Genomic DNA, 57,671 nt, shown 5'->3' with positions numbered 1-57,671 from the left:
GCGAGGACGGTGCGCGCGAACTGGTGGATGACGCGCTGGCGACGCTCATCGGGTTCGGGCTCGTTCGACGGACCGATACCGGATTGGTGATTCCATTGCCCGCTGCCCACCGCTATCGGGTGGGCGATATCAGAGCCTCTTGGGAGTCGTCGTGACGGTCACCGAATTACCCAGGCACACAGATGATCTCGGTGATCGCCCGGTGCGCTGGTCGCCGTCGCGGGCGGGCATCCTCAACGTCTGGCGCTACTACGACGAGGTATTCGACTTCCACGACGGCCGACTACTGCTGCGCGGCCCCAACGGCAGCGGTAAGTCGAAGGCCCTGGAACTACTGCTGCCGTTCCTGTTCGACGCGAGCCTGCGCCCCAACCGCCTGTCGACGTTCGGCACGTCGGAACGCACCATGCACTGGAACATGATGGGGGAGGGGGCTTCCGGCATCACCCGAGTCGGTTACGTATGGCTCGAATTCCGGCTGCCCGGTGTCGAGGAGAGTTGGTTCACCTGTGGTGCGCGGTTGCAGGCCAGCGCCCACACCACGTCGGTGCACCCCGACTACTTCAGCACGGACCTGCGCGTCGGTGTCGATCTCGCACTGACCAACGACGCGGGCCAGCCGCTCACTCGTGCGGGTCTGGAGCAGGCGCTCGGTGCGCGCGGCCGGGTACACGCCGGCCCGAGTGATTATCGGGAGCAAGTCCGTACGGCACTGTTCCCGACCTTGAACGAACAGCGATACGACGCGCTCATCACCGCTCTGCTGCAACTGCGTACGCCGAAGTTGTCCCAGCGGCTGGATCCGTCCTTGCTGTCCGTCCTGCTCTCGCGCGCCCTGCCGCCGCTGGGAAATGACGAAATCCAGGATCTGGCAGAGGGTTTCGAACGACTCGATGCCCAGCGTGAGCGACTGCGACGGTTGCAGGACGAGGTGGCGTCCACTCGTATCCTGGCTCGCCAGCAGCGGACCTACGCGCAGCGGGTACTGCGTGCCCGTGCCGCCGCCCTCATCTCCGCGACCACCGAGCTGGAGAAACTTTCCAGCGAGGCGCGCAAGTCCGCCGAGGAATACGAGTCGGTGGCTCAGCGTAAAGGCGCGTCCGAGGCGCGGGTCATCGCATTGGAGGCCGAGCACGACGAAACCGACGCTCGCAAAGACGGGTTGATGGAATCGGAGGCATACCAGCAGGGACTCGAACTCGTCGGCCTTCGTACCGCCACCGCCAAGGAACAGCGTCGGACAGCGGAGCTGCGTGCGCAGGCCGCCCGGTATCGTGCTGTCGCCGAACAGGATACGACGGATTTCGGCCGAGCCGCGGAGATCGAACAGCGGTGTGCCCGGACCGTCGCCGACCATGCCGCCGAGACGCACCAGGCTGCCCTGCGAGTCGGGATGGTCGGCGTGTACGAGGAGATCGCGGCCGCCCTCGAAGGTGACCGAACCCGCGCCCTGCTGCGAGGAGCGGTGCGCGGCAAGCGGGATCAGATCGCCGCCGTCGTGCGCGCACTCGCGGCTCATGAGCGTTCCGTGGCACTGCGCCGCGACGCGGAGACCGCGCTCGACACGGCTCGCCTGGGTTACGACCATGCCGTGGACCAGCAGGTCGAGGCTGCCGAAGCTCGCGAAGAAGTGTTGCGGGAGCTGCGAATTCGGCTACATGACTGGGCGCGATCCTGTCGAGAGCTTCCTCTCGACGCACCGGACGAGCTGGCCGACCGCGCCGAATCCGAGACGGCGGTGGCCGAATTGATCAATGCCGCCGTGCGAACCGTGCTGGACCGGATCACCCGTTCGGAGACTCATGTCGAATCGGCTGAGGAAGTCGCGCGGAGCGAGCGGGAACAGCTTGTCGCCGAACGTGATCGCCTTTCCGAAGAACACGACATTCCCCCGGACGCACCACTTTGGCGGACCACCGACCGGGCCCTCATGACGGGCGCACCGTTGTGGCGTTTGGTCGACTTCGTCGAAGGTATCCCCGAATCCGTAGGGGCCGCAATCGAAGCCGCCCTGGAGGCGTCAGGATTGCTGGATGCCTGGCTCGGGCCGCGAGGTGAGATCGTCGGTCACGACATGTTCGCAGACCCTGCCGCCCTGGCGCCGGTCGCCGGTCGTTCGCTCGCAGACGTCCTGCGCGTCGAGCCGAACGGCGAGGTCGACACGGCGCATGTACTCAACCTGCTCACCGCAGTCGGCTTCGGCGACGATCTCCCCACGGCGTCGGTGGCGGCGATCGGCGCGGACGGCAGTTGGCGGATGGGTGCTCTGACCGGCAGCTGGAACAAGGCCCACGCCGCTTTCATCGGTGCCTCGTCCAGGCTGCGGGCTAGGGAGCGCCGCATTCGAGAGCTGGTCGACGCCATCGCTCGGTGCGATGAGACGCTGACTCGGCTGACTCGCGACAGGGAAGCGCTGACCGTCCGACGTGACGTAATCCGCGCCGAAGTGGACTCCCGTCCGAGCTACGCGGAATTCGCCGCGGCCCAGTTGCGAGTCACCCGCGCCGACGCCGACCTGGCCGCCGCGGACTCGGTCGTCCGTGCCCGGCTCGACGAGGTCGAGGTGAAGCAGGCAAGAGTGAGATCCGCCCTGCTGGAACTGTCTCGGCTCGCCGCGGAGACGGGCTTGCCCTCCGAGCAGGAGGCATTGGCGCGGGTCGGTGCGGCCTTGGATGGTTTCGCCGATCATGCCGAAACCTGGCTTGATGCGTACCGGGACTGGAAGTCCGCTCGGGACACGGCCGCTCAGCTCGATGAAAAGGCCGGTCGCTCAACAGTATCGGCGCAGGAAAGGGAATCGGAGGCAGCCGCGTCCGAGAGCGAATACCGGCAGCTGGCGGCGAAGCTCGCAACGGTCGAAGCCGTTGTCGGACTTGACTATCGGGAAGTGCTCGACCAAATACGCAGTGTCCGAACCCGACTCGGGGATATCGCCGACGAGTTGCGCTCATGCCGTCGCGAGGTCGGCGATCTCACCGGCGAACTCGGCAGACTGGACTCCAAGCGCCACACCGACGCCCAGGCCCACGATGCCGCGGCCGCCGACCGCGACGCCCTCGCGCAGCGTTTCCGCCATGTGGCGATCGGAGTCTTCCCGGTCGACGGTGAACTCCCCGACCCCGACAGATTCCGCGCCCTACTGTCCGGTTCCGAAGGCGTTCGCGCCGCCCTGGACGCCGCCCGCCTGGTGGCAGCCGCCTGGCCCACCATCCCCCATTCCACGGCCAATCTCGGTGAAGCGCTGCGCCGCCTGAACGACTCCATCCACGAGTCTCGTTCGGCCCTGAGCTCCCGAGCCGATCTCGATCTCGAAACCGATGACGACATCCAGATCTTCACCGCGGTCATCGACGGCGTCCGCGTCGGCGCCGCCGAACTCCTGCGCATACTGCGCAGCGACGCCGAGGAAGCCGAACACGAGATCACCGACCGTGAACGCGACCTCTTCGACAAAACCCTCACCGGTGACACCCGCCGCCACCTTGCCGCCCGCATCCGCCAAGCCAATGAGCTTGTAGATGGCATGAACGCACGCCTGGAACGCGTCCGCACCGCCTCCCGCGTCTCGGTCCGCCTGGTCTGGCAGATCGCCGACAACCTCCCACCTGGCACCAAGGCCGCCCGCGACCTCCTGCTCAAAGATCCGATCCGTCTCACCGACGCCGATCACGAAGCGCTACACCGCTTCCTGCGCGACCGCATCGAGGAAGCCAAGGCCGACGACACCGCCACCAGCTGGGAACAACAACTCGCCCAGGTCTTCGACTACACCGCCTGGCACCAATTCGTCGTCAAAGTCGATCGCGGCAAGGGCGAGGGCTACCAGAAACTGACCAAGAAACTCCACGGCGCCCTCTCCGGCGGTGAAAAGGCCATAGCCCTGCACCTTCCGCTCTTCGCCGCCGTAGCCGCCCACTACCAAACCGCTCCCCAAGCCCCCCGCCTGATACTGCTGGACGAGGTATTCGTCGGCGTCGACACCACCAACCGCGGCCAAATCTTCGCTCTGCTATCGGATCTCGATCTGGACCTGATGCTCACCTCGGATCATGAGTGGTGCACCTATGCCGAATTGAGCGGGATCGGAATACATCAGATCATCACCGGTGATGGGGACGACGCGGTGACGACGGCCCGGTTCACCTGGGACGGACAGGAACTGCTGGAGACCTGACCGCAGAGGCGTCGACTTCCGTACCGGTTTCGGTGTACTTGGCCGACGAGCCACGATGAACGTGGCCATCGCCGACGTCACTGGAACAGTGCCCGAATATCTTCCGCTTCGAGTCGTCCGGCGAATCCGCCGTTCTCATCGTCGAGAACACCGTCGAACAGCGCCGATTTCCGGGACTTGAGCTCCATGACCTTGTGCTCGATGGTGCCCTCGGCGATCAGCCGGTAGACGACGACATTGCGGGTCTGCCCAATGCGGTGGGTGCGGTCGACGGCCTGCTCCTCGGTGGCGGGATTCCACCAGGGGTCGAGGAGGAAGCAGTAGTCCGCCTCGGTGAGGTTGAGTCCGAAGCCGCCGGCTTTCAGGCTGATGAGGAATACCGGCGCGGTACCGTCCCGGAATCGCTCGATGACGGCTTGCCGTTTGCGTGTGCGTCCGTCGAGATAGCAGTATTCGATTCCTTCACTGTCGAGCCGGGCCCGGACGTGTGCGAGGAAGCCGGTGAACTGACTGAAGACCAGCGCCCGGTGCCCGCCGTCGGCGACTTCGCGCAGGTGCTCGGTGAGCACGTCGATCTTCGCCGAGGCGACGGCATGATGACTGTCGTCGACCAGCGCGGCGTGCAGGCTCAGCTGCCGCAATAGGGTCAGGGATCGCAGGATGGTGAATCGATTGCGATTGATATCGTCGACTAGCCCGAGCACCTTCTGCCGTTCTCGTTGCAGGTGCGTGTCGTAGAGTTTGCGGTGTTTCGGAGTCAGCGCGACCTCCAGCACCTGTTCCTGCTTCTCGGGAAGATCGGTGGCGACCTGTTCCTTGGTGCGCCGCAAGAGAAGTGGTTTGATCCGCCGCCGCAGCTGAGCCAAAAGTTCTGTGTTGCCGCTCTTTTCGATCGGAGCGGCGTAGTACTCGCGGAAGCGGTTCGGATGCGGGAACAATCCCGGTGCGGTGATGGAGAGCAGGGCCCACAGCTCCATCAGATTGTTCTCCATCGGGGTGCCGGTGACGGCGAGCTTGAACGGCGCGGTAATGCGGCGCGCGCACTGGTAGACCTTCGACTGGTGGTTCTTCACGAATTGGGCCTCGTCCAGGATCAGACCGGACCAGGAGTGGGCGGAGTAGGCGTCGAAGTCGAGGCGCAGCAACGTGTACGAGGTGACGATGATGTCGGTATCGGCGGTGATCTGCTGAATCGTGCGTCCACTGCGGCGGAGGGTGTCCGAGACCGCGACGGTGCGAAGTCCCGGTGCGAAACGCTCCGATTCGGCAGCCCAGTTCGCGACGACGCTGGCCGGGGCGATGATAAGCCACGGATCGTCGCTCGAGGTCTGCTGGCGGGCCGCGCTGATCAGGGCGAGTACCTGCACGGTCTTGCCGAGACCCATATCGTCGGCGAGGATGCCGCCGAGCCGGTGCCGCCACAGGAAGGACAGCCAGGTGTAGCCGTCCTGCTGGTAGGGCCGCAGGTGGGCGGTGAAATCCGTGGGAAGCGCTGGGGCATCGGCAGATTCGATGTCCAGCAGCCCTTGGACCTGACGCCGCCACCCGTCGGCCTGTGCTCCGGCGACACCGAGTGCGGCGAACTCCTGCCACAGTCCGGCCTGGAATCGGCTGATGCGCAGGCCGCCCGATTCGACGTCCTGCATGGTCCGGGCCTCGTCGATCAGCCGGCGCAATGATCGCAGTTGGGGGTTGTCGAGTGAGAAGTACGCTCCGCTCGGCAGGATCAGATGTGTGTCATCGGTGTTGAGCGCGGTGAACACGTCCAGGAACGGAACCTGTTGCCCGGCGGCGGATATGGTGATTCCGAGGTCGAACCAATCAGTGCCGGAACCGTTTTCCTGCGTCGATACCTCGATGACGAGCGCGCCATCGGCATCTCGATAGTCCGGTGCCGGGCCATTGGCATCGATCCGGACACCAGGTTGTTCCCGCAACAGCGGCAGCAGTTCGGTCACGAACCGCAAGCCCGCGACGCCGGTCAACCGCGCCGGCCGACTGCCGAGGGTGCGCGGGTCGAGTGTTCCGAGTCCGAGTTTCTCGAATGGTGCGGCCAGCTCGGTCAGCATCCGCGATTCCGTCGCGCTATCACGGAAGTGTGTATCGGTCCGAGGTCCGAGGTCGGCGCGGTGTTCGGTTCCGGCGATACGGTAACTCCACTGCCACCGCGCATCGACGCGCGGCTCTGCTCCGTATGTCACCTCGAGGATCAGCTCCGGACCGGAAATCTCTGGGGCGGTGAATGATTCATCGGCAGAGGTCATGTTGGCGGCGAGCCGCAACCGAGGATAGTACTGCGCGAGAAACGCCGACCGGTCGGGTTCCGGAACGGTCAGTCGCACGCTGTTCGTCAGCATGCGCTGTGCCTTGTCCGGTACCGGTCGATCCAGTCTGGCCAGTCGCAGACGACTCTTGTCCGGGCGGTCGAAGTCGGTGATATCGGCCGCTTCGGCAAATATGAGACCGTGACCGGTCGCGCCGACGAATGCGATCGGCACGATCGCTCCGGGGCAGCCGTCGACCCGAACCGCCGGTGTGACAAGGAGATCCCCGGAACCCGCCTGCTGCTCCACATCGACGCAAAAGCGAGCGGAGCCGACAATCGGCCCGTCATCGAAGGCTCGCTTGCCGTGCACCAGCGCGACGCCCGCGGCCTTGGCCGTCTCCAAGAGCGTCCACAGGCGAGGGCTGTCGAAACTCGAGAGATTGATTGTCTTATCGGTGCCGTAGTAGGAGTACGCATTTCCGGCCTGAGACAGCGCGTGTATCTCCCGCAGAATCTGCACATGATCGGGATTCAGCCGGCCACCGTAGTGGTAGCGGAGACTGCCCCAACTCAAATTCCCTGCCACCCAACCGGTTTTGCCGGGCTGCACCGGCCGGATCGTCGCGATCATGCCCGGACTCGAAGGTTTGGCCTGCCGCACGGTGAACTGAATACCCAAATCGATTGTCTCGGCATCTGTTCGACCGGGGAGCAGGCTCTCGACCGCCTCCTCCCAGGCAGGCCGGTTCGAGGCGACCATCGACGCGGGAACAGCTGCGGACAATACGATCGCGGCCGCGTGTTTGCAGTCGTACCCGACGGGGCAGGTGCAGTCGCAGTTGATGATCTCGAGCACGCCGAGATGCCGCGCGAACCGGACGACGGTCTGATATCGGGCACCACCGCTACCACTCACCTCGCCGACGAGCGCGAGATCCTCGGCCGCCCAGACGATGGATCCTGCCTTACCGTGTTCGGCGTAATTCAGGCCCCGGTGGAAGGTGCCCTCGTCGAAATAGTTCGCGAGGGAGTGATCGGCGATCGTCAGTTGCGCGCGGTTCACCGAAGGCACCATACGCGTCGAGCACAGTGGGCGGAACGGCAGCCGTCGAGCCCGCTGTACGCGAACTGTCATTCGGCAGCTTCACGTCCTCGGCCTGCATTGATCAAGCCCTGGACGGGCGGGCTGTTGTCGCAAGAAGTCGTTGTTGACCGGTACCGAACTTTTGTATCGCGATACAACTTGCCGCAGTGGGCGTTGAGGTTTACGTGGTGTGGCGTAGGACACCTGGGGTGCATCGAGCCTTGGGAAGAGTGTTCCGGGCGCTCTAGATAAAGCCGTGCCCCGGGCGGCATGCGGTGCAGAGGCGGACCCGGGGCGTACTTGTGCAGTGTACCTCACGGGTGAGCTGGATAGAAGTTCGTGCTCACACGGAGGAATATCATGCCCGTCAACCTTCCCGCTTGGTTTGTACAGCACTTCGCCGCAGCGCGGCTGGCACCCTATCTGGTTGCGGCGCACCGAGACGGTGTATCGGCTGCGGACCTCTACGTCTGGAACCTGAAGATCGCGGAGGCTTTCTACGCTCCGCTGCACTGCTTGGAGATCAGCCTCCGAAACTCGCTGCACGAACAGTTGAAGCTGAAGTTCGGGCAGGAGCGTTGGTGGCTGGTCGCACCACTCGATGATCACGACGAATCGAAGATCCGTAAGGCTGAGAGCGACATTCAGCGCAGGTCTGCCGGCACGCCTTGCGTCGATGCCATCGTGGCCGAATTGTCCTTCGGTTTCTGGGTTTCGCTGCTCAGTCGTCGATACGACCGACGGCTGTGGGTTCCGGCTCTGCACAAGGGGTTTCCGCACTACCGCGGTCCTCGTGAACAACTGCGCGACAATCTGCAGGCCATGGTGCTGCTGCGGAATCGAATCATGCATCACGAGCCCATCCACCATCGGCATCTGGCGGCCGACCATGTCAAGATCTACGTGCTGCTCGGGTATCTGGGCCCGGAGCTGCCCGTGTGGCTTCGTACGATCGACCGAGTTCCGGAGACCCTCGCGCTACGTCCGAAGGCGGGAAGCCATGCCTGACAAGAACACTGAGCCACCGGCAGTCGAATCGATCCGACTACGCCGTGCGATCGGTCGATGCGTGCACGAAGGCATGACTGCCGGCCAGGCATCGACGCTCGCCTTGGGTTTGGTATTCGCGCGGAAAACTGACGAAGACTGGCCCGGGATTCCTGCCACCGATCCAGCGGAGGCCAATCACCGGGTTCGAAGCGTTGCCGCGGCTCTTCCCGAGGAGGTGCGGCTCGCTCTTCCAGAGATACATCGGCAGAATCTCTCTGCGGTGCAAGAACTTTGGAGTGCCCTGGAGCGGGCTATCGCGGTTCAGGGTGCTCGGGATGCGTCATTTCAGGTCTTGGACGCATGCGGCGATTCCAAGTCCGGTGACCTTTTCACGCCACGTGGACTGTCGCAGTTGATGGCCGCTTTTCTGGATGTCCATTCCGGTGCGACGGTTTACGACCCGGCATGCCGGGGAGGCGAACTGCTCGCCGCCGCGGCGGCACAGGTCCCCAACGGTGCCGAACTCTCCTTCGAGGCACGGTCGCTCACGGTTGACGGTCTACCGCTGGCGAAAATGAACCTCGCTTTGCATTCGGTCCGCGAATCGCGAGTAACAGCAGGTGCTTCCGTATGGGACGCACCTCTCCCGAACGGCCGGAAAGCGGACTTCGTTGTCACGAACCCGCCCTTCAATATGCGTGCGCTGTATGACCGCCTGGACCGGGTATGGCGATACGGGGAGCCACCGAAACACAACGCGAATTACGCTTGGCTGCAGCATGTTGTCGAGAGCCTCTCCGCCAACGGCAAAGCTGCGGTGTTGATGCCTGACAACGCGCCGTCCAGCGCGCGAGAACGAAGTATTCGCGCGAGCATGCTCGAGGACGGTTGTATCGAAGCGGTGATCTCTCTGCCGCGTCAGCTCTTTCGCGGTACTCGAGTGGCCGCGAGTCTGTGGATGTTGCGAGCGGGTGGTGCACGAGTCGACGACGTACTTCTCATCGACGCTTCCCGGTTCGGGCACATGTCTGAGCGAACGCTCCGAGTGCTCGACGACGACGAACAGGCCGAACTCGCGGCGATAGTGGGAGACTGGCGCGCCGGGCGGCTCGGTGATCACGCGAACGCGGCCGCAGTCGCAGTTTCGGAAATCGAGAGCAAGAACTACGACCTGACGCCGGCCGCGCACCTTCGGCCCATCCGCGTGGTTATCGATACTCACCAACCGAAGCGAACCCGCGATCGAATCGAGCGACTGCTTACGGATATGCGGCAGCAGGCCCAAACCGCCGATTCGACACTCGGCCGAACCCTCCGCGCGATCGATGCTCATCCGCCAGGCGAAGCATCGCAATGGAAAGAGGTAGCGCTGGGCGATATTTGCCTGGTGACACCGGGCGCGACGCTCGAGGAGGACTCCGCCGGAGTCACACCGATCATCAAGCCGAAAGACCTGGTGTCAGGTCGGCTGCTGACTCCAACGGCCAGGGCGAGTCGCCATGCGGCAGAACAGCAGTCGAACTACGTGGTCGCCCCCGGCGACGTCCTGTGTACCCGCACCGGGACGATCGGGAGGATCGCTCGCGTTACAGCGGAAAACAGCGGCTGGATGTTCGGCACCGGATTGATTCGGCTTCGGCCGAGTACGGAGCAGGTCGATCCGCGATACCTCAGCTTCTACCTCGCCCAGCCTGGCATCCAGGATTGGATGCTGAGCAGGTCGAAAGGTTCGGCGATCATGAGCATCAATGCGCAAGTCCTGAAATCCTTGGAGATCCGACTTCCTCCCATGGAAGAGCAGATCGCGATCGGGCGAGCACTCGACGACTTCGATGCGGTGATCGCCGCCCATGACGAGATCCGTACGGCGACAATCGCACTCCGCGATCTGCTGATGCCCGCCCTGCTTTCTGATAACGCGGAGCAAGCTGGTTGGTGAGTCGAGCAGTTCTTCGATCCTGTCGTACATAGGCACTACCCGCTGACCTCGATGCCGACTTGCGGTGCAGCGGCGGGCTCCTGGCAATCTCGATCGGCGCGTAGACACGATCGAGTCGACAGCGGGGGCATTTTCTCGGCGAAATCGACCGCGCTGCTGTTTATAAGCAGCAGACCTCACGACCAATCCGGTGCGCGCACACTCCACGTCTGCTCGCGCTGCCACTCCTCGTAAGTCACCGCATCGGGGCCCGCACTGTCACGCATCCGATCGGACGCTTTCGGCAGCTGATCTTGATCGTCGGACTGCGAAGTTTCGGCTGAGCTGTCGGATTCTGTGACGGGCCTCCTCAGCGCCGCCATGATCTCGGGTGGCAGGTTCGGGGAACTCATTTGCCGTCACCGGCTGAGGTTGTCGGACGTTCGGCGTCGGCCGGCCAGCCTGGAGACGGGTCGAGAGTTGGAAGATGGGCCTGGTAGAACGTCAACGTGGTTGTCGCGAGCTGTTCGGGCGGAACGGGATTGCCAGGCAGCGCGGCACACGGGTCGTCGTACGGTTTGCGGGTCCAGGCGTTGATCCAGCTGCTGTTCACGTCCATCGATTCCACGGACCAGTCTCCGAATACATCGGTGGTCGGGTAGCGGGCCGGCCCCTGTCCGAAGGTGGTCAGTTTCGGTGTCTCGTCCTGAGGTGCACGCAGCTTCATCTTGATTGCTTGGGGTACGAGCGCGGAGTTGAAGGGTGACCGGTATTCGTCGGGCCTGTTCAAGCTCACGCTCACGCCGTTCAACCAGAGACATGTCAGTGCTTCCACGACGTGTGTCGTTGGATAGTCGGCAGCCTTCTGTAGCGAGACCAAGTAGGGGTAGGCGGTGCCGTGGACCGAACCCCAGACGTCGAGTCGGCTTGCGTCCCATGTCTTGTAGATGGACTGATCCTTTTCGCCCATTGCCGGGTCTACCGCGCGGGTGTACCCGGGGTAGGTGTACTTACCCACATTGTTTTCGCTGTAGGTGCGGGTCATTGTTGCGAGAAACGCGGACTCGACTGCGGCACGGGTGACGATCGCCGCATCCGAATTCAAGTCCAGGCCGGGCGTGGCGGTCCACCGGTAGGAGAACTGCGCATTCTCCGGCAACTGGTACTTCGTGGGTGTGCTCGGCTCGGCGGAGCATGCCGCCAACAAGCACGCGGCGAGGGCTGCTGCTGGAATGCAGCGGGCCATGAGGCGACTGCGGGGCAGTTTCATTTGGGCTGCGGTCCATTCGGCTCGTGTCCGTCTCGCCAACCATCGTTGTAATTGGCGAGTCCGGGCAGGAAGTTTCGCATCGCACTGTCGAATTTTGGAAGGTACTGGCGGGGGTCTTTGCCGCCGATTTCGTCCAGTGACTTCAGTTTCCCTGTGTCGTCGAAGTAATGACCGACGTTGGGGTCCGATCGTAGGTCCGGATGGTTTGGAGATTGGGCCATACCTTCGAGGATGTTGTAGTACCGCTGCACCGGGTTCGCGTTCGCGGAGAGGTCCACGGTGGCATGCACTTCGGGTACCGACCCGAACAGCCAGGCTTTCACTTCGGGCGAGGATGCCTTCACCCCGAGTTCGACGACGTCGCCGACGATGGGAATTCGCTTGGCGGTGAAGGCGACACCTTCCCGTGCCGAGTCGAACACCGTCGTCGCTTCCTTCACCTGCTGTGCCTCGCTGAGCTGTCTGGCAGTGAACTCGAGCTTCATCCCATCTTTGGCCCCCGCATCGATCGCACCAGCCCACTCGCCCAGCTCGTATTCATTAGCTCCGGAAGCGCCGAATTGCTGATTCAGCTGCGACACGGCCGCGTATGCTGAGCCGTTGAACTGGATGGCGGCCTGCTTGTCGGTATCGATCACCGCGAAGACCTTCTTGACGGCGTCTGCGCTGAAGTCATGCTCGAACCCACCGGTGTGCAACATGCCTGGGTCGACGCTGACCATATCGGGGATATAGGGTGACAGTGTCGATGCCAACGCCTGTGTCAAAGCCGGATTGGCGACGCCGATCTCTTGTCGGCCCTCGAAGCTGTTGATTTTCAACAGTTCATCCTCGTGCTTGCTCATATAGCTGGCGAGCGCATGCGCTGACTCGCCGGAGTCTACGCGCTGCGCGTCGATCGGCGATGTAGCGAATTCACCGGCCGTACTAACGACCTTCGCGATGCCGGCGTCATGGCCCTCCCAGTTGTGGTTGAGTAGATTCCCGATATGAGAATCGGGGTTGTACTTCCCGCCCGGCGTGACGGTGACGTCCATGCGATGTGTGCCATCGGGCGATTGAGCGCCGCCGGTCAAGAGGTCGTGAACAGCGAGGTGGTCACCCCCGGCGCGGCTCAGCATCTTGTCCGCCAGCGAACTCGGCGTCTCGGTGCTGCCCCAGGGGCCTTGAATATTCTTGACGTTGCTGCCCGCGATCTCCGCGCCCTGTTTGAGCAGGCCGCGGTCGATGTCGGTGCCCTGAGCCAGACCCGCGTTGCCGTTGCCGAGCAGATCGGTCAACGCGTTGAAATCACCCATTCGAGGTACTTCGATGACGCCGCCCGCGCCGCCGCCCCGCGCCGGATTGAGCGATTTGTAAGGCTTTTCGGTCAGCAGTGTGCGGACCTGAGTGGGCAGCAGGGCCATACCGCCGGTATCAGCCGCCACGCCCTGCCTGCCAGCCTCTATCTGGGGATTCGACATGATCTGTAGTGCATCCGCGACACCCGCTCGAACGATCGTCTGCTGGTCTGCGGGCAGGCCGTCGCCCAGTTTCTTGATATCGGTGACGCTCATCGTGTCCATCGAGCGCATGAGTCCGCGCAGGTAGTCGAACTGTCCCTGCGGCAGGTCCACTTGCTTACCGGCGAGCAGATCGTCGAGTTGCTGCTGGGTCAGATGAGTCGCCAGTTGCAGCCGCTCGACTTGTTCCGGTGTGGCCGTCCCATTGCGCAGGGCTGCTTCGTCCTGTGCTGCGACAGTCGGATTCAGGCCGGAGGTCGCGGGTGTCAGTTGTTCGATAGAGTTCAGGGCGGTACGGATCGCGGTGGTGGCGGCGGCGTCGGCCCAGCCCAGATCGGCTGCCAGCCGTTGCAGCGTGACCGTCTGATTGCTCGCCTCGTTCTGGCGCGTCGATTGCAAGGTATTCACTTGGTCGATCAGCTTTTGGTCCTTGCCCGCGGCGTCGAGAGCGGCCTGGTAGTTGTAGGTGTCCCGGACCGACCAGTCGCCGTCGTCGACCTCATAGCCATCCTTGCGCAGGCTGGTCACCGACTGCTTGGCGGTGCTGACCAGTGGACCCATCGCGGTCTGCCCGTTCAGGCACGCGGTCGCGAGATCGTCGAAAGCATCGGCCACCAAACGCATTTCCGTACGTTCGCGCTCAGCGCGATTCTCAGCCCCGCGGCGGCCATCCCCTGACCAATTCAAGCCGTCGACGGTCTTGTTCATCGTATCGGCGGCATCCCGAATACCCTGCGCGATCAGAGTCGCCTTGGGCGCAACCGATCCCATGTCGACATTCCAGAACATCACCTGGCTGACGTTGGGAACCTTCACGCCTGGCTCCCGGAGTTGAAGTCGCCGAGCGCCTCGAACCGGGTTGCCGCGTCCTGGTCGGTCCCATGATAGGTGTCCGCGGATTCGTTCAGCAGCGCAGCGAACTCCTGATAGCGGCCACTGACGATCGGGATCGCCTTCGCGCGAACCGCTTCTATCCGATCCAGCTCCGGTCCTACCTCGGAGCCCTGCATGAACGATCCCAAGGTCCCCAGGATGCCGGATGCGGTGTCGATGACCGGCAACTTCCCGACCGCCGCGACGATACCGTCGAACGCCTTCGCCGCATCACGCAATTCCTGTGCCGAAACCTGCATTTCGCCCCCCATTCATCGTGGGTTCACGCGCGGTATTCTTCGTTCCCCGCGCGACGAAAACCTGGTCGAAACATTATCAGAGACTCTCTGCTGCAACAGGTTTCATCGCAGTATGGGCGGAGGTCGCGGCCGTCGGCGACAACAGTGCTGCCACCCCCCGGGATCATATCGACGTCAATCTGGATCACGTTCTATCGACGATCAGCAGACTCACGCCGATTGCCGCAGCTGATACCAGCAGGCCGTGTAGTGAGCACCATCGAGATTCCCTTCGCGATCGGTACTGCCGATTCTTCCATCATGAGGGCGGGACTGACGACCTATGTAGCGATGCGGCCAGAACATCGAAATAGCGTTGATTCCGCCATGATTGGTGATTCCCGATGACATAGATGCGGCGCTTCGCACGTGACACCGCGACGTTGAGCAGGTTCGGTTTCTCCGCAGCCCATCTGCGCGCCCCGACTTGGCGCGGTCCCGTGCCCAGCACCAGGATGACGACGTCTGCCTCCTGCCCCTGCACTGTGTGAACGGTCCCGACATTGCTTCGTGCGAAGTCGGCGTGGATCGCCTCGGCGGCAACCGATTTCGAGCCGCGCACGACATCCCGGAAAGGGCTGATCACCCGAATATGTTCAGGCGCGATGCCCACTCCGTTGGTCAGCAGAATGAGAAGGTGACGCAATTGGTCGCCCTCGGCTGGCACCCACTTATCCTCCGCCACTTCGGAACTGATGTCGAACCAGGTGTTCGCGCCAGTGAACTCGCCTTCATGCATGGTGCCGTACACCATCAGGTCGCCGCCGTAGGCGATGCGATTGGAGATCTCGAACATCGGCCGATCGCATCGCCGGTGGACTCGCAGCGGAGCGCCGACCCAGACATCGGCGTCACCGTCAGGTTCGGGAAGGCTGGTGCCGTGCCTTGCGAGCCGGTCCGCGACCCGCTGTGCTGAGGTGTAATCGGGCGTCCACTGTTCTCCCAGCCGATACTGTCGCAACAACGCGTGTTGAGCCGAGATAGGCAGTGTGACAATCGGTTCAAGCTGTTGTGGATCACCGACGATGACAGCTCTTTTGGCGCGCCAGAGTCCGCCGACCGCCAGTTGCGGAGTGGCCTGACCCGCTTCGTCGATGAACAGCCAGCCGAAAGTTTCGCGACCGAGCCCGGTGAACAATCGAGGCAGCGAGGCGAAAGTCGTCGACACCATCGGCACGACGAAGAACAGCGTCTGCCATGCCGTAGCCAGGGTTGCCGGTTTGGGTTTGACATCCAACTGGTTGCGGATCGCGGCCATGGCGACATCGAGATTGCCTCGGATCAGGGACCCGGAGCCGAGAATGAACGCCTTGTGTAACCGCAGCGCCTCCAAGAACAGTCGATGCCGGGCCGCTGTGAATTCCGCGTCGGCCCAGGGGCTGCACAGTTGGAATCGTTTCTCGTCGGTGAGGATCTCGCCGAAAGGGATTACAGCGGACCATCTTTCCTGGGCATCGGTGATGACCCTGGAGGCCAGTTGATGTTCTGCGACTGCCGCGGCATGGGTGTGGACGAGCGCACGTCCTTTGGCCGCGGCACTTTCCCATGCTCGCGCGCATTGGGCGATCTCGGCGTTGCGGGTACCGAGCGTGCTCTGCTTAGCTTCAAGATCCGCGAGCAGTTGCAGATGCCGTGCATGCCATACTCGTCCGGCTTTGAACCAGGTCGACAGCGATATCCAGAACCCCGGCTTGCGCGCATGGTGGCGGTCGATCTCGATGTTCGCGGCGCTGACCGCGGCCTCGTCCTGGGCGCGAGCGAAAGTCGCCTGTGAGTGGCGATTTCGCCAGGAATCATATTCGTTCTGGGTATCGATAATGTCTTGCGCCGCAGTATTAATGACGGTTTGCAACCGTTCCAGGTTGTTGATCGCGTCGGCGATGGATTGTCGCTCGTCTGTGAGCCGCCGCACCTCGTCGTGGGCTTTGTCGAAGGCGGTGACGGCGGCTTCCCAGTCGGGGACGGTCGCTGGTTCGTTCACTGCCTGCTGCAGCATTCGCATCATGCCGATCGGCTCGACAGCGCCGCCCTCATCGTCCGTCCCAGGCTCGCTCGGTCGGTTCCGGGAACCGTTGTCTCCCCACCAGAATCGGCTCACGAACTCGGACCGATTGCTCATATTTCCCAGGACGGCGGCAACGAGTCCCCAAGCCTTGCGATCCAGTACCCCGGACGCGAGGTCCGAAAAGTAGTCTGCCGCAAGCGCTTCGTCCTGAACTCCCGATACCGCGCTGATCGCGGGAATCTCGGCGGTGACATTGGCCGCGGCATCATTGCTGGCGGTGGCGACGACTATCTCGAATCCGGTGAGTTCGGGGCGAATGCCGTACACCGTCGGCCGATACCTGCCGATCTGAGCGGTTTCGAGTTTGGCCGTGAACGCCGCGCGCGGATTCTCCAGTTTCGAGAGACGAATAGCGCGTTCGGTCACAATGGCGGCGAGGACATCGCGCAGCATTGTGGTCTTGCCGGTGCCGGGTGGCCCGTTTACGGCGAAAATACCTGTGCTGTCGCCGATTTCGGTCATCAACTGGTCGACGGCGAACTGCTGGCCGAGCACCAGTGGCTTGCTCACGGCGCCGGGCCAGCGACCGCCCGGTATTCGATGAGGTTCCACACCGGCGATCACCGCATCGGGGCGGGCTCGCACATCGATACGAGATTCGACGGCACAGTCATCGGACAGGTAGTCGCGCAGCGCCTCTCCCACATCACCCCGCCGGACAGCCTGCTCGACGACGGCGAGATCCTGTGCGATGAAGCTGTTCAGGAAGTCTTGTTCGGTTGATTCGCCGGCGTAGCGGGCCGATACCTGAGCGCACCGCACCTGAACTCCATCGACTCCGAGCGCGGCGGTGATGCCCAAGCCATCGCCGAGCTTCTTGACCAGCCGGTACACGTCCTCGACGGTGAGGTTCAGTGTCGGCGGCTCCGCATCGTCTTGGTCTGGGTCCGAGCTCTTTTCGGCTTTTCGGCGTTCGAGGAGTTTTTCGGCGAAGGTACCGGCGACGGTTCCCGCGATACCGCCGAGGACCGGTCCGCCGAGCATGGTGGCCCCAGCGGTCGCGGCCGCTGTCGCCGCGGCACCGGCTCCCTTCGCAATCGCGTCCAGTGCGGCGGACCTCGCTCGGTCACCGACCTCTGCGGCCAGTGCCGAACGTTCTTCTGCCGCAGCAATTTCGGGTGGTGAGAGCTTGTTCAGGCTTGTGACGAAGCCGCGATTATCGTCGTCGAACCCGTCCAGCCACTTCAGATCCCCGGGACCGGGCGACCGCAGGCGGCTGATGGCCCAGGCGCACGCCGACAGCACAGCCGAGTTCTCGACCATTGACCCGTGCGCGTCCAGCGTGAAGGCGAATGTCGCCGTCGTACCGGCTCGTCGGCCGTCAGATTGACCATGGTCATTCCCGAATACCCGAACCAGTTCATCGCGGACCTTGTCGATCTCGAACAGCCCGCCATACACGGTGAACTGCCAAGCCTTGCCAGGCGGTAATGGGCGTTCTCGCCACAATGGATGCTCACGCTGCCAAGGCGCCGGACCATTCTCGGGCATCTTCAGCACCAGCGGTGGAACCCTGGTCGAGAGCTTGGGAACCTCTTGCGGGCTGAACATCTCAACCGCCCGCCAGAATCCCAGAAGCCGAGTCGCCTGCTCGTTCCCACCCATAGCGCCACCCATCCGCCGCCATCGAATATTCCAGCCTCGGACGTTCCAACGGTACGTCACTTAGGGTCTGTTGTCGTGAAAAATACTGGGAGACGGTGTGATTCGCAGAATGTCTACTGGTCGGTTTGTTGCGAATGTGCGGTTTCGTCGGCCTGGCGCGCTGTAGGACGCACCGGACCTATCTTCCACTCGTGGGCGCGGACATCAGCTTCCGGACCATCAGCACAACAAGCAGCCCGAGCCAGGGCGCTTCATAGAGCCAGCCGAAAACCGCCCGCTGTGCCGATGGATTCTCCGCACCGAAAATTCTGACAGCTACCCATGTGCCGAGCATGTAGGGCCAGCAGAGTGCCCAGTACGCCGCGATGAGGGCCATACATAATCCGATGATGGCAGCAATTCCGCCCCCGCTGGATCGTCGCCTCCCCCAAGATGCGCCGACTGACACCGGGCCGACTCCGGCACCGATACCCCGATTCGATACCCCCGCACGGACGCCGAAAGCTTTGCCGCCGATGCCGATTCGCATCGGAGGATTTGAGCACGAGCGACATTGTCGGGTCCAGGGCTCAGTTGCGGTTTAGCGATGGCAGGCACGGGATGTCCCCGAGTTGGCACTACACGGACAATCTCCGCAACTGGATCACCTTCGATGGACGGTCTGCTCCCGGTTTGTCCTCGTTTCTCATGAGACCGCTGGCCGATGAGCTGCGTGGCGCCCGATGGAGTCGACTGACCTCGAAACGTCGCTCTCGCTGATTCGTTCCGTCGGGTAGCGAGAGCTTCGTGGTGTGCGGCGGGCAGCCCAGCGCGGCCTCATCGATCGCGACCCACCGTGTCGAGCTAAATGGCTGTGCCGCGGTTGGTAGTGGGAGCCGGGATCATGAGCAGCGAGTCCATCTCCTGTCGGCGGCACTTCTCGGCGAAATCGACTGCGCTGCTGGGGTTCTGCATGTACCGATCGAAGGTAGGCTGATCGATCTCGTAGTACTCCTCGTAGTCGACGATTCCACTGCTGACCGGAATCGACAAATAGTGCTTGTTGGTCCCTTCCTCGACGCCCAGGGAGAACCAGTGTTCGCGTGAGAAGTACTGATCGTCGAACTTCATTTCACTCCTCACCTGTCGATGGTGAACCATTCGTCGGGGAGTCCCTCGCGGTATATCTGATCTACCTGCTCGTAGCTCATCACGAGAGGATGCGAGAACTTCGTTGCGTCGGAAGGCTTCAGGCTGCCGCGATCGAGGGGCTCGTCGTCGACGAACAAGGACATGTACGAATATTCGGCAGTTGGATCGGTAGGTTCGAGTCGGACTCGAGGATCCACACCTTCTCGATACCACCGGTAATCAGGAGAGCTGGTGCGCTCGGCGCGTTGGGGAACTCCACCCATCAAGCGCAACAGGTACTTCTCGACATCTTCGTAGTTGCGCAGCGAACCCAACATGGAGGTCAGCCCTCGCTCTTCCTTTGTCAGTGCCCAACCGCTCGACGATTGTTCGACACGGTAGTTCATACCGCCTATTTCAAAGAGCAAAGCCTGGCCGTCAACGCGAGGGGGATTGGCCAGCCAATAGCTGAACTCGGGAGGGACCATCGGGATTTGGGTACTCCCGACGTCCTTTCCTTGGCTTCGCAGGTTGGCGGCCTGCCACTCATACCAGGCTCGCACGATCCTATGCGTGGCTGAGGGGAACTGTCGGAGATCGATGGGTGGGTGCACTTGGATCCTATTCGTTTCACCAGTTGCTCTTGGCGTCGTATGTGTGATTCTACTTTTCGATCAAGTATCCGATGTCCAGCAATTCTTCTACCGTTCCCTCGTCGCCGAATCGGTCGATAATTTTGTACTGGATACCGTGGCCGGCCTCGCCGAACCACGGTGCCACCACCGATTCCTCGATCTTCCAGCCCGTCGGCAGAGGGTTACCTGTCACTTCATAGGTGTGATAGGGCTTCATCGCGAGCGTGTCGGGAGGTAGCGAACGCGCAGTGAGCGGAGTGCCCTGCGGTGAGAGCCACGCACCCCCCTCGTATCCGTACCGGTCGATTACGCTGCCCGGAGGAATATCTACGATCCTTTGCGTTCCCGGAATCGCATAGTCCGCTCCGGGGTACTTCCAATTGTTGGCTCGCCCGTATTTTGCTACGAATTCCGCATCCGTCAGCTTCTCGCCGGATGGATAGGTCTTTCGGGTTTGGCCGAGAGCAGCGATCTTGGTTCGTGCTTCATCGACCCATTTCTTGATCTTCGCGAGTAGTGGTTTGATTCGCTCGACCAAGGGGCGCACGGTGTCGGCGACGATCTTCGCGGCCCGAGTCGCGAGAGTGCTGATGACCTCCGCGATTCGACGGGCCTTCGCCGCGGCGCGGGCCACGAGCGCCGAGTTGCCGACAATTTCGGACATGCCCGCGGTGAACGGTGCGAGGAGGGCGAAAGCGGCTTCCCACAACACGGTTTCGAAGCCGAACTCCGCGAGCTCGCTGATGATCTTGTGATGGGCCTCGTCGAGATGCCCGGCGTACTCGCCGCACGCACTTCCCAGGGTCTGGCAGATGTTCGCCAGCGCGGAGAGTTCGTTCTTGCGATCGGTGCAGGCCGCCAGCGTTGTCGGGATCTCTTCGGATCGCTGATTGCCGAGCAGGTCGGTCGCGGTCGTCACCCGCTGTGCGAGGGCGCGGAAGTCGGCCGCGGCGGTATTCCAGGCACCCTGCGCGGTGCGCAGTTTGTCCTGATGCCCATTGGGCCAGGCGGCGGCGACGGCCTTCTTGACGATCGACCATCCGAACGGTTCCGGCAGGCCGTTCCCGGCGGCGGACAACGCCTGGGTGACCACGCAAGGGACCATTCGCGCCGGCGGCCGCGGTGGTTCCGGCACGTTCGCGAAGTTGGCGGTCGCCTCGGCGCGCTCATGGTTGTGCGCCCCGCTGGTGACGAGATCGGCGGTGCTCGTGCAGGCGGCGAGAATCTGGTCGGAGGTTTGTAGTGCGAGCCCGGCGGCTTCGTCATAGGACTTGGCCCAGTCCTGGCCGATGCTGTCGCTTCCCGCCATACCGGCATTGGCGTTCAAGACACCGAGCAGCCCGATATGAACGTCGGCCGCATCGGTGGCGATCGATGCGAAAACCTCAGCGGCACTGTGGTATTCCTCGCTCCGGACCGCGATTACCGGTAGGGTCGCTGTCGGGCTCACGGCCACATCTCCGTATTGGTCGGGCCTACAACGCCGTATGCCTCTTGTGCGGTGGTCAGCTTCGCCCGCAGCTGGGCGAGCGCGGCCCGCATCTCCGCGATCGCTCGCATCCGCGCTTCGTGCGCTTCCCGATGTGCGACGGCGGCAGCGCCCGTCCACGACACATGGAGTTCATCGATCTGCTTTTCGGCGGCCGTGACCGCGTCCTCGATCGTCGTCTCCAATGTCGCGGTCGCATCGACCAACCGCCCCAAGCCGACCAAATCCACTCGATACCCGGCCATCTACACCACGTCCGGTAGATCGAGACTCGATCCCGCCCGCTCGGTCGCTGACGCCCGCGACTGATCCAGTGCGGTGACTTCGGCGGCGGTGCGGCGCAGCAGTCCGGCATCGGTGTGGAAGGAGCCGATTATCTGCCGTGCCCCGTCCTCCCACTCCGCCCACGGATTCTCGTGCGAACCCGCCGCGGTCCCGGTCCATTCGACTCCGACGAACGCCCGGACCGCCCGCATATGCGCATCGACCCGGTCGGTGAGCTCATCCGCGATCTGGTCCAGCCCACCCGCGGTGGCCTGCACCTCGACCGGATTGATTCCCATCCCCGCACTCACGACCGGAACGATATCCGCAACTATTCGGCAATCGCTAGTCGGGTGGCATGGGTCACTGTGGGCGGCTGTCTATCTGCGCATAGTCGGTTGTGAAGTGGCATCGACCATTTTCTCTGCCGGTTCCGGGGGTGTGGCCTATTCGGATGTGTGCTCGTTCAGCTACAGATCCGTAACTGCGTCTCGACGAATGTCGAATCGAATCGAAGACCGCTTCCCCAGATGTCATGAGCAGCATTGAGTTTGGCGACCAGATTGCTCACCAGAGCGTGCTCTTGCTCGGTGGTGCGGCTTCCCTCCGACAGAACCTTGGCATACCGCACAGCGTCGACAATGACGGACTTGATCTTTTCGTGGTTCAGGTATGTGCGCAGATCGTGCTCCCACCGGCCTGTCGCGGCTTCAGGTTCGGCGGCGACCCACTGCGAGAGGAGGACATCGCGCTCGCCCGGCTGGTACCCCATCTTGTGCAGATGCGTGGCTACGTCGTAGAGCGGATCGCCGTACAGTGCCAGTTCCCAATCCAGGAAAACGACCTCGCGACCGTTCTTGATGATCATGTTCTTCCGATGCACGTCGGCGTGCACGAGTCGAAACGGGCGCGATTCGAGCGTGCGCCATCCAGCCATCACGGTGTCGAGTGGATTCTCGGGCACGCCGAGGTTCCGGTACAGCGGGCCGAATCGGTGCTGATTCTCCTGGTAGACACGCTGGGTCACATCGGACAGGCGGCGGGCGAACTCGGCCGGATCTTCGATTGATGGGCTGGGAGTCGGCAGAAGCTCGGTGGGAATCGTCCGCAGGTCGGCGAAGAGTCGGGCGACATCGCGCGGCACGCAGTCGGGGACAGCGTGCCCACGAGGTGCGATGTCATCGAGCAGTTCACCGGCGATGAAGTCCTGTATCTGATACGCGGGATGGTTTGACTCCCAACGCAATCGAGGCGAGGCGGGTACGAAGGGCTCGATTGCTCGAAGCACCCGTACTTCCGGCCAGATCCGCAGATCCATCACATCGGCGCCGGCCACCGGAATCCGAACGTTCACCGGCCCGGTGGCGGTTTCGATCCGCACATTGTGGTTGTAATACCCTGCGGCGGAATCGGTTCGAGTGATGGCCTCGCGATAGTAGGAATCGGGGTCCAGGCCGAGCACCCGTGCGCTCAGCCGTTGGGCGGCCAGGTCCAGATCGCTATCCGGAGCGGGAGGCTGGATGCGGCGGTGCGCCCGCGCGGCTGCCAGCGAGACCGCAGGATCGGACCAGCCGAGCAAGGCCAGCACCGCCCGTGCGACGAGGACGAGTGCGGGGTAGACGTTCGCGGCTTCCAATTCCTCGACCGCCCAACGAGCTCCGGCAACGGCTTCGGTGCGCCGACCGCGTCGCGCGTGCGCTCCGGCTCGGAACAGTTCGGCTCGGGCTCGACCCGATCGATAGCCCGCGCGCTCCAGCGTTTCGCAGGCGTCGGCGAAAGCGCGCTCGGCCGCATCGAGGTCGCCGAGTGCCAGCTGCGCGATACCGAGTGCGGTGTGGGCCTTGCCGAGTTCATGTAGCGCGCCGAGTTCGCGCTGAATCGCGATGGCAGCGGCCGCCGCGGCGAGGGCGCGATCCGGTTCGGTGAGCGCCAGTAGCTCCGCGCGGTTTGTAGCGATATTAGATTGTCCGACAATACTTCCCGCTGCGGCGTAGTGGCCGTCCGCCTCATCCAGGTATCGAGCGGCGGCATCGGTATCGAAGGACATACGGTAGGTGAGGTGCCGCAGCCGGGCTATGTCACCGAGGAACTCGTGGTCGCGGGAATCGGTGAGATCGACCAGCTGACCGCACAACTGGAGTGCTTGCGCGGATCGGCCCTGGCACATGTGCAGATCGGCGGCCCAGTGCCCAGCGTTGAGTCGCACGCGACCCGCACCGTGTGACCACAGCGCTTCGTACATCGTCAGCGCTTCGTCGGTACGCCCGAGAATGCGGCGGGCATTGGCCGCCGCCAAGGTGAGCCGCTCCGCAACGGGTCCGGTGCGCTCCGCGTCGATCGAATTGGTGAGCTGATCGGCATGCTTGGCATCGCCCAGTAGCAGGGCTCCCTCGGTCTCCAAACACTGTGTCAGTTCACGCAATTCGGAAATATCCGATCTGGTCGAACCCTCCTCCAGCAGATACTGGTTCAAGTCCGTGAGTACGGCATCGATCCCTTGTTTGCCGCCGGCCGCCGCGATTCGATCCACGTAGTCGAGCAGTGAGACCGCGGTCAGGGTACCGGCGCGCAGGCCGTGATAGCCGGCTTCTCGCAGCGCGGTCACTCTGCCGGATGCGGACTCCGCCCGGGAACGCCACAGTCTGTGCAGCACATCATGCAGCGTAGTCTCGACCTCGGCGTCGAGGCGCTGCCGCAACGCGGTCACCATGAGCTGGTGCAGCTGGAATCGTCCGGTGGCGCCCTCCTCGTCGGCGGCATAGACGAATGAGTAGCCGATCAGCGAGGTCCAAGCCGTCACATGGGCGGGCAGGCCGAAGGCGCTCGCTATCGCGGTGAATATCTCTCTGTCGAAGATCCGCGGCAGGCCGAGTAGCTCCAGCATTCGGACCTCATCGGGCCGGACGTGGAGCAGGAAGCGCTCGAGAATCGTTCCGGGAGAGACGAGTTGGTGCGGTGCCATGACTCCGCCGCGGAGCCGGGCGTCGATGGCGAGATGGAGGTAGAACGGCACACCGGCGCTCGCCATGGCGATGGCATCGCGTTCGGCGGGGTCGCTCACGCCCGAAGCGTCGAGGAGACGATGTCGATCGGCCAGGATCAGATCGTCGAGCCGTATCTTATCGATGCGCCCTTGCCATTCCGGGTCGTGGCGCTCCCAACCCAGGGGCTCTCGGCTGGCGATGACCACCAGCCCTTTGTCGAGTTGCGCGACCAGATCCCGCAACCAGGAATCCGAATCCGCGGCTCGCCCAACGCGTTCCACGCCGCCGACCAAGGCTTCGTAGGCATCGAGAAATGCGACGTACGGTTCGCCGTCGGTGCCGGCCGCGAGATCCGCCGCGAAAAGGTACGCCACCGCTGCTTCGAGCTGCGACAGCGTCAACTGGTCGAGCTCCTGAAGCACCTGATCGTGGCGAATGCGGAAACTACGTGTCACCCGCCGCGTCCCCAGCTCGACGAGCCGAGCCGCAGTGCCGAAGATCGGTATCCCGGTCGCGTCATTGAGAATCTCGGTGAGCACTTCACTGTTCTCGGCGAACGCCAGCGATTCGAAGCTGACCCTCAGATGCGGATGCAGCCGCTGCCACAACACGGTGTACGCGATATCGAATCTGTGGAATTTGACTTTGCGAGAACCGAATTGGGATCGCAGCACCGCCAGCGCTTCGATCGACTGTCGCTGGCTGGGAACCTGAAAGTCCACCGTGGCGGCCGCGTGCTCTTTCTCCGCGCGCGCCCGCAACTCGGCCAGCAACCGCGACTTGCCAATGCCACCGACCCCGGTCAGCAAGAGCACCTTCGGCGTATGCGCCGACTCGACGAGCAGCTCATCGAAGCGCCGGAACACCGCGTCCCGGTTGACGAACGGACGCCGGATTGCACCCGGTTGGTAGCGCGCGGTCAGCACCATCGAGATTCCCCCTCACGATCGGCACTGTCGATTCTCGCATGATCAGGTCGAAACCAAGTGCTTTCGGCGGACGCGGATTGGCAACCGACCAGCCATCAAAGCTGTTGCTGTAGAACGTAATTCGAGTACGCGCTGGTCGCGTGTCCAGTACTGTTGACGGATCGCCGGATCTTCGATGGGGGTATTCGATGTCGGACATCGGTCGGGAACGTAGGCGGCGCTGGGTGGAGCAGCAGCTGGATCGATTGCCGGGGCTGACGCCGCAGCAGCGCAGATTCCTGTCGGTGCCATTGATGGAGAACGGGTGGCATCTGCTGGTTGAAACAGTCGCCCCACCCGCGCACCCGGCCGTGTTCGCGATCGGCAGGACCGGCGTCTACGCGCTTGTGTTCACCGACAGCGTCCCCGATCGAGCCCGGGTCCGTGGTATCCGTGAGAGCGCCGAGAAGTACTTCAGGGGTTTGGTACTCGATCGCGGTCAGTTCGTGCCGCACATGCTCGACGTGATGTTCCTGATGGCCAATGCGGTGAAAGTTGAGGCGCATGATCCGTTCCTCGCCGTCGATGAGTCCACGTTTCGCGACACTCTCGTCAACGGTGATGGTCGTTTTTCGCGACAGCGTGCTCGTGACCTCGCCGCCGCGGTCGATGCCCACCTCGCGGGCTTCGAGTGGCTCTCCAGCGATGACGCACCCACCGCCGAAGCACCTGTAGCCGAAGAACTTTTCGCTGCCACCGACCTCCGAGAGGGCGAGCGCGACAAGGCTTTGGGCCGCCCCTGCCAGGACTGGATGACCTTCCTCGACCCGGAGCAGCTCAGTCTGGTGACCGTGAACTTCAACGGACCGGCGCGTTTCAGCGGCCCGGCGGGTACCGGGAAGACCGTGGTGGCCCTGCATCGTATGGCACAGCTCGCCAAACATCATCCCGGCCGGATGCTGTTCACCAGCTTCGTCAAAACCCTTCCCGCGTATCACCAGTCCGGATTCGCCCGTCTCGCGCCGCACGCCGCTGAGCGCACCGAGTTCATCGGGCTGCACGCCTGGACGGCACGGTTCCTCGCTCACCGCGGCGTGGCCTTCCACCTCGACGACCGAGCCTGCGAGGACGCCTTCGCGCGAGCATGGGTCAAAGCCCGCGATGTGCTCGGCCACATCGACGGGACGGACTGCCAGTATTGGAAGGACGAACTGCATCGCGTAATCAAGGGGCGCGGTATCACGACGTTCAAGGACGAGAACGAATCCCGCGGCTACCGCAGTATCAAACGTACTGGGCGCGAAGGTGTTCCGCTTTTCACCGCGCAGCGTGAGGCGGTATGGAATCTGCTGTTCGAGCCTTACCAGGCACGGCTCGAACAGCGTGGCGTCGACGATTTCAACGATCTCATCCGCAAAGCGGTCGAAGAGCTACGGGCCAGCCCACTCGACGACTTCGAGGACTACGCGATGGTCGTCGTCGATGAAGTGCAGGACTGCACTCTGCTCGAACTCCAACTGGTGCACCAGATCGCGGGCGGTGGACCGAACGCCCAATTGCTGCTGGTAGGCGACGGCCAGCAGCAGGTCTACGCAGGCGGCTGGACACTCTCGGACGCCGGGATTCCTATCGTCGGTCGCGGTCGAGTCCTGCGAACCAACTATCGCAACCGGGAGACGGTGCTGAACTACGCCCAGCGCATCGAAGCCGCCAATACTGTCGACGACCTCGATGGCGGACCCGGATTCGTACTGCGCGACAGCGAAGCAGTGCTGAGCGGCGGCCGGGCAGTCGAGAAAGCTGTGCACCGCAACGCAATTGAGGCAGAACTGCTCGAGGCGATCACCGAATCAGGCTTCGCGTACTCCGAGATAGCGGTGATCACCCACACCCCGAAGGAGGCGGCCCGCTATCGGAACGCACTGGAGCGAGCAGGTTTTCCGGTGCTACCGCTCGTGGAGTACGACGGCACGCAACCAGACGTGATCAAAGTCGGATCCGTGCGACGCGGCAAGGGTATGGACTTCGGAGCGGTCTTCCACATCACTGAATCGACGGATGTACCGCTGAGCGAACTGACCGGCGGAGAACGGGATCGGGCCGAGATCCTGGCCCGCCAAACCCTGGTCGCGCTGACCAGGGCTCGGGACTACATCTGGGTCGCCTACCTTCACGACTGAGGGCGGGTGTCATTGCAGGTCAACGCGATCCGGGAATCGAAGGATGGTCGCGGGTTTCTCGGCGAAGTCATCCTCCAACCGCTCGTCTGCGGCGCGTGCCCTCTCACAGGGTGGGTCGCAGTCGCGGTGGTGCGCCCTGGCTTCGATCGCCTCCGTCTGCGTCATGCGGCTTTCGGACCCTGCGACGGTGTGCGATTCGAGCATCTTCAGGCGTGGACCGTATCGCTCCGCTGTTTCCGTACTTCTCGGTCCCGAGTTGACCACCTGCTTCGCCCAATGCCATTCGTTACGGTCGGCGATCTCGAGCAGTTGCCGCAATCGACCGCAACTCTTGGCGTTATGTCCCGGTCCGGCGACGCAGTTGCGATGTGGATACAGCAGCGCCCGCACCCCGTGCGGATAACGTAAGTCGACTCGATACTCCGAAACCGGGTGGTGATCGAGCCTCGAGTACACGCCGGTCATCGCTGCCGCTCGCTTACGTTGGCTCGATGCCGCCCGGGCGCGGGTCTGGCCGCGACCGGATAGGAGCTGCCGGTAGACAATTCGAGCCGAACGGCGGCCCGCCGCCCCATGCTTTCGCTGCCACGCAGCTCCGCCACCAGTGCGCCGGTCACGGTGATCACGCCACTTGTGAGCAGGAAGAGCAAGACCAAAGAATCCCAAGGCATTCGATGTCTCCTTGTCGGTATCCGCTCTGTGTCCCGAGTGACGCTCGCCGAGGCCGTCTCCCGGTGCTGATGAACGCAAGTAGGCGCCCGTTACGACTGCGGTGGAGGCACTTTCGGATCGTCCAATTGAATTCGCCCGTTTTCCCAGCGCGCCACCCGAAGAGAGCGGAAGATGGCATCCAGCAGGTCGAGTTACGCCATCCATGTTCAGCGCGCGAGTCATCCAAACTCGGGAGCAACGCTTATGATCGGCAAGAATCCGACAACTATTCCCCGGCGGCAGCTGGGTCGACAGCTTCGTGAAATGCGGCAAGCCGCAGGACTTTCCATCGCCGATGCCGCGCGGCTGATCGAACGAGGGGCCGGGACGCTTCAGCGGTTGGAGAAGGGGGAGAACCCTCGGATCCGGCTGTTGGACATCGAAGCGTTGTGCCGCCTGTACGGCGCGGGCAAGGACAAGCTCGGTGCATTGCAGGCTCTCGCCAAGGAAGCCGATGAACGCATGCGGCCGGTGGATGAGCGCGTCTGGTGGCACCGATACGACGACCTGATCCCAAACGACTTCGAGACCTACATGAGCTTGGAAGCCTCAGCGGCGCAAGTGATCATGTATCAACCGGATGTTGTCCCTGGGGTGGTCCAGACGTCCGACTATGCGCGAGCCCTGGAGAGGACTTTCTTCAAGTCCGATACGCCCATGGAGTCGGAGCAACGCGTCCAAGTGAGAATGCAGCGACAAACCGCGATTACGCGGCGGCTGGCTCCCGTCGAACTGGATCTGCTCGTCGACGAGGCGGTAGTTCGACGGGTTGCCGGCAGCCGGAAGGTGATGGCAGCGCAGCTCCGCAAACTGGCAGACGTTCCGCCGAACGTTCGTGTTCGCGTACTGCCGTTCGCGGCCGGCTTCCCACTGGGCTGCGCACCTGGGGCATTCGTAATCCTGCGGTTTCCAATCGATTTCGGTACGAAGGAGCCCGTGGAGCCGACCACGGTATACGTGGAGTCCTACGGTTCTCGGCTCTACTATGACAGCGTGGAGGTCGTGGATCGATACCTGGGAGCCCACGATCAGCTGAGCCAGGTGGCTCTGAGTGAACCAGACAGCAAACACCTGCTCAGGCAGGTTGCGAAGGAGTTCGAATCATGAACGATCTAGCCGAGGCGCACTGGTTCAAGAGCAGCAGGAGCCAAGGGGGAGAAGCGTGTGTGGAGGCCGCGCATCTGCGCGGCGGCAGTGTCGGGGTGCGGGATTCGAAGTTGGGGACCACCAGCCCGGTGCTGATCTTCGATGGGTCCGTTTGGGATCGGTTCAACGATGCGGTGAAGTCCGGCCACTTCGACTGCCTCTGATGCTCTTGGACTGCCTTGAGCCTATTGGGTTCATGGCGGCGGAAGCAACTGGTGTGCATCAGAATTCGGATACCGCACCAGTGTCGGTCGGGGATGTGGGCAGGCGGCAATCCGTTAGCCGCGTAGCCCAGATCTCTTACCGCTCGAAGGTCAGACTCCAAATGAGCGGTGCTGAAGCGCTCTGCCAGCGAAATCGGAGCCCGTACATAGGCGTAGCGGTTCTCCGAGGCAGACTTGAGTGGTTGTGTTCAAATTGGTCTTGCGGCCCGCCGGGCACCGAAGCATCGCTTCGATGCGGCCCCTACCCGCACGTCGATTCACGTGCGCTAGTGGGGGTTACAGATGGCTCTGGTACAAGGAAATGCCCGGGATCTATGGAATGCGGCTGAGTCTGGTGAGTTGGCGAAGCTCATGTCCGAACAGGCGCTGCTGCAGTGGGAGCAGCGGGTTGGGACGAGTGAGCTGGCGTCTTGGAGACACAGCCTGCTGCAGTTTCTGCATGACCTGGTCGACGGCGGCCTCGGAGAAGTCGAGGTGCTGCTCGAGCATCAACTACCGAACAGCCCGAAGCGTATGGATGTTGTGGTATGCGGGGTGCATCCGCAGACCGGAGCGCTCAGTTATGTTGTGGTGGAACTGAAACAGTGGTCCAGAGTCGAGAATGCAACCGAAAAGCTGGTGGCGATCAGTGGATATAAGGATGCGATCCTCCATCCAGTTGAGCAGGTGAGTTGGTACTGCCAGTATCTGATCGATATGACGCCGGAGCTTGTCGATATCCCGGACGCTGTGCACGGCATTGCATACTTGCACAACGCTCGATCCGCTGATGTCGAGGAGTTGAATAAGTACGAGCCGACCGATTTCGGGCGGCTGTTCACCAAGGACAGCAAGTCAGAAATGGTTGAATACCTACGTATGCGGGTGGACCCGGCATGTGGACGTGAGCGTTCAGTCGAGGCTGTGGATCGATTGCTGAACTTCAAGCATGCACCAACCAAGCCATTGCTCCAGCTCGCTGCCGCAGAGATCAGGGGGCGTCAACAGTTCGTGCTGCTGGACGAGCAGCGGGTGGCCTACGAGCTGGTGATGAATGCGGTGGAGCGGGCACACGAGAAGAAGACGAGGACAGTCGTAGTCGTGTTGGGCGGCCCCGGTTCAGGAAAGAGCGTAATCGCGCTCAGCGTGCTCGGTGAACTGGCTGGCCGCGGATTGAGGGTCAACCACGCCACCGGCTCTCGTGCATTCACCAAGACAATGCGCAGAGTGGCGGGCGCAGGCGATGTGCGCGTCGAATCGATCTTCAAATACTTCTACGACTATAAGAAATCCGCGCGGGGTGAGCTGGATGTGCTGATCTGTGATGAGGCGCATCGGATTCGTAACGACAGTGACTATTGGCGGCCTGAGCCGTCGATGCCGTGGAAAAGTCGCCGCCAGATCGAGCAGCTGCTCGACGTGGCGTGGGTTCCGGTATTCCTGCTCGACGAGAGGCAGCTTGTGCGCCCAGGCGAGATGGGTTCACTTGCCGAAATCGAAGCAGCCGCCGCGGGTGCGGGGTGCAAAGTGCGCGTCGTCCGGCTCGACGGCCAGTTCCGTTGTGGCGGTTCGGATCTATACGAAGCCTGGGTCCAGCGACTACTCCAGCTCGATTCTCAACCCCCTGTCAGCTGGAGTCAGTTGACTGCTGATCTCAACGACTCCTTCGTTGTCTGCAGCGCAAACTCTCCAACTGCCCTCGAAACCTGGTTGGCTCATCAGCACGAACATGAATCCGGCACAGCGCGTATGGCGGCCGGGTTCTGTTGGGATTGGAGCGACCCGGTCGGCCGAGGAAACCAGAAGCGGCTTGTCGACGACGTGCAAATCGACGGCTGGAGTCGGCCATGGAATGCCAAGCCGGGCAACGACGTGCCGGGCGTGCCGGACTCCGACTATTGGGCATCTGACGAGCGGGGATTCGGCCAGGTGGGATGTATCTACAGCGCGCAGGGCTTCGAATACGACTGGGCCGGAGTAGTCTTCGGCCCCGATCTCGTTCGACGAGGTGATCGATGGGAAGCTCGGCAAGAGCCGTCCTGGGATTCCAGAGTCAAAAGCGCTAGTGAGTCGGATTTCGATGACTTGATCCGGAACACCTACAAGGTGCTGCTCACGCGCGGAATGAAGGGCGCGTGCGTCTACTCGACGGATCCTGAGACGCAAGCATTTCTGGAGAAGATGGCGCGGTAGTGCTCGGGAGCTGTCGAAATTGGTTGGTGCACAAGGTGATTAGCTGACATCTGCTGGCGATCCGTGCATGGGGTCGATCGTATCCACTTTCGGGGTTGTCGGCGGCTTTCGCTAATGTGATCTGCGCGGCCCGCCGGGCACCGAAGGACACTTCGTCGCTGCCTCCACCCGCATGTCGATTTCGCGCGCCCAGGTGGGGAAGGCAACGTGGCTCTGATTCGAGGAAGTGCACGCTATCTGCTGACGGAAGCGCAGGCCGGACGGCTGCACGAGGTGTTGAGCGAGCAAGCTCGGCATCAGTGGGAACACCAGGTGGGGGTTGGTGAAGTACGTTCCTGGATGCGCAGTCTCCCGCCGCTATTGGTTGAGCTGGTCGACTCGGGACTCGAGGATGTCGAGGTGCTGATCGAGCACAAGCTGCCGCATAGCCCGAAGCGTGTGGATGTGATCCTATGTGGTGCGCACCCTCGCACCGGTGAGGTCAGCTATGTGCTGGTCGAACTGAAGCAGTGGTCGAAAGCGGAACTTCTTGCTGCCGATGTGGTTTCGATCGCAGCCTATTCGAATCCGGTACTGCACCCGGTCGCTCAGGTGCGGGGTTACTGCCAATATCTTGTTGACTCGACTCCCGCGCTGGCGGATCTTCCGCACGCCGTGCACGGTATCGCTTACCTGCACAATGCGACCTCCACCGAAATCCCGTCGCTGATGCAGTACCGACCCGATCGTTTCGGCCGAATGTTCACCGAGGACTTCAAGTCCGAGATGGTCGAGCATCTGCGCTCGCTGCTGAATGTCGATGCCGGACGTGATCCGGCCCGTGAGTCTGCCGACCAGTTCCTCCGATTCACGCACGGACCGAGCAAGCCGCTGTTGAAGTTGGCCGCCAAGGAGATTCAAGATCGAGAACAGTTCGTTTTGCTGGATGAGCAACGGGTCGCTTATCAACTGGTGGAGAGGGCCGTCGCGACCGCCCGGGCACAGCGGACACAGACTGTTGTCGTGGTTGTCGGCGGACCGGGCTCGGGCAAGAGCGTAATCGCGCTCAGCTTGCTCGGCGAACTGTCCCGTCAGGGGCGGAAAGTCCACCACGCCACAGGTTCCAGCGCTTTCACCAACACGATGCGCAAGGTCGCGGGCAGTCGCAACAGCCGGGTCAAGACCATGTTCAAGTACTTCAACAACTACGTCGGTGCTGAGCCGCGGGAACTTGACGTACTGATCTGCGACGAGGCGCATCGCGTTCGTGAGAACAGCGTGAATCGCTGGACCGGAAAGGAAAAGCGCGCGCTGGCCCGTCGCCAGATCGAAGAACTGATCGACGTCGCCTGGGTTCCGGTCTTCCTGCTCGACGAGAATCAGATCGTGCGCCCGGGCGAGATGGGTTCGCTCGATGAGATCACCGCTGCCGCCCATGCCGCTGAATGCAAGGTCGAGGTCGTCCATTTGGACGGCCAATTCCGTTGTGGCGGTTCGGATGCCTTCGACGAGTGGGTTCGGCGTCTCCTGGGCCTGGACCCGCTACCCCCGATCAGCTGGAATCGTTTGACTGCGGGCACCGATGACGACTTCCGCGTCACCACTGCTGAGAATCCGACAGCGATGGAAGCCTGGCTACTGAACGAGCGCGAACAACATGGTGGCACAGCACGATTGGCCGCCGGGTACTGCTGGCGTTGGAGCGATCCGGTAGAGACGCCCGACGGGAAGCATCTCGTCGATGATGTGGAAATCGGGGACTGGAAGCGCCCGTGGAATGCGAAGCCGGACAAGCGCGTGCCTGACGCTCCCGAGTCCTACTACTGGGCATCCGATGATCGAGGCTTCGGTCAGGTCGGCTGCATCTACACCGCGCAGGGTTTCGAATACGACTGGTCGGGAGTCATTTTCGGACCGGACTTTGTACGGCGAGGCGACCGCTGGGTAGCGCGTCGCGAACACTCCCATGATCCGGCCGTCAAGAAAGCTGAAGATGCGCACTTCGGCGCCCTGATCCGCAACACCTACAAGGTGCTGTTGACTCGCGGTATGGAAGGCACCTGCGTGTACTCGACCGACCCCGAAACCCAAGCGTTCCTCGAAAAGATGGTCGGGTAGACCCGTCGGACTCGGGTAGCGGATCGGCTACCCGAGCTCGGAATACTTCGCCGCGCGCCCCCGCGCGAGCTCCACCGGATACCGGCCTTCGTTCACCCGCAGCTTCGTCTGTACCGCAGCGGCGAGGTCAATGTCGAGCACGGCCGCAAGTCGCAACAGATACATCAGTACGTCAGCAATCTCATGTTCGACCTTGACCCGGCCCTGCTCATCGTCGCAAACTGCTTGGCTCTGTTCGGGTGTCAGCCATTGAAAGATCTCCGCCAGCTCGCCGACCTCACCGGTCAGCGCCATCACCAGGTTCTTCGGTGTGTGGAACTCTTCCCAATCCCGCCGCTGGGAGAATTCCGTCACCATGTCCCGCAGATCGTCGATGGTCATAGGCATTGTCTACCAGGTCTGGTTCCTGGCGGTTCCGTGGGATTGTCGCATCCTGTAAGCAGGCCGGGCGATCTGTTGCTCAAATCCAGTACGTTTCTGCGCATGTCAGTCACCGCCTCGGCCGGCTCCGGCTGAGCTAAGTGCAGCGATTCTGGCCGTAGAACCGCAGGGCGCGGACTATATCGGGCTTCCCGTTCCGTAACGGGCCGAGCGGGCACAGCCTGACGGCATTCAGTGCTGGAACATAGTGCGCTCCCATACCCTCCTCGCTGGCCGTGGGATAGGTATCGGCGTATCTGCTCCATGCCACGACACCGAGGTTGCCGTCCACTCGGGTCACTTCGATGCGATCGATCAGATCCCACGGCATCCACGCAGAGTTCTTCGGAAAGAAGGTCTGCACGCCGACAGCACCAACCTCCAGTTGAATGGGTTGCATTGCCAGACGCCAAAATCCGATGACCAAAGGGACATCGACGGCGATGAAGCCAACGAAGGCGATTCGCCACGCCCAGTTACCCGCGATCGCTCCGGCTGTCGCCAGAACAGCCATGAGCAGCAGTATACCGACCAGCGCCCAGTAAATCCCTTGGCGGCCTGCGAATGTCACGTACTGGCCGGTGGGATTGCCGCGCGAAGACTGGTGCGGGTCCCAACCCACCGTCGCCGCGTCCAGTCGGGCGATCTCAGCCGCTATTTCGACGTTGCCGCTGGATCTCTGCCGAACGTCGTCTGCGGCGGGGAGATCGAACTTCTCCGCCGCCCATCGCTCATGCGCTGCTTTCAATTCCCGCAGGTATTCGGCATTGAAGAACCTTGGCTGGTCATCTATCTGCTTGTGGTGGACCTTGCATAGCAGGATTAGATTGTCGTATTTATCCAGGTCTGCAGCGGGAATCAGCCCCGCTCGCGGGCCCCCACCCGATTGGGCGACAATGTGCGCCTCGTCGCCGACCACGGACTCGCGATCGGTTGCCGTCGCTTCTAGGACCAGTGGCTGCCTGCAGATCGCGCACAGGTTATGGGAACGCCCCCACAGAATCTTCCGATCCCGAGCTTCGATCGTCATACCCAAAGTCTTGCAGCGAGATCGGGGCTATGTGCGGATCTCCGCCGCGATCGCAGTCCGCGCCGCACCTGTCAAGCATCGCATCTGTCAGAGATGTTCGATCGTGCGTCGCCCAATCGCCGCGCTCAACGCGTCCATCTCCGCCAGCACATCAGTCGCGGCCCAGATGCGGTTGCGGTTGCTGTCCGAGAGGAGCTCGAGAATCCCCGCGTCGGTCAACCTTCCCAGTGCCCGATAGGTGCTGGCATCGGTGGTGCCGGCGATCCGTTGTGCGTTGTCAGCGTTGAGGATTGGGGTTTCGAGCAGCGCTGCGAGGAGGGTTTCGTCCGCCGAATTGGTCCGGGGGCGAACGATGTCTCGCCAGCGCCTCGGCAGGTCGGCGAGGGCCAGGGCGGAGTCCTGTGCTGCCTCGCTGGCATGGATCGCGCCTATTGCCAGGTATTCGACGAACGCGTTGACGTCGCCAGTGCGAAATCGGTTGAGGTGCATGAAGTATCGGCCTGTGTCCGCAAGCATGACCGATGCCAGCGGTACGGTCACTCGGCGGGTGAGGCCGCGGCGGCGCAGCACAGTGCTGATCAGTGCCCGCCCGATGCGTCCGTTCCCGTCAGTGAACGGATGAATGGACTCGAACTGGGCATGCGCGATGGCGGCCTGCGCGAGGATCGGCAGATCATCCCGGTTGACGAAGACCAGCAGATCGGCGATCAACTCAGGAACGAGTTCGGGGGGCGGCGGGATATGCGCGGCGTTGATCGGCGTGTAGTCGCTGCCACCGATCCAGTTCTGCACATCGCGCAGTTGTCCCGCATCGCGAGAGGTGTAGTAGTCGACGGCCATCAGTAGCCGATGTGCTCCGAGTAGATCGTCGAGCTGGATCGTGCCCGCACCGGCCGCATCGACCATCGCGATCAGGGCCTTGACCGCCGCCAGTTGCGACCTCGCTTCATCGCTGGCTTTGCCACCCGCGACAGCTTTGCCGAAGGCTCGCCAGCCCGCATCGATATGTTCGATCTTGGAGGACGCGACGGACTCGCTACGCAGCAGGAAGTCGGCCAGCGGCGCCAGATGCTCGCCGAATCCGGCTTCGAGGCGGGCGATCGCGATCAATGCCGCTTCGTGGGTTCGGGCAACGCTGCCGGTTGGGTCGTAGTCGAGCTTGCCGATTCTGGGCGGAATCGCGACCGTGATCCGCTCGAGGGTCCGGTCCGCCCGCGAGCCTTGGCGCTGATGTGGGTTCCAGATTCGCTCTTCGTTGCGATGCGGTGGCCAGTTCACGCGGTTTCCTTCGAATAAGATCGACCAACTCTCGACTTATTATACTTTATCTATAGAAAACGCAGCTATAGCTGACATTGATGTACTTTTCTTCTCGATCGGATCGTCCTACTTCGAGTCTCTGCCGTAGCCGAACCGGCTGGCCAGCGCCCAGTTGATCTCCTCGATGACGAAGGGGCTCGGTACCGGGTCGACGGAATTCGTGAGAGGCACGGTCGAACCAGCCGAAGGACGCGCCGATGACCTCGTGCAGATCATTGAGGAACAGTTCGGAGGAGACGTCCGGTCATGGGGACAGTGGCGGCTGGGGGCCGACGATTGTCGCGCGCAGGCGGAAGTTGAATCGGTGTCGACCCTCCTCGGAAACTATCGTGGGGACGACGAAGAGAGGAGTGCCCGGTGTCCGACGACATGTCAGCTTCCGAGCGGCGAGAGCTGCGGGCTCTGGAACGCGAACACGATCGCCTGCTCGCCGAACACGCGCGTTTGCGGGACGAGTTGGACTCCCGCGCGGCCGATCTCGGTCTCCGCTCGCAGCCGCCACGGGAAATCGCTCTGCAGTTCGAACAGGCCGCCGAAGCCGACCCTGACGAACGTGCCCAGAACCTCAATGAGGCAGCCGGATATTGGGCAATGGCAGGCGAATTGGAGCGCGCCCGCCGTTTGCATCTCGCGGCGATCGCCGATGGTGGCGAGGTCGCCGGTGATGCGCGGGTTTGGTACGCGCTGTTCCTGCTCGAGTACGACGACGCACTCGCGGGTCGGGCGATGCTCGACACGATCCTTGCCGAGGGTCCGGATGATTACGCCATATACGAGTCCGTCGCTGAGGCTTTCGAAGCTCTTGAAGCGCCGGAGGAGGCGTTGCACTGGTTCGAAGCCGGCCTGGCTCGGCAACGACTGATCGGTGACGACGGTGCGGAAGGGTTCGGCGAATATCAACTCGCGATCGGCCGCAGCCGTGTCCGGGAGTCGCTCGGGTTGCCCGAAGACGCCGATGACCGCTGGGCCGAGCAGCAGCGCCGGAGTTGGGCTGACCGCATCGATCGTCGGGGCAGCTCCTCATCGGCACGGCCCACAGTTCTGTCGATGTTCTATCTCCCGGAGGGCGAATTCGACGCCGCGATGCGTCGATGGCCGGAACTGCGGAACCAGTACGACAGTCACGTCGAGCATCGTGCGTCGGTCGAAAGTCGGCTCAGGGAAGCCGATTCCGGGCTGTCCCTGCGTGTGTCCGCAGCTGGTGTCGCGGGCTTGGCCGAGTATGCGGCAGCCCACGACCGGGATCCGGCGCAGTCGAATACCCGCGCGGCGTATGCCGCGGAATTGAGCCGTCTCGGCCGCGACATCGCTTGGCCTCCTGGCCGAAACGAGTCCTGTTGGTGTGGGTCGTCCCGGAAATACAAGAAGTGCTGTGGTCGACCGACCTGAAGCCGCTCCGGGGTAGGGGATGTGACCCGGCATGATCGGGGTCATTCGGCAGCGACTTCAGCGCTGAACCCAATTGAGCTGCTTCAGGTTTCGGTTGGCAGGTCACGAGTCACGTCGTCTCCCTCCTGTAACGAGGGTGACCAGGGCTACCACCAGTCCGATTGCCGTTGCGCAGATTCCGACGATCAACACGATTCGGATGACCGTATTCCAGCCGTCCGCATCGAAGGGGAATACCTGTAGTAGTCGGATGACGACAGCAAGGCCGATCCCCAGCGTCACCAGATCGCCGAATGCCTTGGTACGTGGGCCGTCGTGCACTATGTACACCAGGTTCGCGCACGCTGATACCGCCAGGGACACGTTGAACAAGGTCAGTACTCGCGTCGTGTCCTCAGTCAGGAACGGTACGGCCGCCCAGCCGGGGTGGGCGTTGGCCAGGTAGGCAATCACCACGTTGATGACGATGCTGATGAAGTAGCCGATTCGTCTGCCTGCGCGCCGAGTTGTCTTGTCCATCATGGCTCTTCTCCGCCGCGGTTGTCCCCGCCTCGATATCGACGGTAGTCCGCCGGTGGCCGGCCGGACGTCGGAATCGTCGGTGCTCAGCCCTTGCCACCCGCGCACCGAACACACCGTGCGAGCGAATTGGGCTGCCTACGACCCAAATCGGCAGTCGAGCTCACCGAACTCGTCGCCGCATGCCCATTCGATCGAACACGTCCAAAGCACGATCGGCGTGGGTTGCGACAACGACTACTCGTCTACACAGGGCGACGACGATGTGATCGTGAATTGGGTTCCAACGGGATACTTGTCGCGGTGCGCCGCCACGCTGAAGCCGCGGCTGTCGGCATACACGCGATTGATCGGGTCGTCATTGGGGACGCGATCGGGCTCGAGTGCAAAGCCGCGGCTGGTCATGGTTTCCAGTCGTGCCAGCGCTCGGTCGATGAACTCCTGGCTCGGGTCGGCTGCGGTCATCTCATAGGTCGGACTCCACGGCGGCCCTTCGCTTTTCAGTGTTTCGGGATTGGTCCGGCAGCCGTTGCCGCGGTTGACCATGCCGGATGCGACCTGGACCGGGTCCGGCCAGACGAGTGTGAAATTCTGTACGACGATTCGAGCCGCTTCGTCGTACTTCATCGCGGTGGAACCGGAGGATTCGCTGCAGGCCGTGAGTAAAGAAGCGGCCGCGAGCGTGGTGAGGACGAGTGCCGTTCTCATCGGACCTTTTGATCGCTGGGCCAAGTTGCGCCTATCGGTCGGTAGGAACAGCCGTGTGGTTAACGAACCGGCGCGGAACCGCGTCGCGCTAGTCGTTCACGCACGGTGAGGACGATGTGACCGTGAATCGGATCTCGGCGGGGAGTTTGTCCCGGCGCACTGCCACGGTGAACCCCCGACTATCGGCATACACGCGATTGATGGGGTCGTCGTCCGGGATCGGGTCGGGCCGCAGTGTGAACCCTCGGCCTGTCATGGCCTCGAGCTGTGCCAGCGCCCGGTCGATGAACTCCTGGCTCGGGTCGGTCACGCCCTTCTCGTAGATCGGAGTCCACGGTGGCCCTTCGCTTTTCAGCGTTTCGGGGTTGGTTCGGCAGCCGTTGCCGCGGTCGACCATGTTCGGTTCGACCTGGATCGGGTCCGGCCAGACGAGTGTGAAGTTCTCGACGACGATTCGGGACGCTTCGTCGTAGTTCATGGCGATTGTCTCCTTGGCGGAACCATGATCGGCGTCGGTGGTCGATCCATCGCATCCCGCGATTATCGACACGGCTGCGAGCGTGGCGAGGGCGAATGCTGTTCTCATCGGACCTTTATCGTCGGGCCAGGTTGGGGGTTTTCGGTGATGCGCGGATCTGCGTAGGGCTGGATATGCGCGTACGGAATCTTCGATGCCGCGAGGGCTTCGGCGGCATTGAATCCTTCTTTCGCGCCGTCGCCGTCGTCACCGAGGCCCACGTCGACCCAGCTGGTCTCGATGCCGCGCTCAACATACCCTTTGACCTCCCCACCTGCGATGACCCCCACGATGTTTTGAAATGCCGTCGATCCGGGATCGTCCCAGTACTTGCCGTGGCCATTCGGACCGAATACGACTTCACCCATGTGGTGTCCGTCCTTCTCGCTGCCGTAGAAACCGGTGTCGAGGCGAGTCACTCCGGGAATCTCGTCGGGATCACCATTGAGCGGATTCCCGGCATGCGGGTTGCCCGGCAGATGAATCCCGCTGAGGGTGATCCCATCGCGGGGGTAGGACTGGACTATTCCGATCGGGTCACCCGGGGCAGTCATCGAATAGCGCTGCACGTTCGGGTTCGGGTCATTCCATTCGGTGCTGTAGATGCCGGTTCCGGCCGACGACGCGTGCAGGACGCGGTCGGCGCGCAGGCCGAGCTGCTCGGCGGTGCCGACGATCGAGCCGCCGTAGGAATGCCCGACATAAGTGACCGGTGTGCCCGGCGCTCGAGCGGCCACTTCTCGATCGAGCTCGTGGCCGAAATCGACCAGGCGCGGAGCCATCTCAGCGGCGAATTTCGGGCTGGGAGCGCCATTTCCGAGATCGGCGAGACCCTGCGGGAAGTCTCCGTCCATGTAGAGAAAGATCGGGCCGTGGGTTCGGTCGGAGAGGTTCCACGCCGACACGTGGTTGGAGTTCGAGCCGTCGAGCGTGGTGTTCGTGCCCGGCACGATCACTCCGACACCGGGTACCCCCGGTGCGATATCGCCGATCATCTCGATCATTCGCCCGCTGCCGGTGGGGTCGAAGAGAACGAATTTCCGGTCGACGAGATGGTTGCCGGGGGTGGCACCGGGGCCGCTGGAGACCGCGGTCTCGTCATGGGAATTTGTCGTGGTGGGATCGGGTATCTGGCCGAGCATCGATTCCAGCTGCTTGATCCGAGCTTGGCTGGGATTCGGCTTCTGCCGTTCATCGAACAACGCGTTCTGAATATTGATCTCGTTCGCGGCGATTCGCATGTCGAACGGGACGCCGTTCATATTGCCCAGCTTCTCGGGCGCGGCGATCACCAGTTGCCGTTGATCGTCGGTGCTGAGCCCGGCCAGGAAGGTGGCTCGTTCATCGGGCGACATGGCGGTCAGACGGGTTGCCACCGCGTCGGGATCCTGCCGTGTTCCATCCGGCAGGGTGATGTCCTGTTGCCCATCACGGATCGCGGCCAGGTCGGCCTGGGTTTCCGCGAGGCTCTTGCCGAAGGCCGTGTCGACGCGTTCGACCTCGTCGAGGCCGCTGGAGATGTTCAGTTGGAAGACTGCCGCATCGTCGGCCTTCTCCGGATCAGTGCTCGATACGCTGCCGTCCGGGCTCACGGTGAAGCCCTGAGCTTCGGCCAGCTTCTTCTGCTGTAGTACGTAGTCGCGGGCGTGCTTCAGGCCCTTACAGGCGTCGTCGGCGTCATCTGCCAAGCGCAGCAATAGGTTTCGGACCTCATAGCCGTGGTCGACCTCTTCGTCGATGCGTCGTGTCGCGGCATCGCGGGTGCGGCCGCGCCAATCCTGGGCCGAGGTCAGGGTGCGGGAGCAGTTGCTGACCGAGTTGTCGAGCGTGCCCGCGTTGCTGCGCGCTGCGGTCGCGGCATTGCTCAGGCCGTCGAGGTTCCAGCCTTCGAGTTGGCTGATCGTGGGACGCATCAGCGAGGGCTCAGCTGGTCGATCGAGCTGCCGATTTCGGCGTCCAGGTCCTGGATGGCGGTGGAGAACTTGTCGATCAGATCGGCGACAGCGTCGAAGCGGGTCTCGATCGACGCTGTCGCCTGCTGTGCGGGATCGGCGGATCCGCGAACCGCGGCCAGCACCGCGCTGCCTTCGCCGGTGGCTTCGCTCAAGCCCGACCACATCAGCTTGCCGATCTCGGCGGCTTCGCGACGCCAGGTTGTCGTCATTCCCGTCAGCTGTGCTGGAAGGACGCCGAACATCGGCGCGTCTACCGGGCAGGACTGCGGTTGTTCGATTGTCGACGGCTGCGTGGGCTCTGGACTCACAATTTCCCCTGGTGGATGCCTGCCTGATTCAAACAAGCAGACCCGACGGTCTGCGATGGCAAGGTAGCCAAAGGGTAACCAAACTGATCTTGGGATGCCAGTGGTGGTGCTGCTCAACACTAGGAAATGCGCGTCGACGTCGAGAATCGACTTTGAGTCAGGCGATAACGGCCTCGACCGAGGCCGTCGCCATATTGGTGATCGGGCTGCTAGTGCAGTGAGACCGTGACGCCGCCGGAGAACATCGAGTCGTGCAGGACCATGTGATCGGGAGCTGAATCTGCTGGCAAGTCGTAAACGACCTGGGCGGTGATTGTGTTGCCGGGGTTGAGGTTTGCGTAGAGGCTGGTGTCGGACTGGAGGTTGATGGCCGCGGTGGGGTCGTTGCTGAATTTGCGGTTCTTGGCGTCGAAGACGTACTGATCGCTGGGGGAGAAGCCGTAGGGCTTGTCGGAGGTGTTGGTGATGGAGATCGATACGACGGTGTAGGTGCCCTGAGCCGTCTTTTGGAGGAACTCGTTGTCGCCCAGGGTTTTTACGCCGGATTGGACCGCGGTGATGACGAATTCGAACTTGCCGTCGCGGACGGGGGTGTTCAGGCCGGGGAGTGGCTTGTTGGGGTCGGTGCCGGGGGAGGATGAGGAGCTGCTGCCTTTGCTCATCAGTGCGCCTCCGATGCCGCACACCGCGACGATGACGGCGAGGATTATCAGGATGGTTCTGAGGGTGTGGGACTTCTTGGGTGCCGGTGGTGTCGGGTACTGCGGATAGCCCTGTTGCGGGGGGAGTTGGCCGGGGTGGGGCTGGTTCGGGTGGGACATGACGGCTCCTGAGGGCATGGTTCGGGAGGTCCCCGGCGACTCGCCGGGGACCGATTACGTTGGTGTGGAATCGATTTCGTAATAGAAGACCGGTCTAGACGGTCGGGCTGGCTACTCCAGGCCCCAGGAGCAGCCGCTGACGTCGACTACGTCGCCGGCGTTGAGGTGCACGAACGACGCCCCGGTATAGGACTCGATGTCGATCAGTTCCGAGGACTTCGCGCCCTTGTCGGGCAGCCAGGTGATGAAGCAGGAGCCGTAGTCCTGGTCGCGGGGGCCGTCGGTGCGGTAGGTGCCGGGCTGGACGTCCTGGCCGACTACCTGCTGGCCTTCGTGGAGCTGGGTGGCGGGATCGGCGTGGGCGATGCCGCCGGCGGCGAGGGTGGTGAGGGCGGTGGCGGCCAGGAGGGTGATGACGTTGCGGCGCATGGGTTTTCCTTCGTTCGGTACTGGAGATCGGGGCGGCCGAATCAGGCTCTGTCCCGCTGATGCAAAACCGTACGAGTCAGTGAAAACATTGTCAACGCGAATTTGGAGATTGATTTTTGCTCAATGGTCGAGCAGTCTGAGGGGAACATTCACGAGAGGAGGGGTATGTCGAAGCCCGCGTCCACGGTCAGTGCTGCGGAGATTTCGCGGTTGGCCGACGTCACGCGAGCCACGGTCAGCAACTGGCGGCGGCGGCATGACGACTTTCCCAAGCCGATCGCCGGGAGTAGTGAGGCGCGGCCGCAGTTCGACCTGCGGGAAGTGCAGGAATGGCTGGTCGGGCACGGGGTTGAGGTTTCCGAGTCGCCGGTTACCGAGCTGCGGACACTGGTGCGGTCGCGCACCACGCCGGATGCCCTTTCTCGGTTGATGGCGGGGCTTCGGGCCTCGAAGGGGAAGTGGAGCGCGGACCCGCGAGCCGATGTACACGGCGGGGTCGATGTACACAGCGAGGCGGATGTACACAGTCGATCCGGAACGCTTCGTGACCGTGTCGCCGATCTGCTGCTGGCGCTTGAACGCGCGGCCGCTGCGGACGGTAATCGCGCCGCTCTGGATGTTCTCGCGGAGCGGGCCCTGGAGGACACTGCCGCAACGGGTGTGTACATCACGCCGGAGGCGGTCGCGAAACTCATGGCGGCCCTGCTGGATTCACCTGCCGCGTTGGAATTGCGGAGCGTGCTGGACCCGGCTTGCGGGAGCGGGTCGCTCGTACTGGCCGCGACGGTGGCCGGTGCGGTCGAACTCTATGGTCAGGATGCTCTGTCTGTGCAAGTCGAGCGCACGCGGTTGCTGCTGGAAGCGGAGGCCGACCTCGAACCCGATGTACGAGAGGGCGATTCGCTCACCGCTGACGCCTTTCCGGACCTGCGCGTCGATGCCGTGCTCTGCAATCCGCCCTATGGACAACGTGATTGGGGGTCCGGTGAGCTCGCGTTCGACACCCGCTGGGATTACGGCACACCGCCGCGTGGTGAGCCGGAGCTGGCTTGGGTGCAGCACGCCATAGCGCATCTGCGGCCGGGTGGTACCGCCCTGCTGCTCCTGCCGCCCGCGGTGGCGACTCGTCCCTCCGGGCGGAAGATTCGCGCGGGCCTGGTGCGGAAGGGCGCGCTGCGTGCGGTTATCGGACTGGCTCCGGGTGCGGCGCAACCGTGGCATGTGGGATTGCAGATTTGGGTGCTGCGGCCATCGCAGGCGGGTGAGCCCGCTTCGGACACCATGCTTTTCGTCGACACGACGGCGCTACCGGCGACCACCGACGGTATCGACTGGGAAGCGGTCACCGAGTCGACGGTGCGGGCATGGCGTGCGTTCGATGGTGAGAACTCCGGCACCGCAACTATTTCCGGATTCGCGGCAGCGGTGCGGCTGGTCGAGGTGCTGGACGATGAGGTAGATCTGACTCCGGCGCGGTACGTCCGCTCATCACTCGACTCGGATAGCGTTTCCGATCAGGTCGACGATGCGATTCGCAGACTCTCCGGTGTCGCGGCGGAATTGGCCTCGGTGACCGATGCGCTGGGTGGATGGTCGGCGGCCTCGGGCAAGTCGTGGCGGTTCGTGTCCATCGCTGATCTGGTGAATTACGGTCAGTTGGAATGGGTTCGGGCCTCTCCGCCGAGTACGGCGAAGTCGGCCAATGGCACTCGTGTGCTGACGGCTCCGGATGTTGCCACCGGCAGCCCGGCCTCGGGCAGTTTCGCCACCTCGGCACCGGAGACCGAGGTCGAAATTCGGGACGGTGATGTGCTGATTCCGGCGGTTCGCAGTGATCGGACCGGCGGCCGCAGTGCGCGTGTCGCGGGTCCGGAGGATGTGGGCGCGATTCGCGGGCCGCATGTGCACCTGCTCCGCCTCGATCGTGAGCGACTCGACCCGTGGTTCGTCGCCGGGTTCCTCACCGGCGCGGAGAATGTCTCCGCCACAAGGACATCCACCATTCGATTCGATCCGAGCCGATTGCGGATACCGGTGCTCGCACTGGCCGAGCAGCAGCGCTACGGCGAGACGTTTCGCCATCTTTTCCTGCTGCGCAATGCTGCTCGCAGAGCCGGATACGCCGCCGAACATGTCGCCGAGCTGGTGACCACCGGGCTGACCGCCGGAGCGCTGGCACCGGATGAGAAGGACCAGAAGTGATGCGAGAGAGGTCAGCCCCGATGCCGGGCTCGGCGCTGTCACGATTGCGATCGTGTTCGGCCGCCACGCCGGACCCATCGCTGCAACGACAGCGGTCATGTTCATCCACGAGGTCCGCGGTGGCGCGACCGGGGCCAATTTCATCCGCTGACTCGGACTCTCGGCTGCTACCGTTGCCGCAGCACGCGGGGATCGTGCTGGAAATGTTCATGAGGGGAGACGGCCGGTCGTGACGGGGGAGATTGCCGCCCATCCCGATTCCGCACTGCGCGTGGCCGGGAGGGTTGGATCGCTCGATGAGCGAATCGATTCGGCTCCGCACGACCAGGTGATGGATTCGCTTGCCGATTATGTCGCGCTGCGGTCCACGCTGATCGAAACAGCCGCTGTGGAACCTCCTGCACTGCAATCGAATACAGCCGACTACAGCGTGATTTCGATGGGAGAGCTCATCGATGCCGAGGCAGTGACTCTCCACGAAGCGCCGCCCACGGTTCTCTCCGAAACCGGTGCGACTCCCATGCTCTCGGCAAAGGACATCCGCCTGGGCCGTACACCCTCCCGCCTGGGTGACGCGGACGCTCGCGGCGCGGTGTCGGTGCGCGAGGGAGATGTGGCAGTCGTGATCGGCACCGAGATGGCCGTCCGCGTCTGCACTACGGACGGTGTCCTCCTCGGACCTGGAATTCACCTGGTGCGGGCCAACTCCAAAGCCGTCGACCCGTACTTCCTCGCCGGTGTATTGCACGCCGCCGCCGAGGGCAATCATGTTGACCTCTATCAGGTTTCGGTGCCCAGGATCCCGCTCGCCGAACAGCGCGAATACGGTGCGGCCTTCGCGCAGCTGGCCGCGCTGGAAACCGCCTGGCAGCAGCGTCGTTCGACCATGGAACACCTGATCCGCGCCGGATTCCGTGGTCTCGCGCAGGGTCGGCTACGCCCCGCTACCGGCGCCGAGTAGGTTGGCGTGTCGGTTCTTCTGGACTCACGGAGGTAGCAGCGGTGCAACCGCAGATCGTCGGCGGCCGGTACGAGCTGATCAATGAGATCGGCGCGGGCGGTATGGGGCAGGTCTACGACGGCTTCGACCGCCATCTGCGGCGGCAGATCGCGGTGAAGTTCACCCATCCGAGTCTGGACAAGGATCCGGATTGGACCAAACGCTTCTTTCGGGAGGCGGAGTTCATGGCGCAGCTGCGGCATCCGGGGCTGCCGATGATCCATGATGCCGGGATCGAGCCGGGGTCTCCCGAACGGCCTTATCTGGTAATGGAATTCGTCAAGGGGATCACCTTCGACGATCTGCTCGAGCGTGAGGGGCCGTTGCCTGTGGGTGTGGTCGCCTCGCTGGGTGCGCAGGCGGCGGCGGTGCTGGCGGCCACGCACCGGAATCGGATCTATCACCGGGATTTGAAGCCGTCGAACCTCATGCTGTGTGCTGACGGGACCGTGAAGGTGCTCGATTTCGGGCTCGCGGTCTCGCTCGATGCCGACAAGACCCGGTACACCAGCACCGGACATACCTTGGGCACACCGGCTTTCATGGCTCCGGAGCAGGTCGAGGGCGGGACCGTGGTGCCGCAGACCGATCTCTACGCGCTGGGGCTCGTACTGCATGAATTGCTCACCGGCGATCGGGTGATGACCGGTAGTTCGCCATATGTGGTGTGGCAGAACCAGGTTCATAAGGCACCACCTGACATCCTTTACGAGAGACCGGAAGTGCCAGTCGAGCTGGCTCGGCTGGTCATGGCCATGCTCGCCAAAGCGCCGGAACAGCGGCCCGATGATGCGGCGACCGTGCATGCTGTCCTGCTGCGGCATGCCACCGGGGTGACGGTGCTCTCCGAAGTGACCGATCCGCTCAGCCCGGCGCTCCTTTACGCCCGGGCAGCAGCGGCGGGCGGATCCTCGCGCAGCGCACCGACTGTCGTGGCTCCGACGCGTGTGCTGCGAACCGGGCCCGAGACCACGCCGAGCGTCCCGCCGGTGCCCACCGACTTCAGCCGCGGCGATATCCAGCGCGCCATGCGCCGCGCCCGCGATTTCGCCGACGACTCGCGATACGACCCGGCCGTGCACGAACTGCAAACCGTCGTCGACAAGGCGCTGCCCAGATTCGGTTCTCGCGACGCCGATGTGGTCGAGGCGCGGCTGCGGCTCGCCGATCTGCGTTTCGAGAGCGTCGACTATGCCGGAGCCGCAGAGCTTTACCGCGCGCTCATCGACGATCTGACTGCCGAGCGCGGGCCGTATGACGACCATGTCATGTACTGCCAGCGCCGGTTGGCGGCCTGCCATGTGCACACCGGGGATGTGAAAGCCGCGCTGACGCGGCTCAAGCGGCTGCACAGTCAGATGGCGGTGCGATACGGCGAACAGGACAGGCGCGTCATCGAATTGGCGGCGCAGATCGGTCATATCAAGGCTGGCTGAGCCCTTGGCGGCTGCGCGATCGTAGACGTCGACGCGGCCGGTACCGCCGGGTCGGCTTACCCGAATCGGCGAGTCTGTCGGACCCATGGTCTACGGTGGCCGGTGCAGAGCATCCGCCGCGACCTCGGAGCGTCATGATCAGTGCGACTCAGACCGTGTTGTCTCTTGTAATAGTGCTCGACAAGAGGGGGGACCGGTTGGTCGTTTGGCATGTGAATGTCGGTCGAGCGATTGGGCTTTCGCGGTTATCGGGCGCTTGGGTGGTTGCCGCCGATGACGCGGAGGTCGTCGGGACGCTCACCGCCGGGTATGACGCGGTGTGGTGCGATGGGGTTGCGGAGGAAGTCGCCACCGCCGCGGTCGTGGATCTCGACGCGACATTCGCCGCCGCGCAAGCCGAGGTCGAGGCCGCGGACTCGCTGTTCACAGAATATCAAGCAGCACAGTCGAATAAGCCGATCCGTCCGGAGTGGCCGGAGTTCGTCCACCCCGCACAAGCACGGCAGGCGCCGTGTGTGGTGGATGAAATCGTCTACGACGTACTGGTTTTGGCGCGCGGCATCGCCGGCCTGGCCGACGCCTGGTCGGACTTCGAATCCTTACGAGTGGCAAGACATTTCCTGACCGAACAAGGAGGTCCCGCCGCCCGCCCGCTGCCCCTCGTGGTGCGGTGACGATGCCCGGACTCTCCTTCGCGGCCCTGGATGTCGAGACCGCCAACTCCTCGCGCGGCAGCATCTGCGCCGTCGGCGTGGCGATCGTTCGCGACGGCATACGCCTGGCCACTCACTCCTGGTTGTGCCGTCCACCGCGATCCGTGGACTTCTTCTCCCGCCATAACATTCGCGTTCACGGCATTTCGCCCATGATGGTGGCGGATGAACCCGTCTTCGCCGAGTGCTTCCCGGAGGTCCTCGAAGCCGTCGCGGACCTGCCCCTGGTAGCCCACAATGCCGGGTTCGACAGCGGCGCGATTCGCGAAGCCTGCCGACACAGCGAAATCCCCGCTCCGAATTGGGATTTCACCTGCACTCTGACCATGTCCCGCCGCCACCTCGACCTGGACAGCTACCGCCTCCCCGATGTAGCCGAAGCTCTCGACATCTCCCTCCTCGCCCACCACAACGCCGCCGCCGACGCCACAGCTGCCGCCGACATCGTCCTGGCCCTGTCCGCCCGCACCGGCATCACCTCTCTGAACGACCTCGAACGCCTCGGCTCCGACCGCCCCTACCGCACCCGCCCGAAACCCCCACTCCGAGTGGAAGTCCCACGCCCCCGCCGCACCTTCTTCGCCCGCGAGGAACTGGTCCTGCCGGAGGTCACCGGCATCGACCCAACTCACCCCCTCCACGGCCAAACCATCGTCTTCACAGGCGATCTCACCACCCTCACTCGCCAGGAAGCCTGGAACATCATCGCCGCCTGCGGCGCCACCCCCGCCAAGAACGTCACCAAACGCACCACCTGCCTGGTGATCGGCGACGGCTTCACCGGCCGAGACCCTTCAACCTTCACCACGACCAAGGCCCACCGCGCCACCCAACTCCGAGCCCAAGGACAACACATCGAAGTCCTCGACGAGCAGCACTTTCTCGCAATGCTCAAGCCAACCCTGACGGTGTCATGACCGCCAGCGCGGGTCGGTGACTCACCGAATCCAGTGGTCTCGCAGCCATACCGTGCACAACATCAGGACGATGATGGCCAGTGTGCTGAGGAAGGTGACCGCGAGCCCGACACCGACCTGCCGCGCTCGACCGCCGGTGCCGTACAGCACCGCGATAACCGCCAGTTCGACCAGGAAGAAGAGCCCCAGGAAGAAGTACGCGAAGCCGAGGCTGAACAGAGATGTGACGTTCAGGAATCCACCGATCGCCGCACTGATGAACGAGGCACGGCCGAACCGAGGGGTATGCCCGGGTACAGGTCCGTTGAATGCCGTCACCACACGATCCCTACGCCGCTGTAGAGGAGAATTTCGAAGACTGTTGCCGCAAGCCATGTTCCGGTGGTCGCGAAGGCCGCCCATGCGATGGCCCGGTTCGACCCGGTCAGTTGCCACAGCAACAGCAGAGCGGCCAACGCGCTGATGCCCGTCGTTATCAGGAACGCCCGGAGGGGAAAGTCCGGGCCGTCGAGGTCGATAACCGCGACGCTCACCGCGAATACCGCCGACTGCAGGACGAGAAGCGCGGCAATCCCGAAGGTCGCCGTCCTCCAATACCGTTCGTCCGGCGCTGATCGCTGCGACATCAGATCATTCCTTTGGCTATGGGTACCGGGGCGTGCGGTGGCGCGGTGACGGGGCCGAGCTCCGCGGACGGTCTGATCGCGGTCTTGGTATCGGAGACCGGGTTCCAGTCATAAAAGTCCGAGAAAGCCTTTGCACCCGAACCGATGTCGTGATGGAACGGCAGGTTCACTGCCGGACCCCAGGATCTGCCGGTCACGGCCGAATCGATGGCAATGGTGCTGCTCTGCCCATTCGGCCGGTCCTGGTAGACCTCCAGTGACGGGTAATCGGTCCGTGTTCCATCGACCCGGACTCCGTCGGCTCCGGGAGTGAAGACCAGATCGCCGTTCACGGTGATCGTATGGTCACCGAGCGGCGAATGGCTTTTCGCCACGCTTGGTGCGAATGGGTTCGCCGCGTCGTATTGCAAGCGCACCGCTCCGTCCGAGTTCTGCCAAACCCGACCCTCGGGAGCCGCGACTTTCACCTCGCCGGGAGTTCCGTCGTCGTTCTGCTCGACGGATGGGTTCTGGCGCATGACCACGATGCCGTTCTCGTAATCGACGTAAGCGGTCACCCGCGTGTGCTCCGGATCGAAATGGGGATCGGCGGAGCGATTGTCGCCGCGATCGCGCGGGAAAGGGTTGACGCCCTTCGGGGTGGAGGTGACATCGCGTTGTTCGATGAATTGACCCGTCCGAACCACTCCCTGACCGTGCACCGGGTCGATGCGGACCACGCGAATCTCGGGTCCGATGCCCTGATACTTCGGGTCGTAGCTCTTGGGGTTCAGCACCTCGGCAGTCGACCAATCCGCGGGACTGGTCGGTGGCCGTCCGAAGACCTGCTCGAACGCCGCCGCCGAGGTTCGGAGCCGATCGGGGTCGGCGCGGGGGTCGAAAGTTGTGTCGGACAGGCCGATGGTCTGGGCCGCCGCGAGAGCCGACGCCGGAGCCATTGCCTCCAATTCGCCGTTGGCTTCGGTGATCTTCGCGCCCCATTGGGCATCCATGGCGAACAGGGTCGATGCCAAACTCGCTAAACGAGAGAGTTGGATGCCCGCTTCGGAATCCCAATCCTCCACACCCGTTATCGACCAGTCGTCGCCTATGGAGACGGGCGGATGGACGTAGTTCAGGATGATGGATTTGATGGTGGCGATCGGATCCGCCATATCCTCGGCTGCACCCGCACAGGCGGCGGCGAGGTCGTCGTATGCGGTGGCGACGGCGCGCATCTGGGTTTGTTCGGCGTCGGCCTCTCCCTCCGCCCCCAGGCGGGCCACACCCTTCCACAAGAGGTCATAGATGGTGGAATGCATTGTGCCGGAGGCTTTTACAATGGCATCGGCGATGTGAGCGGCATTGTCGGCGGCTGTTCGATAGCCGGATACGTCCCAGTTCAGGACCTGAAGCGGAGTGGGCATGAGGTCACCGGCCCGCGTGCGGGTCGCCGGAGTTGATATCGGGGAGCATTGCCAGGCGGTTCGCGGCGTCGGTATCGGTGCCCTGGTAGGTGTCGGCGGCGAGGGTGAGGGCGGTGGAGAACTCGTCGAAACGCGCCTTCAGGACTTCCTTCGCCTTACGGCTCAATGCGTCGGATTGGCCGAGGGCGGCTCCCGCGGCGGACCCGGGCATCTTCGCGGCAACCGGTTCGGCAGCGAGGTGGGGAGCGCGGTCTATATCGCCGGGGAGCAGGGCAAGCGCGCCCGCGGCGGCGCGGAGGCCGTCGGGGTTGACTTCGAATGGCATGGTGCTCCCTCAACTGCAAACTTCCGGCAGACTCTATCGCAGGTTGCTATGACCGATGTGGGGGGAATTGCCCGCATCACAAACGTGGGTGCGGAGACCGATAAGCTGCTTCGGGTGACCGACGAGAAGCTGCTGCAGGGACCTATCCATAACGTCCACGTCGAGCTCGGGGCGACGTTCGCTCCGTTCGGGGGGTGGGAGATGCCTGTTTCGTATGCGGGCACCGTGGGCGAGCACACCGCCGTTCGGACCGCTGTCGGGCTGTTCGATGTCAGCCACCTGGGCAAAGCCACCGTGAAGGGGACCGGGGCTGCGGCTTTCGTGAACTCGGCGTTGAGCAATGACCTGAACCGCATTCGCCCGGGGAAGGCGCAGTACACGTTGTGCTGCACGCCCGAGGGTGGCGTGATCGATGACCTCATCGCCTATTACGTGAGTGATGACGAGATCTTCCTGGTGCCGAATGCGGCCAATACCGCGGCCGTTGTCGCCGAGTTGAAGAAGCAGGCGCCCGAGGGCATCACCGTGACCGATGAGCATCGCGGGTATGCGGTGTTCGCGGTGCAGGGGCCGAAGTCGGCGGAAGTGCTTGCGGCGCTGGGGTTGCCGACCGATATGGAGTACATGGCGTACGCCGACGCCGAGTGGGAGGGGCGGCCGGTGCGCGTGTGCCGGACCGGCTACACCGGTGAGCACGGGTACGAATTGCTGCCGAAGTGGGATGATGCTGAGGCGGTGTTCCGGGCGCTGGTGACGCAGGTCGAAGCCGCGGGTGGTCAGGCCGCCGGGCTCGGCGCGCGCGATACCCTGCGCACCGAAATGGGTTACCCGCTGCACGGACACGAACTCTCCGTTGACATTTCGCCGTTGCAGGCGCGCACCGGCTGGGCTGTCGGCTGGAAGAAGCCGGAGTTCTGGGGTAAGGAAGCGTTGGAGCAGGAGAAGGCGGCCGGTCCGCGGCGACTGCTGCTGGGGCTCAAGGCAATCGATCGTGGCGTGCTGCGCCAGGGGCAGGCCGTGATGCGCGGAGACGAGCAGGTCGGTGAGACCACCTCCGGCACGTTCTCGCCGAGCCTCAAGGTGGGTATCGCGCTCGCGCTGCTCGATACCGCCGCGAAGATCGAACCCGGCGATGAGGTCGAGGTCGATGTGCGTGGTCGCCGCATCAAGTGTGAGGTCGTCAAGCCGCCGTTCGTGGAACCGCACACCGCGTAACTGTCCTAATCGTGCACTTGCCGCTTCGGATGGGTGGTTTTCCGCCTGAAGATGGTGGCAAGTGCACGAAAAAGCCGGGTGACCCGCAGGCGAAACGCCACGACTTCCGGCCGGTGGGTGGGTGGCGGCGTGTCCGCTGGACCGGCAAATTAAACTCGCCGTCATGACAGTCGCCGCGCAGTTCACCCGCACCTCGCACCCCGCGCCCACCTCGGCGGAGCGACGGCGGGAGATTCTCGCGGCCCCTGGATTCGGGCGGTTCTTCACCGATCACATGGTGTCCATCGACTACCGCGATGGAGAGTGGGTGAACCCGCAGGTCGAACCGTACGGACCGCTGTCCATGGACCCGGCGACCATGGTGTTCCACTACGGGCAGGCCATCTTCGAGGGGTTGAAGGCGTACCGGCAGGCCGATGGCAGCATCGCGACCTTCCGCGTCGATGCCAATGCGGCGCGATTCCGTCGCTCGGCGGCGCGCATGGCCATGGCCGAGCTGCCCGATGAGCTGTTCATCGAATCCGTGCGTCAGCTGCTGGAAGTCGACTCCGCGTGGGTCCCGCCCGCCGGTGGTGAGGAGTCGCTGTACCTGCGGCCGTTCATGTTCGCCACCGAGGCCGGACTGGGTGTGAAGCCCGCCGCCGCGTACAAGTACCTGCTGCTGGGTTCGCCTGCGGGCGCGTACTTCCCGCGCGGTGTGAAGCCGGTGAAGGTGTGGCTGTCGACCGAATACGTGCGTGCCGCCCCGGGCGGTACCGGTGAGGCGAAGGTCGCGGGTAACTACGCCTCCTCGCTGCTGGCGCAGAAGCAAGCCTCCGAAGAGGGCTGTGATCAGGTCGTGTGGCTCGATGCCATCGAGCGCGCGTACGTCGAGGAGATGGGCACCAATAACCTCTTCTTCGTCTTCGGCACCGGCTCGCAGGCGCGGTTGGTGACGCCGGAGCTGTCCGGCTCGCTGCTGCCGGGTATCACCCGCGATTCGCTGCTCACCCTTGCCGCCGATTCCGGGTATCCCGTTGAGGAGCGCAAGATTTCGGTCGACGAGTGGCGCAAGGGTGCTGAAAACGGGGAAATCTCGGAGGTTTTCGCCTGCGGTACCGCCGCGGTGATCACCCCGGTCGGCACGGTGAAGTCCGCCGAGGGCGAATTCGTCATCGGCGGAGGCGAACCGGGCGAGGTCACCATGGCGCTGCGGGACACCCTCACCGGTATCCAGCGCGGAACCTTCGCCGACAGCCACGGCTGGCTGCGCACCATGGCGTAACGCCCGCACACGTGAAAACGCCCGCTCCGAATGGGATTCGGAGCGGGCGTTGCGTTTTCGGAGAAGCGGCCTGACGCATTCGTCGCCGAGCAGGTCTCCACCCCCGCCGGCCTGGGGCCGATGTTGCTCGAGCCGTCAGCGCGCGGGCCGCCGCGCCTGGCCGCCCGCAACCGAAATCAGCTGGGTATGAACATCTGCCACTCGTCCAAGGTCTTCGGCCGCATGACGTAGTTCTTCTCGACGATCTTGGTCAGCTCGGCGCTCGGCTCCTCGGAGTACCAGTGACCCGGGTACACCACCGGATTGCCTTGCAGCGCGGCCAAAGAGCGCAGGCTGTGGAACATATCCTCGGAGTTGCCGCCGGGGAAGTCGGTGCGGCCGCAGCCATCGACGAACAGGGTGTCGCCCGCGATCAGCCGATCCTGGAAGAGGAAGCACTGGCTACCCGGCGTATGTCCGGGTGTGTGCAGCAGCTCGATCTCGAATCCGCCGACCGCGACCTTATCCCCGTGCGCGTGCCCGGTCAGTTCACTGGGCGCGATCCCGGTGACATTCGCGACCCACGGCAGCTCCTCGGCATTGACGTGCACCGGCACGGAGACCTTCTCCAGCAGCTCCTTCACTCCGCTGAGCGTGAAGCCGAGCATGGTGCCGCCGACATGATCGGGATGATGATGCGTGGCCAGCACACCCGACAGCCGCATCCCGTCGGCCTCGGCGATCTCCACCAGGTCCGCGGCGGCGTACGCCGGGTCGACCACCACGCAGTCGCCGGTCTCCCGATCGCCGATCAGGTACGCGAAGTTCCGCATCTGCGTGGCGATCGGATCACCGACCGCCCAGTCGCGACCCGCGAGCAGCTGACGAAAATACAAACGGTCCGAGGCCATAGCGAACACCCTATTGCCTCGGACACGATTGAATGTGCCGGACCCCCACCGAAGTTGGACCGTCGCCCAGACTTGCTCGAGACGCAGGCTCCGTCTCGGCCGGGGGCTGGTGTGCTGCGTATGGGACCTGTGTGGATCCCGGCCAAAAGCATGCCGGGATGACGGGTGAGCACGCCGTGATGGCAGGTAGGCATGCGGGGATGACGGACGGGCGTGCGGGGACGACGACGGAGACGCGCTCTCCTCATACCTCAGTAGGCGGGTTCCGACGACGACAGCGCGCTCCCGCGTTTCGGTATGCGCCGATCCCGCACGGCTTCCAGCCAATTCGCGAAGAACGTCTGCGAATGTGTGGACCAGTCGCGGGCCACTTCGGTGTGATCCGCGGGCAGCATCAGTGCGTCGAGCAGGGCCGGGTCGCGATGGATGCGCACCGATTCGGCATGCGCGGTGAGTCGCTCGTGCACCTCGGCCGGGAAGTACCCCACCGGAATCAGAGGGAATGGCAGCGTCTGATCGGCGATCCAACGACGCAGGTCCCGGCGATACTCGCGGGCAACGGTGTCCGGCAGATATTCGGGATGGCCCTGTATGAAGACGTGCCGCAGCCCTTCGGGGCCGATGGCCAACTGCCATTCCGCTTCCTCGGAATCGAGGAGCACGGTGAGTCCGGCCGAACGCACGTCTGCCGAGGTCATCACATTCCACCGCGAATGTGGCGCGCGCACAGGCGTGGTGAGTCCCGCTGTCAGTACGGCCTCCGGACCGTTCGCGAAATCCGCTGCGGCAGAATTTATTTCACCAAGTCCGAGAGCTCCCGGTGCTAGCTGAACCCGATGATCGAAAACACCATGGCAGCGCTCCGTCAGCCGCTGGCGGCGCAACCCGTGCAGCAGATACAGCGCGGCATGCGCGGATTGGCACGAGAACAGCAGCGAGGCGGTGCCCGAGCACTCCCGCAGCAGCCGCTCGATGATCGCCAGGCATGGTTCATCCGCGATATCGGTCGCGGTGGGCTCACTGCCGCTGATGATCAGCGCGTCCATCGCGGCCAGTGCGGGCCAGTCGACCGCGTCGGGCGAACCGAGCGGATCGATCCCGAAGCAAGTCAGCTCCACCCGCGCGCCGACATCGTCGAGTCCGCCGAGCTCGGCTAGCGCAACACCGGGCGAATTACTCTGGCCGAGAGTGGTTTCCGTGCCTCGCGCAGTCGGCGCATCACCATCGAACGGCGACTCCGGCATCACCCACCCGAGCCGTTCGGTCGCTCCGCGCACCGCCTCGACGAATACGCGTTTCGTCATGCTGTCCGGCCGAAGTGAAAGCAGATCCACGACGCCGACCCGTACCACCATCATCAGGTCCTTCGAAAGAAGCGCTGGCAGAAGAACGCGAATGAACCGCGGTGATCAGGTCCGGTTCTCGCGCAAAAAGAACCGCACGCCGATCACTTGATCAGCGTGCGGTACGAACTTGTCGAGCAGGTTTCAGCGAAGAATATGTTCGATCTCGGAAGCCGCTTCGGGACCGTACGCCTCGCGCAGGCGCTTGAGGGCGACGTCCTTGTCCAGGGTCCATTCCTGGGTGCCGATGGTCTCCAGGATGAGAACGGCGATGAGCGAACCCAACTGGGCCGAGCGCTCGAGGGACAGGCCCGCGGTGTGGCCGGTGAGGAAGCCCGCGCGGAAGCCGTCGCCGACGCCGGTGGGGTCGACCTTGGCATTGTCGGGAACCACGTCGACGTGGAGTTCGGTGCCGTCCTTGTCGACGATCTTGGCGCCCTTGGAGCCGAGGGTCGTCACCCGAATGCCAACGCGCTCACCGATTTCGGCTTCGGTGAGGCCGGTCTTCTGCACCAGCAGGCCCCACTCGTACTCATTGGTGAACAGGTAGGCGGCACCGTCGATGAGCGAGAGCGCCTGTTCACCGTCCAGGCGGGCCAGCTGCTGGGACGGGTCGGCGGCGAAGGGGATGCCCGCGGCGCGGCACTGTTCGGTGTGCAGCACCATGGCGTCGGGATCGTTCGCGCCGACGAGCACCAGTTCGAGGTCGCGGTCCGCGGCCAGCTCGCCGATGGAGATTTCGCGGGCCTCGCTCATCGCGCCCGGATAGAACGAGGCGATCTGCGCCATGGACTCATCGGTGGTGCAGACGAAACGCGCGGTGTGCGCCTCGGTGGAGGTGTGCACGGCGGAGCAGTCGACGCCGTTGGACTCCAGCCATTGCCGGTAGTCACCGAAGTCGGGGCCGACCGCGCCGACCAGCAGCGGGGTCTGGCCGAGCAGGCCCATGGCG

The 57,671-nt window shown here is 63.4% G+C and carries 47 protein-coding genes (2 of these 47 cut by a window edge); 17 read left to right on the top strand and 30 right to left on the bottom strand.

The window, feature by feature from the left end; genetic code table 11:
* Together OHB26_RS38645 and OHB26_RS38640 are read left to right on the top strand one after the other, a co-directional pair.
* Nucleotides 1–155, top strand: partial view of a TIGR02678 family protein gene (locus tag OHB26_RS38645; protein ID WP_330182182.1) — the final stretch only. The gene continues 1,084 nt to the left of window position 1, outside the view; 155 of the gene's 1,239 nt are visible here — the last part of the coding sequence; the start codon falls outside the window, past its left edge; the stop codon is at nucleotides 153–155.
* Nucleotides 152–4,174 (top strand): TIGR02680 family protein, encoded by a 4,023-nt coding sequence (locus OHB26_RS38640; protein WP_330182181.1) that lies wholly within the window; start codon nucleotides 152–154, stop codon nucleotides 4,172–4,174. Before OHB26_RS38645 ends, OHB26_RS38640 begins: the two co-directional genes overlap by 4 nt.
* A 77-nt stretch (nucleotides 4,175–4,251) precedes the next feature.
* On the opposite strand, the gene OHB26_RS38635 is transcribed toward OHB26_RS38640, so the two are convergent.
* The gene (locus tag OHB26_RS38635) at nucleotides 4,252–7,503 is read right to left on the bottom strand and encodes a DEAD/DEAH box helicase (protein WP_330182180.1); all 3,252 of its coding nucleotides are present in this window, start codon (nucleotides 7,501–7,503) and stop codon (nucleotides 4,252–4,254) included.
* A 381-nt stretch (nucleotides 7,504–7,884) separates the two neighbouring features.
* Between OHB26_RS38635 and OHB26_RS38630 the strand changes: the two genes are divergently transcribed.
* A complete protein-coding gene (locus OHB26_RS38630; RefSeq protein ID WP_330182179.1) occupies nucleotides 7,885–8,532 on the top strand; it encodes a hypothetical protein in 648 nt (215 codons plus the stop codon).
* Nucleotides 8,525–10,453, top strand: coding sequence for an N-6 DNA methylase (locus OHB26_RS38625; RefSeq protein WP_330182178.1), 1,929 nt, complete (start codon nucleotides 8,525–8,527; stop codon nucleotides 10,451–10,453). The genes OHB26_RS38630 and OHB26_RS38625 overlap by 8 nt, the downstream gene beginning before the upstream one ends.
* 388 nt (nucleotides 10,454–10,841) lie before the next feature.
* Here the strand turns inward: OHB26_RS38625 and OHB26_RS38620 are convergent, their stop codons facing one another.
* The 10 genes from OHB26_RS38620 to OHB26_RS38580 all read right to left on the bottom strand — a co-directional run bounded on the left by OHB26_RS38620 (nucleotide 10,842) and on the right by OHB26_RS38580 (nucleotide 25,457).
* The gene (locus tag OHB26_RS38620; RefSeq protein WP_330182177.1) at nucleotides 10,842–11,702 is read right to left on the bottom strand and encodes a hypothetical protein; all 861 of its coding nucleotides are present in this window, start codon (nucleotides 11,700–11,702) and stop codon (nucleotides 10,842–10,844) included.
* Nucleotides 11,699–14,020, bottom strand: a complete 2,322-nt coding sequence (locus tag OHB26_RS38615) for a TPR repeat region-containing protein (protein WP_330182176.1) — start codon at nucleotides 14,018–14,020, stop codon at nucleotides 11,699–11,701. The genes OHB26_RS38620 and OHB26_RS38615 overlap by 4 nt, the downstream gene beginning before the upstream one ends.
* Nucleotides 14,017–14,337, bottom strand: a complete 321-nt coding sequence (locus OHB26_RS38610; protein WP_330182175.1) for a type VII secretion target — start codon at nucleotides 14,335–14,337, stop codon at nucleotides 14,017–14,019. Before OHB26_RS38610 ends, OHB26_RS38615 begins: the two co-directional genes overlap by 4 nt.
* A gap of 298 nt (nucleotides 14,338–14,635) precedes the next feature.
* On the bottom strand, nucleotides 14,636–17,992 hold the full coding sequence (locus OHB26_RS38605; RefSeq protein WP_330182174.1) for an AAA domain-containing protein: 3,357 nt from the start codon (nucleotides 17,990–17,992) through the stop codon (nucleotides 14,636–14,638).
* 897 nt (nucleotides 17,993–18,889) lie between these two features.
* Complete coding sequence (locus tag OHB26_RS38600; RefSeq protein WP_330182173.1) at nucleotides 18,890–19,156, bottom strand: hypothetical protein; 267 nt, start codon at nucleotides 19,154–19,156, stop codon at nucleotides 18,890–18,892.
* An 8-nt stretch (nucleotides 19,157–19,164) separates the two neighbouring features.
* Nucleotides 19,165–19,644 carry a hypothetical protein gene (locus OHB26_RS38595; RefSeq protein WP_330182172.1) on the bottom strand — a complete coding sequence of 160 codons (480 nt, stop codon included), beginning with the start codon at nucleotides 19,642–19,644 and terminating at the stop codon, nucleotides 19,165–19,167.
* Between the two features lie 175 nt (nucleotides 19,645–19,819).
* Nucleotides 19,820–20,896: a TNT domain-containing protein gene (locus OHB26_RS38590; RefSeq protein WP_442943072.1), complete on the bottom strand. Its 1,077-nt coding sequence runs from the start codon at nucleotides 20,894–20,896 to the stop codon at nucleotides 19,820–19,822.
* Nucleotides 20,897–21,237: 341 nt separating this feature from the next.
* Entirely contained in the window at nucleotides 21,238–21,525 is a 288-nt protein-coding gene (locus tag OHB26_RS39805; protein ID WP_442942816.1) for a WXG100 family type VII secretion target, read from the bottom strand.
* On the bottom strand, nucleotides 21,526–21,855 hold the full coding sequence (locus tag OHB26_RS38585) for a WXG100 family type VII secretion target (protein ID WP_330182170.1): 330 nt from the start codon (nucleotides 21,853–21,855) through the stop codon (nucleotides 21,526–21,528).
* Nucleotides 21,856–22,010: 155 nt separating this feature from the next.
* A complete protein-coding gene (locus tag OHB26_RS38580; protein ID WP_330182169.1) occupies nucleotides 22,011–25,457 on the bottom strand; it encodes a phosphotransferase in 3,447 nt (1,148 codons plus the stop codon).
* 188 nt (nucleotides 25,458–25,645) lie between these two features.
* On the opposite strand from OHB26_RS38580, the gene OHB26_RS38575 reads away from it, so the two are divergent.
* Entirely contained in the window at nucleotides 25,646–27,616 is a 1,971-nt protein-coding gene (locus OHB26_RS38575; RefSeq protein WP_330182168.1) for a UvrD-helicase domain-containing protein, read from the top strand.
* A gap of 461 nt (nucleotides 27,617–28,077) precedes the next feature.
* On the opposite strand, the gene OHB26_RS38570 is transcribed toward OHB26_RS38575, so the two are convergent.
* Entirely contained in the window at nucleotides 28,078–28,287 is a 210-nt protein-coding gene (locus tag OHB26_RS38570; RefSeq protein ID WP_330182167.1) for a hypothetical protein, read from the bottom strand.
* 244 nt (nucleotides 28,288–28,531) lie between these two features.
* On the opposite strand from OHB26_RS38570, the gene OHB26_RS38565 reads away from it, so the two are divergent.
* From OHB26_RS38565 to OHB26_RS38550, 4 genes are all read left to right on the top strand, one after another.
* On the top strand, nucleotides 28,532–29,434 hold the full coding sequence (locus OHB26_RS38565; protein ID WP_330182166.1) for a helix-turn-helix domain-containing protein: 903 nt from the start codon (nucleotides 28,532–28,534) through the stop codon (nucleotides 29,432–29,434).
* On the top strand, nucleotides 29,431–29,637 hold the full coding sequence (locus OHB26_RS38560; RefSeq protein ID WP_330182165.1) for a DUF397 domain-containing protein: 207 nt from the start codon (nucleotides 29,431–29,433) through the stop codon (nucleotides 29,635–29,637). Before OHB26_RS38565 ends, OHB26_RS38560 begins: the two co-directional genes overlap by 4 nt.
* A gap of 342 nt (nucleotides 29,638–29,979) precedes the next feature.
* Nucleotides 29,980–31,869 carry a DNA/RNA helicase domain-containing protein gene (locus OHB26_RS38555; protein WP_330182164.1) on the top strand — a complete coding sequence of 630 codons (1,890 nt, stop codon included), beginning with the start codon at nucleotides 29,980–29,982 and terminating at the stop codon, nucleotides 31,867–31,869.
* Between the two features lie 207 nt (nucleotides 31,870–32,076).
* Nucleotides 32,077–33,966, top strand: coding sequence for a DUF2075 domain-containing protein (locus tag OHB26_RS38550; protein ID WP_330182163.1), 1,890 nt, complete (start codon nucleotides 32,077–32,079; stop codon nucleotides 33,964–33,966).
* Between the two features lie 27 nt (nucleotides 33,967–33,993).
* Here the strand turns inward: OHB26_RS38550 and OHB26_RS38545 are convergent, their stop codons facing one another.
* The 4 genes from OHB26_RS38545 to OHB26_RS38530 form a co-directional block, all read right to left on the bottom strand.
* On the bottom strand, nucleotides 33,994–34,347 hold the full coding sequence (locus tag OHB26_RS38545) for a nucleotide pyrophosphohydrolase (RefSeq protein ID WP_330182162.1): 354 nt from the start codon (nucleotides 34,345–34,347) through the stop codon (nucleotides 33,994–33,996).
* 136 nt (nucleotides 34,348–34,483) lie between these two features.
* Nucleotides 34,484–35,416, bottom strand: coding sequence for an HNH endonuclease (locus OHB26_RS38540; RefSeq protein ID WP_330182161.1), 933 nt, complete (start codon nucleotides 35,414–35,416; stop codon nucleotides 34,484–34,486).
* An 87-nt stretch (nucleotides 35,417–35,503) separates the two neighbouring features.
* Nucleotides 35,504–36,694 carry a Fic family protein gene (locus OHB26_RS38535; RefSeq protein WP_330182160.1) on the bottom strand — a complete coding sequence of 397 codons (1,191 nt, stop codon included), beginning with the start codon at nucleotides 36,692–36,694 and terminating at the stop codon, nucleotides 35,504–35,506.
* A gap of 414 nt (nucleotides 36,695–37,108) precedes the next feature.
* Nucleotides 37,109–37,363 (bottom strand): hypothetical protein, encoded by a 255-nt coding sequence (locus tag OHB26_RS38530; RefSeq protein ID WP_330182159.1) that lies wholly within the window; start codon nucleotides 37,361–37,363, stop codon nucleotides 37,109–37,111.
* Here OHB26_RS38530 and OHB26_RS38525 point away from each other — a divergent pair.
* Nucleotides 37,340–38,125: an SEC-C domain-containing protein gene (locus OHB26_RS38525; protein WP_330182158.1), complete on the top strand. Its 786-nt coding sequence runs from the start codon at nucleotides 37,340–37,342 to the stop codon at nucleotides 38,123–38,125. The two genes, OHB26_RS38530 and OHB26_RS38525, sit on opposite strands and share 24 nt — an antisense overlap.
* A 102-nt stretch (nucleotides 38,126–38,227) precedes the next feature.
* On the opposite strand, the gene OHB26_RS38520 is transcribed toward OHB26_RS38525, so the two are convergent.
* The 7 genes from OHB26_RS38520 to OHB26_RS38490 form a co-directional block, all read right to left on the bottom strand.
* On the bottom strand, nucleotides 38,228–38,647 hold the full coding sequence (locus tag OHB26_RS38520) for a hypothetical protein (RefSeq protein WP_330182157.1): 420 nt from the start codon (nucleotides 38,645–38,647) through the stop codon (nucleotides 38,228–38,230).
* 234 nt (nucleotides 38,648–38,881) lie between these two features.
* On the bottom strand, nucleotides 38,882–39,352 hold the full coding sequence (locus OHB26_RS38515; RefSeq protein ID WP_330182156.1) for a hypothetical protein: 471 nt from the start codon (nucleotides 39,350–39,352) through the stop codon (nucleotides 38,882–38,884).
* Nucleotides 39,353–39,440: 88 nt separating this feature from the next.
* Nucleotides 39,441–39,938: a hypothetical protein gene (locus tag OHB26_RS38510; protein ID WP_330182155.1), complete on the bottom strand. Its 498-nt coding sequence runs from the start codon at nucleotides 39,936–39,938 to the stop codon at nucleotides 39,441–39,443.
* Complete coding sequence (locus OHB26_RS38505) at nucleotides 39,935–41,782, bottom strand: alpha/beta hydrolase (protein WP_330182154.1); 1,848 nt, start codon at nucleotides 41,780–41,782, stop codon at nucleotides 39,935–39,937. Before OHB26_RS38505 ends, OHB26_RS38510 begins: the two co-directional genes overlap by 4 nt.
* Nucleotides 41,782–42,033 carry a hypothetical protein gene (locus tag OHB26_RS38500; RefSeq protein ID WP_330182153.1) on the bottom strand — a complete coding sequence of 84 codons (252 nt, stop codon included), beginning with the start codon at nucleotides 42,031–42,033 and terminating at the stop codon, nucleotides 41,782–41,784. The genes OHB26_RS38505 and OHB26_RS38500 overlap by 1 nt, the downstream gene beginning before the upstream one ends.
* Before the next feature lie 308 nt (nucleotides 42,034–42,341).
* Entirely contained in the window at nucleotides 42,342–42,953 is a 612-nt protein-coding gene (locus OHB26_RS38495; RefSeq protein WP_330182152.1) for a DUF4352 domain-containing protein, read from the bottom strand.
* A gap of 111 nt (nucleotides 42,954–43,064) precedes the next feature.
* The gene (locus OHB26_RS38490; protein ID WP_330182151.1) at nucleotides 43,065–43,382 is read right to left on the bottom strand and encodes a hypothetical protein; all 318 of its coding nucleotides are present in this window, start codon (nucleotides 43,380–43,382) and stop codon (nucleotides 43,065–43,067) included.
* A 165-nt stretch (nucleotides 43,383–43,547) separates the two neighbouring features.
* On the opposite strand from OHB26_RS38490, the gene OHB26_RS38485 reads away from it, so the two are divergent.
* The 5 genes from OHB26_RS38485 to OHB26_RS38465 all read left to right on the top strand — a co-directional run bounded on the left by OHB26_RS38485 (nucleotide 43,548) and on the right by OHB26_RS38465 (nucleotide 49,650).
* Nucleotides 43,548–45,584 (top strand): N-6 DNA methylase, encoded by a 2,037-nt coding sequence (locus tag OHB26_RS38485; protein ID WP_330182150.1) that lies wholly within the window; start codon nucleotides 43,548–43,550, stop codon nucleotides 45,582–45,584.
* A 229-nt stretch (nucleotides 45,585–45,813) separates the two neighbouring features.
* Entirely contained in the window at nucleotides 45,814–46,545 is a 732-nt protein-coding gene (locus OHB26_RS38480) for a hypothetical protein (RefSeq protein ID WP_330182149.1), read from the top strand.
* A 41-nt stretch (nucleotides 46,546–46,586) separates the two neighbouring features.
* Complete coding sequence (locus tag OHB26_RS38475) at nucleotides 46,587–48,020, top strand: protein kinase domain-containing protein (RefSeq protein WP_330182148.1); 1,434 nt, start codon at nucleotides 46,587–46,589, stop codon at nucleotides 48,018–48,020.
* Nucleotides 48,021–48,280: 260 nt separating this feature from the next.
* Entirely contained in the window at nucleotides 48,281–48,694 is a 414-nt protein-coding gene (locus OHB26_RS38470) for a hypothetical protein (RefSeq protein WP_330182147.1), read from the top strand.
* Nucleotides 48,695–48,696: 2 nt separating this feature from the next.
* Nucleotides 48,697–49,650 (top strand): exonuclease domain-containing protein, encoded by a 954-nt coding sequence (locus OHB26_RS38465; RefSeq protein ID WP_330185915.1) that lies wholly within the window; start codon nucleotides 48,697–48,699, stop codon nucleotides 49,648–49,650.
* Between the two features lie 21 nt (nucleotides 49,651–49,671).
* Here OHB26_RS38465 and OHB26_RS38460 read toward each other — a convergent pair whose 3' ends face one another.
* The 4 genes from OHB26_RS38460 to OHB26_RS38445 are packed head-to-tail and all read right to left on the bottom strand — an operon-like array spanning nucleotide 49,672 to nucleotide 52,007.
* A complete protein-coding gene (locus tag OHB26_RS38460) occupies nucleotides 49,672–49,968 on the bottom strand; it encodes a hypothetical protein (protein WP_330182146.1) in 297 nt (98 codons plus the stop codon).
* Nucleotides 49,965–50,276, bottom strand: a complete 312-nt coding sequence (locus OHB26_RS38455) for a hypothetical protein (protein ID WP_330182145.1) — start codon at nucleotides 50,274–50,276, stop codon at nucleotides 49,965–49,967. Before OHB26_RS38455 ends, OHB26_RS38460 begins: the two co-directional genes overlap by 4 nt.
* Complete coding sequence (locus OHB26_RS38450) at nucleotides 50,276–51,682, bottom strand: hypothetical protein (RefSeq protein WP_330182144.1); 1,407 nt, start codon at nucleotides 51,680–51,682, stop codon at nucleotides 50,276–50,278. Before OHB26_RS38450 ends, OHB26_RS38455 begins: the two co-directional genes overlap by 1 nt.
* Before the next feature lie 4 nt (nucleotides 51,683–51,686).
* Entirely contained in the window at nucleotides 51,687–52,007 is a 321-nt protein-coding gene (locus tag OHB26_RS38445) for a type VII secretion target (RefSeq protein WP_330182143.1), read from the bottom strand.
* A 114-nt stretch (nucleotides 52,008–52,121) separates the two neighbouring features.
* On the opposite strand from OHB26_RS38445, the gene gcvT reads away from it, so the two are divergent.
* The gene (gene gcvT / locus OHB26_RS38440; RefSeq protein WP_330182142.1) at nucleotides 52,122–53,222 is read left to right on the top strand and encodes a glycine cleavage system aminomethyltransferase GcvT; all 1,101 of its coding nucleotides are present in this window, start codon (nucleotides 52,122–52,124) and stop codon (nucleotides 53,220–53,222) included.
* A 163-nt stretch (nucleotides 53,223–53,385) separates the two neighbouring features.
* Complete coding sequence (locus OHB26_RS38435; protein WP_330182141.1) at nucleotides 53,386–54,486, top strand: branched-chain amino acid aminotransferase; 1,101 nt, start codon at nucleotides 53,386–53,388, stop codon at nucleotides 54,484–54,486.
* A 176-nt stretch (nucleotides 54,487–54,662) separates the two neighbouring features.
* On the opposite strand, the gene OHB26_RS38430 is transcribed toward OHB26_RS38435, so the two are convergent.
* The 3 genes from OHB26_RS38430 to OHB26_RS38420 all read right to left on the bottom strand — a co-directional run.
* Nucleotides 54,663–55,376, bottom strand: a complete 714-nt coding sequence (locus OHB26_RS38430; RefSeq protein ID WP_330182140.1) for an MBL fold metallo-hydrolase — start codon at nucleotides 55,374–55,376, stop codon at nucleotides 54,663–54,665.
* A gap of 251 nt (nucleotides 55,377–55,627) precedes the next feature.
* A complete protein-coding gene (locus tag OHB26_RS38425) occupies nucleotides 55,628–56,734 on the bottom strand; it encodes a homoserine O-acetyltransferase/O-succinyltransferase family protein (RefSeq protein ID WP_330182139.1) in 1,107 nt (368 codons plus the stop codon).
* Nucleotides 56,735–56,863: 129 nt separating this feature from the next.
* A protein-coding gene (locus tag OHB26_RS38420; protein ID WP_330182138.1) for a carbohydrate kinase family protein crosses the window boundary here: on the bottom strand, nucleotides 56,864–57,671 show its 3' portion. Its footprint extends 164 nt past the window's final position; 808 of the gene's 972 nt are visible here — the last part of the coding sequence; its start codon lies beyond the right edge, outside the window; the stop codon is at nucleotides 56,864–56,866.

The organism is Nocardia sp. NBC_01503, from assembly GCF_036327755.1.
Taxonomy (GTDB): Bacteria; Actinomycetota; Actinomycetes; order Mycobacteriales; family Mycobacteriaceae; genus Nocardia.
Note: the sequence above shows the minus strand (reverse complement) of the source record. Positions and strands in the feature narration are given on the sequence as shown.

Coding starts and splice junctions, on each gene's coding strand:
- OHB26_RS38630 (WP_330182179.1), top strand. CDS start 7,885: ATGCCCGTCAACCTTCCCGCTTGGTTTGTACAGCACTTCGCCGCAGCG.
- OHB26_RS38625 (WP_330182178.1), top strand. CDS start 8,525: ATGCCTGACAAGAACACTGAGCCACCGGCAGTCGAATCGATCCGACTA.
- OHB26_RS38620 (WP_330182177.1), bottom strand. CDS start 11,702: ATGAAACTGCCCCGCAGTCGCCTCATGGCCCGCTGCATTCCAGCAGCA.
- OHB26_RS38610 (WP_330182175.1), bottom strand. CDS start 14,337: ATGCAGGTTTCGGCACAGGAATTGCGTGATGCGGCGAAGGCGTTCGAC.
- OHB26_RS38605 (WP_330182174.1), bottom strand. CDS start 17,992: ATGTTCAGCCCGCAAGAGGTTCCCAAGCTCTCGACCAGGGTTCCACCG.
- OHB26_RS38600 (WP_330182173.1), bottom strand. CDS start 19,156: ATGAAGTTCGACGATCAGTACTTCTCACGCGAACACTGGTTCTCCCTG.
- OHB26_RS38595 (WP_330182172.1), bottom strand. CDS start 19,644: ATGGTCCCTCCCGAGTTCAGCTATTGGCTGGCCAATCCCCCTCGCGTT.
- OHB26_RS38590 (WP_442943072.1), bottom strand. CDS start 20,896: ATGGTCCCTTGCGTGGTCACCCAGGCGTTGTCCGCCGCCGGGAACGGC.
- OHB26_RS39805 (WP_442942816.1), bottom strand. CDS start 21,525: ATGGCCGGGTATCGAGTGGATTTGGTCGGCTTGGGGCGGTTGGTCGAT.
- OHB26_RS38580 (WP_330182169.1), bottom strand. CDS start 25,457: ATGGTGCTGACCGCGCGCTACCAACCGGGTGCAATCCGGCGTCCGTTC.
- OHB26_RS38575 (WP_330182168.1), top strand. CDS start 25,646: ATGTCGGACATCGGTCGGGAACGTAGGCGGCGCTGGGTGGAGCAGCAG.
- OHB26_RS38570 (WP_330182167.1), bottom strand. CDS start 28,287: ATGCCTTGGGATTCTTTGGTCTTGCTCTTCCTGCTCACAAGTGGCGTG.
- OHB26_RS38565 (WP_330182166.1), top strand. CDS start 28,532: ATGATCGGCAAGAATCCGACAACTATTCCCCGGCGGCAGCTGGGTCGA.
- OHB26_RS38560 (WP_330182165.1), top strand. CDS start 29,431: ATGAACGATCTAGCCGAGGCGCACTGGTTCAAGAGCAGCAGGAGCCAA.
- OHB26_RS38555 (WP_330182164.1), top strand. CDS start 29,980: ATGGCTCTGGTACAAGGAAATGCCCGGGATCTATGGAATGCGGCTGAG.
- OHB26_RS38545 (WP_330182162.1), bottom strand. CDS start 34,347: ATGACCATCGACGATCTGCGGGACATGGTGACGGAATTCTCCCAGCGG.
- OHB26_RS38540 (WP_330182161.1), bottom strand. CDS start 35,416: ATGACGATCGAAGCTCGGGATCGGAAGATTCTGTGGGGGCGTTCCCAT.
- OHB26_RS38530 (WP_330182159.1), bottom strand. CDS start 37,363: ATGCAAACGGCGGGCGCGCTCCAATTCGCCTGCCATTGCCCAATATCC.
- OHB26_RS38520 (WP_330182157.1), bottom strand. CDS start 38,647: ATGATGGACAAGACAACTCGGCGCGCAGGCAGACGAATCGGCTACTTC.
- OHB26_RS38515 (WP_330182156.1), bottom strand. CDS start 39,352: ATGAGAACGGCACTCGTCCTCACCACGCTCGCGGCCGCTTCTTTACTC.
- OHB26_RS38510 (WP_330182155.1), bottom strand. CDS start 39,938: ATGAGAACAGCATTCGCCCTCGCCACGCTCGCAGCCGTGTCGATAATC.
- OHB26_RS38505 (WP_330182154.1), bottom strand. CDS start 41,782: ATGCGTCCCACGATCAGCCAACTCGAAGGCTGGAACCTCGACGGCCTG.
- OHB26_RS38500 (WP_330182153.1), bottom strand. CDS start 42,033: ATGACGACAACCTGGCGTCGCGAAGCCGCCGAGATCGGCAAGCTGATG.
- OHB26_RS38495 (WP_330182152.1), bottom strand. CDS start 42,953: ATGTCCCACCCGAACCAGCCCCACCCCGGCCAACTCCCCCCGCAACAG.
- OHB26_RS38490 (WP_330182151.1), bottom strand. CDS start 43,382: ATGCGCCGCAACGTCATCACCCTCCTGGCCGCCACCGCCCTCACCACC.
- OHB26_RS38485 (WP_330182150.1), top strand. CDS start 43,548: ATGTCGAAGCCCGCGTCCACGGTCAGTGCTGCGGAGATTTCGCGGTTG.
- OHB26_RS38465 (WP_330185915.1), top strand. CDS start 48,697: ATGCCCGGACTCTCCTTCGCGGCCCTGGATGTCGAGACCGCCAACTCC.
- OHB26_RS38455 (WP_330182145.1), bottom strand. CDS start 50,276: ATGTCGCAGCGATCAGCGCCGGACGAACGGTATTGGAGGACGGCGACC.
- OHB26_RS38450 (WP_330182144.1), bottom strand. CDS start 51,682: ATGCCCACTCCGCTTCAGGTCCTGAACTGGGACGTATCCGGCTATCGA.
- OHB26_RS38445 (WP_330182143.1), bottom strand. CDS start 52,007: ATGCCATTCGAAGTCAACCCCGACGGCCTCCGCGCCGCCGCGGGCGCG.
- OHB26_RS38435 (WP_330182141.1), top strand. CDS start 53,386: ATGACAGTCGCCGCGCAGTTCACCCGCACCTCGCACCCCGCGCCCACC.
- OHB26_RS38430 (WP_330182140.1), bottom strand. CDS start 55,376: ATGGCCTCGGACCGTTTGTATTTTCGTCAGCTGCTCGCGGGTCGCGAC.
- OHB26_RS38425 (WP_330182139.1), bottom strand. CDS start 56,734: ATGATGGTGGTACGGGTCGGCGTCGTGGATCTGCTTTCACTTCGGCCG.